Source organism: Streptomyces sp. NPDC043854, from assembly GCF_056436005.1.
In genome coordinates, this window is record NZ_JBWKDK010000009.1 from 67469 (window position 1) to 121809 (window position 54341).

At 72.5% G+C, this 54341-nt stretch carries 58 protein-coding genes, 1 tRNA gene and 1 riboswitch; of the genes, 30 read left to right on the forward strand and 29 right to left on the reverse strand.

Annotated elements, in window-relative coordinates; genetic code table 11:
* The coding region (locus AC068A_RS11360; protein WP_478583736.1) for a hypothetical protein at positions 1-385 on the forward strand (385 nt) is incomplete at its 5' end.
* 151 nt (positions 386-536) lie between these two features.
* Here AC068A_RS11360 and AC068A_RS11365 read toward each other — a convergent pair.
* Both AC068A_RS11365 and phoU read right to left on the reverse strand, forming a co-directional pair.
* On the reverse strand, positions 537-686 hold the full coding sequence (locus AC068A_RS11365; RefSeq protein WP_478583737.1) for a hypothetical protein: 150 nt from the start codon (positions 684-686) through the stop codon (positions 537-539).
* Positions 687-810: 124 nt separating this feature from the next.
* Entirely contained in the window at positions 811-1482 is a 672-nt protein-coding gene (gene phoU, locus AC068A_RS11370; RefSeq protein ID WP_360628993.1) for a phosphate signaling complex protein PhoU, read from the reverse strand.
* A 216-nt stretch (positions 1483-1698) separates the two neighbouring features.
* On the opposite strand from phoU, the gene phoR reads away from it, so the two are divergent.
* Together phoR and phoP are read left to right on the forward strand one after the other, a co-directional pair.
* Positions 1699-2928, forward strand: a complete 1230-nt coding sequence (gene phoR / locus AC068A_RS11375) for a two-component system sensor histidine kinase PhoR (protein WP_478583739.1) — start codon at positions 1699-1701, stop codon at positions 2926-2928.
* Between the two features lie 47 nt (positions 2929-2975).
* On the forward strand, positions 2976-3647 hold the full coding sequence (gene phoP, locus AC068A_RS11380) for a two-component system response regulator PhoP (protein ID WP_466332536.1): 672 nt from the start codon (positions 2976-2978) through the stop codon (positions 3645-3647).
* A 122-nt stretch (positions 3648-3769) separates the two neighbouring features.
* Here phoP and AC068A_RS11385 read toward each other — a convergent pair whose 3' ends face one another.
* Positions 3770-4468, reverse strand: coding sequence for a DUF461 domain-containing protein (locus AC068A_RS11385; RefSeq protein ID WP_478583741.1), 699 nt, complete (start codon positions 4466-4468; stop codon positions 3770-3772).
* A 591-nt stretch (positions 4469-5059) separates the two neighbouring features.
* On the opposite strand from AC068A_RS11385, the gene AC068A_RS11390 reads away from it, so the two are divergent.
* The 6 genes from AC068A_RS11390 to AC068A_RS11415 all read left to right on the forward strand — a co-directional run bounded on the left by AC068A_RS11390 (position 5060) and on the right by AC068A_RS11415 (position 11413).
* Positions 5060-5542, forward strand: a complete 483-nt coding sequence (locus AC068A_RS11390; RefSeq protein WP_179178388.1) for a CarD family transcriptional regulator — start codon at positions 5060-5062, stop codon at positions 5540-5542.
* A gap of 269 nt (positions 5543-5811) precedes the next feature.
* Positions 5812-6558 carry a 2-C-methyl-D-erythritol 4-phosphate cytidylyltransferase gene (ispD, locus tag AC068A_RS11395; RefSeq protein WP_478583743.1) on the forward strand — a complete coding sequence of 249 codons (747 nt, stop codon included), beginning with the start codon at positions 5812-5814 and terminating at the stop codon, positions 6556-6558.
* A complete protein-coding gene (gene ispF / locus AC068A_RS11400) occupies positions 6548-7087 on the forward strand; it encodes a 2-C-methyl-D-erythritol 2,4-cyclodiphosphate synthase (RefSeq protein ID WP_478583744.1) in 540 nt (179 codons plus the stop codon). The genes ispD and ispF overlap by 11 nt, the downstream gene beginning before the upstream one ends.
* A gap of 104 nt (positions 7088-7191) precedes the next feature.
* Entirely contained in the window at positions 7192-8592 is a 1401-nt protein-coding gene (gene cysS, locus AC068A_RS11405) for a cysteine--tRNA ligase (RefSeq protein WP_478583746.1), read from the forward strand.
* Between the two features lie 100 nt (positions 8593-8692).
* Positions 8693-9649 carry a 23S rRNA (guanosine(2251)-2'-O)-methyltransferase RlmB gene (gene rlmB / locus AC068A_RS11410; protein WP_478583748.1) on the forward strand — a complete coding sequence of 319 codons (957 nt, stop codon included), beginning with the start codon at positions 8693-8695 and terminating at the stop codon, positions 9647-9649.
* Positions 9650-9850: 201 nt separating this feature from the next.
* Positions 9851-11413: a DoxX family membrane protein gene (locus tag AC068A_RS11415; protein ID WP_478583749.1), complete on the forward strand. Its 1563-nt coding sequence runs from the start codon at positions 9851-9853 to the stop codon at positions 11411-11413.
* Between the two features lie 87 nt (positions 11414-11500).
* Here the strand turns inward: AC068A_RS11415 and AC068A_RS11420 are convergent, their stop codons facing one another.
* The 3 genes from AC068A_RS11420 to AC068A_RS11430 all read right to left on the reverse strand — a co-directional run bounded on the left by AC068A_RS11420 (position 11501) and on the right by AC068A_RS11430 (position 14026).
* Positions 11501-12298 carry a nucleotidyltransferase family protein gene (locus tag AC068A_RS11420; RefSeq protein ID WP_478583751.1) on the reverse strand — a complete coding sequence of 266 codons (798 nt, stop codon included), beginning with the start codon at positions 12296-12298 and terminating at the stop codon, positions 11501-11503.
* Between the two features lie 35 nt (positions 12299-12333).
* Complete coding sequence (locus AC068A_RS11425; protein ID WP_478583753.1) at positions 12334-12747, reverse strand: hypothetical protein; 414 nt, start codon at positions 12745-12747, stop codon at positions 12334-12336.
* A gap of 190 nt (positions 12748-12937) precedes the next feature.
* Positions 12938-14026: an ABC transporter ATP-binding protein gene (locus tag AC068A_RS11430; RefSeq protein ID WP_478583755.1), complete on the reverse strand. Its 1089-nt coding sequence runs from the start codon at positions 14024-14026 to the stop codon at positions 12938-12940.
* A 272-nt stretch (positions 14027-14298) separates the two neighbouring features.
* Here AC068A_RS11430 and AC068A_RS11435 point away from each other — a divergent pair.
* From AC068A_RS11435 to AC068A_RS11445, 3 genes are all read left to right on the forward strand, one after another.
* Positions 14299-14372, forward strand: a tRNA-Thr gene (locus AC068A_RS11435).
* A gap of 209 nt (positions 14373-14581) precedes the next feature.
* The gene (locus AC068A_RS11440) at positions 14582-15484 is read left to right on the forward strand and encodes an aminoglycoside phosphotransferase family protein (RefSeq protein WP_478583757.1); all 903 of its coding nucleotides are present in this window, start codon (positions 14582-14584) and stop codon (positions 15482-15484) included.
* A 9-nt stretch (positions 15485-15493) separates the two neighbouring features.
* Entirely contained in the window at positions 15494-15967 is a 474-nt protein-coding gene (locus AC068A_RS11445) for an N-acetyltransferase family protein (protein WP_478583759.1), read from the forward strand.
* A 35-nt stretch (positions 15968-16002) separates the two neighbouring features.
* Here AC068A_RS11445 and AC068A_RS11450 read toward each other — a convergent pair whose 3' ends face one another.
* The 4 genes from AC068A_RS11450 to AC068A_RS11465 all read right to left on the reverse strand — a co-directional run bounded on the left by AC068A_RS11450 (position 16003) and on the right by AC068A_RS11465 (position 19447).
* Positions 16003-17007 carry a zinc-binding dehydrogenase gene (locus AC068A_RS11450; protein ID WP_478583933.1) on the reverse strand — a complete coding sequence of 335 codons (1005 nt, stop codon included), beginning with the start codon at positions 17005-17007 and terminating at the stop codon, positions 16003-16005.
* A gap of 103 nt (positions 17008-17110) precedes the next feature.
* Positions 17111-17614 carry a hypothetical protein gene (locus AC068A_RS11455; protein ID WP_478583761.1) on the reverse strand — a complete coding sequence of 168 codons (504 nt, stop codon included), beginning with the start codon at positions 17612-17614 and terminating at the stop codon, positions 17111-17113.
* Between the two features lie 64 nt (positions 17615-17678).
* Positions 17679-18311 carry a response regulator gene (locus tag AC068A_RS11460; protein WP_478583763.1) on the reverse strand — a complete coding sequence of 211 codons (633 nt, stop codon included), beginning with the start codon at positions 18309-18311 and terminating at the stop codon, positions 17679-17681.
* On the reverse strand, positions 18308-19447 hold the full coding sequence (locus tag AC068A_RS11465) for a sensor histidine kinase (protein WP_478583935.1): 1140 nt from the start codon (positions 19445-19447) through the stop codon (positions 18308-18310). Before AC068A_RS11465 ends, AC068A_RS11460 begins: the two co-directional genes overlap by 4 nt.
* A gap of 402 nt (positions 19448-19849) precedes the next feature.
* On the opposite strand from AC068A_RS11465, the gene AC068A_RS11470 reads away from it, so the two are divergent.
* Both AC068A_RS11470 and AC068A_RS11475 read left to right on the forward strand, forming a co-directional pair.
* Positions 19850-20407: a GlcG/HbpS family heme-binding protein gene (locus AC068A_RS11470; protein ID WP_478583765.1), complete on the forward strand. Its 558-nt coding sequence runs from the start codon at positions 19850-19852 to the stop codon at positions 20405-20407.
* Between the two features lie 190 nt (positions 20408-20597).
* The gene (locus AC068A_RS11475) at positions 20598-21962 is read left to right on the forward strand and encodes a M1 family metallopeptidase (protein ID WP_478583937.1); all 1365 of its coding nucleotides are present in this window, start codon (positions 20598-20600) and stop codon (positions 21960-21962) included.
* Between the two features lie 172 nt (positions 21963-22134).
* Here AC068A_RS11475 and AC068A_RS11480 read toward each other — a convergent pair whose 3' ends face one another.
* Positions 22135-22710, reverse strand: coding sequence for a TerD family protein (locus tag AC068A_RS11480; RefSeq protein ID WP_478583767.1), 576 nt, complete (start codon positions 22708-22710; stop codon positions 22135-22137).
* A gap of 217 nt (positions 22711-22927) precedes the next feature.
* Here AC068A_RS11480 and arfB point away from each other — a divergent pair, with 217 nt between their 5' ends.
* Positions 22928-23353 carry an alternative ribosome rescue aminoacyl-tRNA hydrolase ArfB gene (gene arfB / locus AC068A_RS11485; protein ID WP_478583769.1) on the forward strand — a complete coding sequence of 142 codons (426 nt, stop codon included), beginning with the start codon at positions 22928-22930 and terminating at the stop codon, positions 23351-23353.
* 26 nt (positions 23354-23379) lie between these two features.
* Here the strand turns inward: arfB and AC068A_RS11490 are convergent, their stop codons facing one another.
* A complete protein-coding gene (locus AC068A_RS11490) occupies positions 23380-23949 on the reverse strand; it encodes a flavin reductase family protein (RefSeq protein ID WP_478583770.1) in 570 nt (189 codons plus the stop codon).
* A gap of 305 nt (positions 23950-24254) precedes the next feature.
* Here AC068A_RS11490 and cdgB point away from each other — a divergent pair, with 305 nt between their 5' ends.
* Together cdgB and AC068A_RS11500 are read left to right on the forward strand one after the other, a co-directional pair.
* Positions 24255-25973 carry a diguanylate cyclase CdgB gene (cdgB, locus tag AC068A_RS11495; RefSeq protein WP_478583772.1) on the forward strand — a complete coding sequence of 573 codons (1719 nt, stop codon included), beginning with the start codon at positions 24255-24257 and terminating at the stop codon, positions 25971-25973.
* 68 nt (positions 25974-26041) lie between these two features.
* Positions 26042-27043, forward strand: coding sequence for a CBM35 domain-containing protein (locus AC068A_RS11500; protein ID WP_478583774.1), 1002 nt, complete (start codon positions 26042-26044; stop codon positions 27041-27043).
* Positions 27044-27122: 79 nt separating this feature from the next.
* Here the strand turns inward: AC068A_RS11500 and AC068A_RS11505 are convergent, their stop codons facing one another.
* From AC068A_RS11505 to AC068A_RS11520, 4 genes are all read right to left on the reverse strand, one after another.
* Positions 27123-27575, reverse strand: a complete 453-nt coding sequence (locus tag AC068A_RS11505) for a spore-associated protein A (RefSeq protein WP_478583776.1) — start codon at positions 27573-27575, stop codon at positions 27123-27125.
* 143 nt (positions 27576-27718) lie between these two features.
* Positions 27719-28639 (reverse strand): 1-phosphofructokinase family hexose kinase, encoded by a 921-nt coding sequence (locus tag AC068A_RS11510; protein ID WP_478583778.1) that lies wholly within the window; start codon positions 28637-28639, stop codon positions 27719-27721.
* 171 nt (positions 28640-28810) lie between these two features.
* The gene (gene nagA / locus AC068A_RS11515; RefSeq protein ID WP_478583780.1) at positions 28811-29959 is read right to left on the reverse strand and encodes an N-acetylglucosamine-6-phosphate deacetylase; all 1149 of its coding nucleotides are present in this window, start codon (positions 29957-29959) and stop codon (positions 28811-28813) included.
* A complete protein-coding gene (locus AC068A_RS11520) occupies positions 29959-30891 on the reverse strand; it encodes an ROK family protein (protein ID WP_478583939.1) in 933 nt (310 codons plus the stop codon). Before AC068A_RS11520 ends, nagA begins: the two co-directional genes overlap by 1 nt.
* A gap of 175 nt (positions 30892-31066) precedes the next feature.
* On the opposite strand from AC068A_RS11520, the gene AC068A_RS11525 reads away from it, so the two are divergent.
* The 3 genes from AC068A_RS11525 to otsB all read left to right on the forward strand — a co-directional run bounded on the left by AC068A_RS11525 (position 31067) and on the right by otsB (position 33620).
* The gene (locus AC068A_RS11525; RefSeq protein ID WP_478583782.1) at positions 31067-32359 is read left to right on the forward strand and encodes an extracellular solute-binding protein; all 1293 of its coding nucleotides are present in this window, start codon (positions 31067-31069) and stop codon (positions 32357-32359) included.
* Positions 32360-32444: 85 nt separating this feature from the next.
* Positions 32445-32681 carry a DUF3263 domain-containing protein gene (locus AC068A_RS11530; protein WP_478583783.1) on the forward strand — a complete coding sequence of 79 codons (237 nt, stop codon included), beginning with the start codon at positions 32445-32447 and terminating at the stop codon, positions 32679-32681.
* 90 nt (positions 32682-32771) lie between these two features.
* A complete protein-coding gene (otsB, locus tag AC068A_RS11535; protein ID WP_478583785.1) occupies positions 32772-33620 on the forward strand; it encodes a trehalose-phosphatase in 849 nt (282 codons plus the stop codon).
* A gap of 6 nt (positions 33621-33626) precedes the next feature.
* On the opposite strand, the gene AC068A_RS11540 is transcribed toward otsB, so the two are convergent.
* Both AC068A_RS11540 and AC068A_RS11545 read right to left on the reverse strand, forming a co-directional pair.
* Entirely contained in the window at positions 33627-35096 is a 1470-nt protein-coding gene (locus AC068A_RS11540) for an alpha,alpha-trehalose-phosphate synthase (UDP-forming) (RefSeq protein ID WP_478583787.1), read from the reverse strand.
* 134 nt (positions 35097-35230) lie between these two features.
* Positions 35231-36208, reverse strand: coding sequence for a glucosyl-3-phosphoglycerate synthase (locus AC068A_RS11545; RefSeq protein WP_478583941.1), 978 nt, complete (start codon positions 36206-36208; stop codon positions 35231-35233).
* A 197-nt stretch (positions 36209-36405) separates the two neighbouring features.
* A riboswitch (SAM riboswitch) is annotated at positions 36406-36559 on the forward strand.
* 17 nt (positions 36560-36576) lie between these two features.
* On the opposite strand from AC068A_RS11545, the gene thrC reads away from it, so the two are divergent.
* The 4 genes from thrC (at position 36577) to groL (ending at position 40833) form a co-directional block, all read left to right on the forward strand.
* Positions 36577-37905, forward strand: a complete 1329-nt coding sequence (thrC, locus tag AC068A_RS11550) for a threonine synthase (protein WP_478583789.1) — start codon at positions 36577-36579, stop codon at positions 37903-37905.
* A gap of 35 nt (positions 37906-37940) precedes the next feature.
* A complete protein-coding gene (locus AC068A_RS11555) occupies positions 37941-38219 on the forward strand; it encodes a MoaD/ThiS family protein (protein ID WP_478583791.1) in 279 nt (92 codons plus the stop codon).
* Positions 38220-38601: 382 nt separating this feature from the next.
* The gene (locus tag AC068A_RS11560) at positions 38602-38805 is read left to right on the forward strand and encodes a cold-shock protein (protein WP_005315736.1); all 204 of its coding nucleotides are present in this window, start codon (positions 38602-38604) and stop codon (positions 38803-38805) included.
* Between the two features lie 408 nt (positions 38806-39213).
* A complete protein-coding gene (gene groL, locus AC068A_RS11565) occupies positions 39214-40833 on the forward strand; it encodes a chaperonin GroEL (protein WP_179175858.1) in 1620 nt (539 codons plus the stop codon).
* A 79-nt stretch (positions 40834-40912) separates the two neighbouring features.
* Here groL and AC068A_RS11570 read toward each other — a convergent pair whose 3' ends face one another.
* Positions 40913-41497 (reverse strand): Uma2 family endonuclease, encoded by a 585-nt coding sequence (locus tag AC068A_RS11570; protein ID WP_478583943.1) that lies wholly within the window; start codon positions 41495-41497, stop codon positions 40913-40915.
* Positions 41498-41643: 146 nt separating this feature from the next.
* The gene (locus AC068A_RS11575) at positions 41644-42075 is read right to left on the reverse strand and encodes a GNAT family N-acetyltransferase (RefSeq protein WP_478583793.1); all 432 of its coding nucleotides are present in this window, start codon (positions 42073-42075) and stop codon (positions 41644-41646) included.
* A 58-nt stretch (positions 42076-42133) separates the two neighbouring features.
* Between AC068A_RS11575 and AC068A_RS11580 the strand changes: the two genes are divergently transcribed.
* Positions 42134-42733, forward strand: a complete 600-nt coding sequence (locus tag AC068A_RS11580; RefSeq protein WP_478583795.1) for a phosphoribosylanthranilate isomerase — start codon at positions 42134-42136, stop codon at positions 42731-42733.
* A gap of 372 nt (positions 42734-43105) precedes the next feature.
* The gene (locus AC068A_RS11585; RefSeq protein ID WP_478583796.1) at positions 43106-44509 is read left to right on the forward strand and encodes an outer membrane protein assembly factor BamB family protein; all 1404 of its coding nucleotides are present in this window, start codon (positions 43106-43108) and stop codon (positions 44507-44509) included.
* A gap of 48 nt (positions 44510-44557) precedes the next feature.
* Here the strand turns inward: AC068A_RS11585 and AC068A_RS11590 are convergent, their stop codons facing one another.
* The 4 genes from AC068A_RS11590 to AC068A_RS11605 form a co-directional block, all read right to left on the reverse strand.
* Complete coding sequence (locus AC068A_RS11590) at positions 44558-45124, reverse strand: nucleotidyltransferase domain-containing protein (protein ID WP_478583797.1); 567 nt, start codon at positions 45122-45124, stop codon at positions 44558-44560.
* A gap of 83 nt (positions 45125-45207) precedes the next feature.
* Positions 45208-45786 carry a Uma2 family endonuclease gene (locus tag AC068A_RS11595; protein WP_478583799.1) on the reverse strand — a complete coding sequence of 193 codons (579 nt, stop codon included), beginning with the start codon at positions 45784-45786 and terminating at the stop codon, positions 45208-45210.
* A gap of 161 nt (positions 45787-45947) precedes the next feature.
* Positions 45948-46202: a DUF397 domain-containing protein gene (locus tag AC068A_RS11600; protein ID WP_478583801.1), complete on the reverse strand. Its 255-nt coding sequence runs from the start codon at positions 46200-46202 to the stop codon at positions 45948-45950.
* Positions 46199-47023 carry a helix-turn-helix domain-containing protein gene (locus AC068A_RS11605; RefSeq protein ID WP_478583803.1) on the reverse strand — a complete coding sequence of 275 codons (825 nt, stop codon included), beginning with the start codon at positions 47021-47023 and terminating at the stop codon, positions 46199-46201. The genes AC068A_RS11600 and AC068A_RS11605 overlap by 4 nt, the downstream gene beginning before the upstream one ends.
* 116 nt (positions 47024-47139) lie before the next feature.
* Between AC068A_RS11605 and AC068A_RS11610 the strand changes: the two genes are divergently transcribed.
* Together AC068A_RS11610 and AC068A_RS11615 are read left to right on the forward strand one after the other, a co-directional pair.
* Positions 47140-47361 carry a hypothetical protein gene (locus AC068A_RS11610; protein ID WP_478583804.1) on the forward strand — a complete coding sequence of 74 codons (222 nt, stop codon included), beginning with the start codon at positions 47140-47142 and terminating at the stop codon, positions 47359-47361.
* Positions 47358-48071, forward strand: a complete 714-nt coding sequence (locus tag AC068A_RS11615; RefSeq protein ID WP_478583806.1) for a hypothetical protein — start codon at positions 47358-47360, stop codon at positions 48069-48071. The genes AC068A_RS11610 and AC068A_RS11615 overlap by 4 nt, the downstream gene beginning before the upstream one ends.
* 30 nt (positions 48072-48101) lie before the next feature.
* Here the strand turns inward: AC068A_RS11615 and AC068A_RS11620 are convergent, their stop codons facing one another.
* The 5 genes from AC068A_RS11620 to AC068A_RS11640 form a co-directional block, all read right to left on the reverse strand.
* The gene (locus AC068A_RS11620) at positions 48102-48476 is read right to left on the reverse strand and encodes a hypothetical protein (protein ID WP_478583808.1); all 375 of its coding nucleotides are present in this window, start codon (positions 48474-48476) and stop codon (positions 48102-48104) included.
* Positions 48477-48602: 126 nt separating this feature from the next.
* On the reverse strand, positions 48603-50198 hold the full coding sequence (locus AC068A_RS11625) for a serine/threonine-protein kinase (RefSeq protein ID WP_478583945.1): 1596 nt from the start codon (positions 50196-50198) through the stop codon (positions 48603-48605).
* A 282-nt stretch (positions 50199-50480) separates the two neighbouring features.
* Entirely contained in the window at positions 50481-52049 is a 1569-nt protein-coding gene (locus AC068A_RS11630) for a PTS transporter subunit EIIC (RefSeq protein WP_478583809.1), read from the reverse strand.
* Positions 52050-52165: 116 nt separating this feature from the next.
* On the reverse strand, positions 52166-53164 hold the full coding sequence (gene murQ / locus AC068A_RS11635) for an N-acetylmuramic acid 6-phosphate etherase (protein ID WP_478583811.1): 999 nt from the start codon (positions 53162-53164) through the stop codon (positions 52166-52168).
* Complete coding sequence (locus AC068A_RS11640) at positions 53161-53427, reverse strand: hypothetical protein (RefSeq protein ID WP_478583813.1); 267 nt, start codon at positions 53425-53427, stop codon at positions 53161-53163. Before AC068A_RS11640 ends, murQ begins: the two co-directional genes overlap by 4 nt.
* A 129-nt stretch (positions 53428-53556) precedes the next feature.
* On the opposite strand from AC068A_RS11640, the gene AC068A_RS11645 reads away from it, so the two are divergent.
* Together AC068A_RS11645 and AC068A_RS11650 are read left to right on the forward strand one after the other, a co-directional pair.
* Positions 53557-53949: a hypothetical protein gene (locus AC068A_RS11645; protein WP_478583815.1), complete on the forward strand. Its 393-nt coding sequence runs from the start codon at positions 53557-53559 to the stop codon at positions 53947-53949.
* Between the two features lie 7 nt (positions 53950-53956).
* On the forward strand, positions 53957-54223 hold the full coding sequence (locus tag AC068A_RS11650; RefSeq protein ID WP_478583817.1) for a DUF4031 domain-containing protein: 267 nt from the start codon (positions 53957-53959) through the stop codon (positions 54221-54223).
* The last annotated feature ends 118 nt before the right edge of the window (positions 54224-54341 follow it).

A 54341-nucleotide genomic window follows, 5' to 3' on the forward strand; every position in this document is an offset into this window, starting at 1 on the left:
GGAGCGGGATGCGGCGCATGCCCAGAATCCCAACCGTCAGCCGGGCAGTAACCAGTGCAAGCCGGGGTTCGTGTGGCGTGACAGCTTCGAGGGGGACGGCGTGTGTGTCACGCCGGCGGAGCGGGATGCGGCGCATGCCCAGAATCCCAACCGTCAGCCGGGCAGTAACCAGTGCAAGCCGGGGTTCGTGTGGCGTGACAGCTTCGAGGGGGATGGCGTGTGTGTCACGCCGGCGGAGCGGGATGCGGCGCATGCCCAGAATCCCAACCGTCAGCCGGGCAGCAACCAGTGCAAGCCGGGGTTCGTGTGGCGTGACAGCTTCGACGGCGACGGCCTCTGTGTCACGCCGGCGGAGCGGGATGCCGCCAAGAACGGGGCGACTTAGGCCGACCGCCCGCTGATCGACGACAGCTCGCACCTGAAGGGCTTGCCGGGAAGGCGAACCCGTACCGCGTCCAGGGCGAGACCACTGCGAAGGGCCCCGTCCGGTGGTGCTGGACGGGGCCCTTCCTGTTGCGTGGGCCGGGTGGGGCGGGTCAGCCGCCGCACTGGCAGGGGGCGCCGGACTGGCAGCCGCAGCCGCAGCTCGAGCCGCAGCCGCAGGCCCCGAGCAGCGGGAGGCGCAGCGGCTCGGTCTTCGGGGGCCGCTCCTGCTCCGGAGTGACGGGGACGGGGGAATCGGGCATGGATCCTCCTCGGAGGCGGGGTACGGGCTGGCGGTCGTACGTGCCTTCGCCCTCATTCATGCCCAGCGGTACCAGCGCGTCAACGGCGCATTGGGGCTCGAGGCCCCGCCCTCCGGGCTTCCGCTCAGACGGGCTCGATCGGCGGCTGGAGTTCGTCGGCGTGCTCGCCCGTCACCAGGTAGACGACGCGCTTGGCCACCGACACCGCGTGGTCGGCGAAGCGCTCGTAGTACCGGCCCAGGAGGGTCACGTCCACGGCGGTCTCGATGCCGTGCTTCCAGCGGTCGTCCATCAGGTGCTGGAACAGCGTGCGGTGCAGCTGGTCCATCTCGTCGTCGTCCGTCTCCAGCTGCATCGCCAGGTCGACGTCCTTGGTGATGATGACCTCGGCCGCCTTGGCCATCAGCCGCTGGGCGAGCTGCCCCATCTCCAGGATCGTCGCGTGCAGGTCCCGCGGCACCGCCGAGTCCGGGAAGCGCAGCCGCGCCAGCTTCGCCACGTGCTGCGCCAGGTCGCCCGAGCGCTCCAGGTCGGCGCTCATGCGCAGCGAGGTCACGACGATCCGCAGGTCCGTCGCGACCGGCTGCTGGCGGGCCAGCAGGGCGATGGCGCGGGCCTCCAGGTCGTGCTGGAGGTCGTCGACCTTCTGGTCGGCAGCGATGACGCTCTCGGCGAGCTTCAGGTCGGCGTCGAGCATGGACGTCGTGGCCCGCCCGATCGCGGAACCGACCAGCCGGGCCATCTCGACCAGGCCCTCTCCGATCGAATCCAGTTCCTCGTGGTACGCGTCACGCATGGGTGTCCCTCTCTCGGCCTACTGCGCTACTGCCCGGGGCGCGGGCGGGTGGGTGCGGCCTCGTGCCCCACGTCGACACGGTCGGCCGCAAACGCGTCCGACTCCGGCATCCCAAGTGAATCGGCCCCGTCGTCACAGTGAACTCTGGGCGACGACTGTTCGAGGCGCCACCCGAACGGCTGTGGAAGTGCCGTTGCGCCTGCTTAACCTGGATGCATGGACGTGAACGCGGCGGTCGCCGCAGCTGCAGCGATCGCCGGTGCGTGCACCGGTGCGGTCGCAACGCTGGCGTTCCGCTGGAGTGAGCGTGACCAGGCCCGCCCCACCCGGAGCTCCATGCGCCCGGACATCAACGCGGTGCTCCCGCCCGGAGTGGACACCGTCCTGTCCGTACTCCGCTCCTCCGCGGTCGTCCTCGACGAGGGCGACGCCGTGGTCAAGGCCAGCTCGGCGGCGTACGCCCTCGGGCTCGTCCGCGGCGGCAAGCTGGCTGTCGAGCCCATGCTCCACATGGCCCGCGACACCCGCCGCGATGGGGAGATACGGCAGGTCGAGCTCGATCTGCCCCGGCGCGGCACCGGCCGCGGCGAGGCCCTCGCGGTCTCGGCGCGCGTCGCCCCGCTCGGCTCCCGGCTCGTCCTGCTGCTGGTCGAAGACCTCACCGAGGCCCGCCGCATCGAGGCCGTGCGGCGCGATTTCGTCGCGAACGTGTCGCACGAGCTGAAGACGCCGGTGGGCGCGATCTCGCTGCTGTCCGAGGCCGTCATGGACGCCGCGGACGACCCCGAGGCGGTCAGCCGCTTCGCCGGGCGCATGCAGGTCGAGGCGACCCGGCTGATCAACCTCGTGCAGGAGCTCATCGACCTCTCGCGGGTGCAGAACGACGAGCTGCTGGAGGACGCCGAGCCCGTCCGCGTGGACACGCTCGTGGCGGAGGCGATGGACCGCTGCCGCCACACGGCGTCCGCCAAGCAGATCACCATGGCCGCGGGCGGTACCTCGGAGCTGTTCGTCTGGGGACACCGCGGGCAGCTCGCGGCGGCCCTGGGCAACCTGGTCGAGAACGCCGTCAACTACAGCCCGGCCCGCACCCGCGTCGGCATCGCCGCCCGCAAGGTGGCCGCACCCGGCGGGGACATGATCGAGATAGCCGTGACCGACCAGGGCATCGGCATCCCGGAGAAGGACCGCGAACGGATCTTCGAGCGGTTCTACCGCGTGGACCCGGCCCGCTCCCGCGCGACCGGCGGGACCGGCCTCGGCCTCGCGATCGTGAAGCACGTCGCCGCCTCCCACGGCGGCGAGGTGTCCGTGTGGAGCTCGGAGGGCCAGGGCTCCACGTTCACCCTGCGGCTGCCCGAGGCCGCCGCACCGTCGAGCCACGCCTCGTCCGCCGCCGCCCCGTCCGCCCCCGCCCCCGCCCCCGGCCACCCGACCCCAGCCTGAACCACAGAACCAGCCATCCCTGCCCCGGAGGTCCTTCCGTGACCCGAGTGCTCGTCGTCGAGGATGAGGAATCCTTCAGCGACGCCCTGTCCTACATGCTCCGCAAGGAGGGCTTCGAGGTCGCCATCGCCGCGACCGGGCCCGACGGGCTCGACGAGTTCGAGCGCAACGGCGCCGACCTCGTCCTCCTGGACCTGATGCTCCCGGGCCTGCCGGGCACGGAGGTCTGCCGGCAGCTGCGCGGCCGCTCCAACGTCCCCGTCATCATGGTGACGGCCAAGGACAGCGAGATCGACAAGGTCGTGGGGCTGGAGATAGGAGCCGACGACTACGTCACGAAGCCCTTCTCCTCGCGGGAGCTGGTCGCCCGCATCCGCGCGGTCCTGCGCCGCCGCGGCGAGCCGGAGGAGGTGGCCCCGGCCGCGCTGGAGGCCGGCCCGGTGCGGATGGACGTCGACCGGCACGTCGTCACCGTCGGCGGCGCCAAGGTGGACCTCCCGCTGAAGGAGTTCGACCTGCTGGAGATGCTGCTGCGCAACGCGGGCCGCGTCCTGACCCGCATGCAGCTGATCGACCGGGTGTGGGGAGCGGACTACGTCGGCGACACCAAGACCCTCGACGTGCACGTCAAGCGCCTGCGCGCCAAGATCGAGCCCGACCCGGGCGCCCCGCGCTACCTGGTCACCGTCCGCGGCCTCGGCTACAAGTTCGAGCCGTAAACCCCGGCTCCGGCCGCCCGGCTCCGTCCCCGGCCGCCCACGGGACGACGAGACAACGCGAAGGGCCCCGTCCGCAGCAGTGCGGACGGGGCCCTTCCCGTTGGTACGGGGTGCTCGGCGCGTCAGTGGCCGGCGGCGTGCGAGGCCGAGGGCGAGGCCGAGGCCGACCGCGCGCCGGTCGGGGACGGGGACGCGCCCGCGGCCGGGGAGCCCGAGGGGGCACCCGACGGGGAGGCGGCCGGGGAACCGGAGGGCGATCCCGACGGTGCGGCGGCGGGGCTGCCCGAGGGGCCCGGGCCGACGACGGGGGCCTCGGTCGGGCCGAAGCCGGCGTACGCGCCGGTGTTCGGGACGACGAACGCCTCCAGCGGGATGTCGCCGGTGCTGCTCAGCTTGAAGACGAGCTCCTGTGCGGCGCCGTTCTTCACGGCCTCGCTGGGGCCCTCGATCACGGCGGAGGCGTTGCCCTTGCCGCCGATGACGATGGAGCCGCCGGCGGGCACGGTGACCTTGTTGGCGCCCTCGGCGGCCTTCAGCGCGACCTTGCCGCGGCCCGGGAGGGTGATCGCGTCCAGGGTCTCCGGCCGGTTGCCGTTGTTGAAGAGCGTCGCCGAGACCACGGCCCCGCCCATGCGCTCCTTGGTGCCCTGGGTGATCACCAGTGCGTTCTGGATCTCGATGTCGCCCTTCGCGGCGGCGGCGTTGTCCGGCTTGATCTTCAGCGTCTGCGCGTCGTTGCCCGCACCGCAGGCGGCCAGCGAGGCGATCGAGAACACGACGGCGGTGGCGGCGAGGGCGCCGCGTCGAAGGCTGCGGCTCACGGCGGCGGCAACTCCTTGGACGTACGGAACGGAAGGACGGCGGTGTGTCGGACGGCCGAGGTAAAGCCGCCCTAAGGGTGTGTCAGCGCGCTTAGGTTACCGAGCCGCCGCCACGCCGCCGCACCCGACCCTCCGCAGCGCCCGGGCGGCCCCGCGCCCGCCTCGCGATCTTGCATTCCGTGCGCCCTTCGCATGCTGCTCATGTGCCGTCCGCGTATATCTCCCGGAGGCCGCATGTGATCAATTCCGGGATTCCGTCGAACGGCTCTCCGTGATCAATTCCAGGATTGGGCCTGAACCACTCCGTACGGGTGGCCTCCAGCCGAGTGGAGTGCTGCGGCTTCCCGTCTTCGAAACCGGCAAAACGGGACGTACATCACACTGGCGGTGCTGCCGCTCCGGTGTAACGTGGCCGTTTCGCCCGGTCCGTACAGCGCCTCCGACCTGCGAATACCCCCCTCCGCAAGCCCTCCGCAGCACGTTCCCATCGTGGTTGTCAAGCCCCGAGATGCGCTCTGACCTGCGAAAACGCCATTCATAACAGTCAGTTCTCGTGTTACCCTGGATAGCCACGGAAGGGGTACCTGTCACATGACGTTCAAGGTTGGCGACACCGTGGTCTATCCCCATCACGGGGCCGCGCTGATCGAGGCCATCGAAACTCGCCAGATCAAAGGCGTGGACAAGACCTACTTGGTGCTCAAGGTCGCCCAGGGCGACCTGACGGTTCGCGTGCCTGCCGACAATGCAGAGTTCGTCGGCGTCCGCGACGTAGTCGGCCAGGACGGGCTGGACCGGGTCTTCGAGGTCCTGCGCTCGCCGCAGGTCGAGGAGCCGACGAACTGGTCCCGTCGCTACAAGGCAAATCTGGAGAAGCTCGCTTCTGGCGACGTCATCAAGGTCGCCGAAGTGGTGCGTGACCTGTGGCGGCGTGAGCGCGAGCGCGGTCTGTCCGCGGGCGAGAAGCGCATGCTCGCCAAGGCGCGCCAGATCCTGGTGAGCGAGCTCGCGCTCGCTGAGAACACCAACGAGGACAAGGCAGAGGCCCTCCTCGACGAGGTTCTCGCGTCCTGACGCGACAACCCCGTACACAGTCGTGCCGCGGTGCCCGATGACAGCCCTCTCCTCCACGAGGGGGCCGTTGCCGGGCGCTGCGGCATGTCTGTACCCACGCCACCCACGCCACCCACACCGAACCGGCCGTACCGGGAACCCTGCCGTGCCGGGCCCGGGCAGCCGGCTCGACCGGTCGTCACGGAAGGGGCGAGGGCGTCGCACCCGGCACTCCCCAGGGCCATACCCATGTCGGCCGAAGTCACAAACCTGGCTCGGAGCTACCACACATGTCTGACCAATCGCGCCCCCACCGCACCGCCGCGGTGATCCCGGCCGCCGGCCGGGGGGTACGCCTCGGCCCGGGTGCCCCCAAGGCCCTGCGGGCCCTGGGCGGCACGCCGATGCTCATCCACGCCGTCCGCGCGATGGCCCGCTCCCGGGCCGTCTCCCTCGTGGTCGTCGTCGCCCCGGCCGACGGCGCCCCCGAGGTGCGCCGCCTGCTCGACGAGCACCCGCTGCCCGACCGCACCGAACTCCTGGTCGTCCCGGGCGGCGACACCCGCCAGGAGTCCGTGGCCGCCGGCCTCGCCGCCCTCCCCGCGGACATCACCTCCGTCCTCGTCCACGACGCGGCCCGCCCGCTCGTCCCGGTCGACACCGTCGACGCCGTCATCGAGGCCGTCCGCGCGGGCGCCTCGGCCGTCGTCCCCGCGCTGCCGCTGGCCGATACCGTCAAGGAGGTCGAGCCCGGCAGGCCCGGCGAGCCCGAGCCGGTCGTCGCCACGCCCGAACGCGCCCGGCTGCGCGCGGTCCAGACCCCGCAGGGCTTCGACCTCGCCACCCTCCGGCACGCCCACGAGACCGTCGCCGCGGTCGGCGAGGGCGCCACCGACGACGCCGGGATGGTGGAACGGCTCGGCACCACCGTCATGGTGGTCCCCGGCCACGAGGAGGCCTTCAAGGTCACCCGCCCGCTCGACCTGGTCCTCGCCGAGGCCGTACTCGCCCGCAGGAGGGCCACCGATGCCTACTAGCCCCACCCCCACCCCCACCCCCACCCCCGCAGCGGCCTCCGCCGCCCCGCTGATCCCGCAGGTCGGCATCGGCACCGACGTGCACGCCTTCGAGGCCGGCCGCGAGCTGTGGTGCGCCGGCCTGCTGTGGGAAGGGGAGGACGGCCTCGCCGGGCACTCCGACGGCGACGTCGCCGCCCACGCCGCCTGCGACGCCCTCTTCTCCGCCGCCGGCGTCGGCGACCTCGGCGCGCACTTCGGCACCTCCCGCCCCGAGTGGTCCGGCGCCGCCGGCGTCACCCTCCTGGCGGAAGCCGCCCGGATCGTCCGCGCCGAGGGCTACGAGATCGGCAACATCGCCATCCAGGTGATCGGCGTACGACCGAAGATCGGCAAGCGGCGCGACGAGGCGCAGAAGGCGCTCTCCGCGGCCGCCGACGCGCCGGTGTCCGTCTCCGGCACCACCACCGACGGGCTGGGCCTGACCGGCCGTGCCGAGGGCCTCGCCGCCATCGCCACCGCCCTCGTCTACCGGACGAACCGGGCCTGATCCCCCGATAGGGGCACCCGTCGCACCGCACACCCGAGCCGGCAGAAGCCCCGCGCCCCGAAAGGGTCGCGGGGCACTGCCGCGGGCCCACTACCCTGGATGCCGTGACCATTCGCCTGTACGACACCAGCGCCCGGCAGATCCGCGACTTCACGCCCCTCAAGCCGGGCTGTGTCTCGATCTACCTCTGTGGTGCCACCGTGCAGGCGGCCCCGCACATCGGGCACATCCGCTCCGGCCTGAACTTCGACATCATGCGCCGCTGGTTCGAGTACCGCGGCTACGACGTCACCTTCATCCGGAACGTCACCGACATCGACGACAAGATCATCAAGAAGGGCGGCGAGCAGAACCGCCCCTGGTGGTCCATCGGTTACGAGAACGAGCGCGCCTTCAACACCGGCTACGACGCGCTGGGCTGCCTGCCGCCCACCTACGAGCCCCGCGCCACCGGCCACGTCACCGAGATGATCGAGATGATGCGCGGCCTCATCGAGCGCGGCCACGCCTACGAGGCCGACGGCAGCGTCTACTTCGACGTGCGCTCCTACCCCGACTACCTGAAGCTCTCCAACCAGGAGCTGGACAACCTCATCCAGCCCGCCGAAGAGGGCATCACCGGCAAGCGCGACCCCCGCGACTTCGCCATGTGGAAGGCGTCGAAGCCCGGCGAGCCCGACTGGGAGACCCCGTGGGGCCGCGGCCGCCCCGGCTGGCACCTGGAGTGCTCGGCCATGGCGCACAAGTACCTCGGCAGCGCCTTCGACATCCACGGCGGCGGCCTCGACCTGGTCTTCCCGCACCACGAGAACGAGATCGCCCAGGCCAAGGCCTACGGCGACGACTTCGCGCAGTACTGGGTGCACAACGCCTGGGTCACCATGTCCGGCGAGAAGATGTCCAAGTCCCTGGGCAACTCGGTGCTCGTCTCCGAGATGGTCAGGAACTGGCGCCCCATCGTCCTGCGCTACTACCTCGGCACCCCGCACTACCGCTCGATGATCGAGTACAGCGAGGAGGCCCTGCGCGAGGCCGAGTCGGCGTTCGCCCGCATCGAGGGCTTCTGCCAGCGCGTCGTGGAGAAGGCCGGCAAGGCCGTCGACCCGGCCGCCGAGCTCCCCCCGGCCTTCGCCGAGGCCATGGACGACGACCTGGGCGTCCCGCAGGCGCTCGCCATCGTCCACACCACCGTCCGCCAGGGCAACAGCGCGCTCGCCGCCGACGACAAGGACGCGGCCATCGCGCGCCTGTCGGAGGTGCGCGCCATGCTGGGCGTGCTCGGCCTGGACCCCCTGGACGAGCGCTGGTCGGAGGAGACCGACCGGGGCGCGGAGCTCCACGGGGCCGTCGACACGCTCGTCCGGCTGGTTCTGGAACAGCGCGAGTCGGCGCGCGCCCGCAAGGACTGGGCCACCGCGGACGCCATCCGCGACCAGCTCCAGCAGTCGGGCCTGGTCATCGAGGACAGCCCGTCCGGACCGCGCTGGACGCTCGGCCCGCGCTGACCGGACCCGGTCTGACCGGCCACGTTGTGCCGCCCGGGGCCCCGGGCGGCACACTCTTCATACGTACATATCGCAGCACCGACGAAAACAGGTAGAGGTCATGGCCGGGAACAGCCAGCGCAGGGGTCGCCGCACGTCCAACAAGAAGGGCGCGACGGTCGGCAGCGGTGGTCAGCGGCGCAAGGGCCTGGAGGGCAAGGGCCCCACGCCCAAGGCCGAGGACCGCAAGGGCCACAAGGCATTCCGCCTGGCCAACGCCGCCGCCAAGGCGGCCGCGCGCCGCCGCCCGGCGCCCCGCCGCGGCGGTCCCAAGGGCCAGAGCGAGATGGTCGTCGGCCGCAACCCGGTCTTCGAGGCGCTGCGCGACGGCGTGCCCGCCACCACCCTGTACGTCCAGCAGTTCATCGACAACGACGAGCGCGTCCGCGAGGCCCTCCAGCTCGCCGGCGCCCGCGGCAACGTGAACCTGATGGAGGCCCCGCGCCCCGAGCTCGACCGGATGACCGGCGGCCTCAACCACCAGGGCCTCGTCCTCCAGGTCCCGCCCTACGAGTACGCGCACCCCGAGGACCTCACCGAGGCCGCCTACGACAACGGCGAGGAGCCGCTGATCGTCGCCCTCGACGGCGTCACCGACCCGCGCAACCTCGGTGCGATCGTCCGCTCCGTCTCCGCCTTCGGCGGCCACGGCGTGGTCATCCCCGAGCGCCGCGCCGCCGGCATGACCGCCGGCGCCTGGAAGACCTCCGCCGGCACCGCCGCCCGCACCCCGGTCTCCCGCGTCACCAACCTGACCCGCGCCCTCCAGGACTACAAGAAGGCCGGGCTGACCGTCGTCGGCCTCGCCGCCGAGGGCGAGCACAGCGTCGCCGACCTCGACGCCCTGGCCGGCCCCGTCGTCATCGTCGTCGGCTCCGAGGGCAAGGGCCTCGGCCGCCTCGTCGGCGAGACCTGCGACTACCTCGTGCGCATCCCCATGCCGGGCGGCGCCGAGTCGCTGAACGCCGGTGTCGCCGCGGGCGTCGTCCTGTACGAGGCGGCCCGCCGCCGCGGCTGACCGCACCCGCGGCCGCACCCGCACCCGCGCGGGCGGCCGCGGCCGCACGTCCAGAGCACCCGGCTTGATCCACTTGGCTCACGGAGAGTGACCCGTGAGCGTGCCACCCCGCCCGTTTCGGGCGGGGTGGCTTGATCTTGACGGGTCTCGGACACATCCCTGCCGTCAAGGCAGTGTCCTAAACACTGATCACTCGGTTAGATGAGTGTGGACACCAGAACGTCAGGGTTCGACGACCAGCCCGCGCTGAGCATGGTCAAGGTGCCGTGCGACCCCGCACAGGTCATCGTCAACCACGCCAGCTTCCGTGTGCGGCTCGCACCGAGCCCGAGCGCGCGTCCCAAGCCCGCGAACCCCCCCGGCCGGATGCCCGTCCTCGGCGGAGCCGTCACCGCCGCCGGAGCCGCCGCCCGCCGTCGCAGGGCCCCCGTCGTCTGGAGCGGCAAATCCGCCCCCGGCGACACCGCCGCCATGGGCGGACTGCTCCAGGCCGTACGCCAATACGGCCTCGGCCACGACGACTACGACTACGCCGACGACTACGCCGACGCCGGCGCCACCCAGGTCATCCCCCGCGTGGACCTCGGCCACGGCCTCGCCGACGACACCGTCCCCACCCCGACCGTCATCGGCCAGCGCCAGTACGGCGACCCGGACGAGACGCGCTCCTTCGCCCCCGTACGGGACCTGCCCCCCGGCGGACACCCCGGCCCCGCCGGGGTGTCCCCGTACGACGCCGGACCCGGCCCGTACGCCGCCCGCCGCGCTCCCGCCGACAACCGCGGCCACGCCTCCTATTACCCCGGCCGCCGCATGAACCTCGGGGTCGTCCTGCTCCCCCTGCGGGTCTTCCTCGGCTTCATCTCCATCTACGCCGGCATGGGCAAGCTGTGCGACCCCGTCTACTTCGACGGCGGCGAACGCGGCTCCATGGTCACCTGGCTGCGCACCCTCGAACCCTGGGCCCTGGCCGAGCCGCTGCGCGACTTCGCCCTCGCCCACCCCGTCGGGGCCGGCCTCAGCGTGGCCTTCCTCCAAGTCGTCGTCGGCGTCCTGACCGTCCTCGGGCTCTGGCAGCGGTTCGCCGCCTGCTTCGGCGCACTGCTGTCCGCCGCCCTGCTCATGACCGTCAGCTGGAAGACCGTCCCCGCGTACGACGCCCCCGACATCATCTACCTCGCCGCCTGGAGCCCCCTGATCATCGCCGGCGCGCCCGTCTACTCCCTGGACGGACGCCTCGCCGGCGAGGCCTGGCGCACCCTCGGCCCCCGCTCCGACCTGTGGGCGCTGCGGCGGCGGGTGCTGCGGCGCGGGGCCGTCATGGCCACCCTCGTCTGCGGGCTCACCCTCCTCACCGGCTCGCTGCTCGGCGGCGCCGTCCGCTCCAGCACCGTCGTCACCGTGCCCGGCCCGGGCCGGGCCCCGAGCAACTACCTGCCCGGCTCCCCGCTGCCGGTACCGCCGCCCAAGCAGCACCGGGAGCAGCCGCAGCAGCCCGCGTCCCAGCAGCCCTCGAAGCCGGCGGAACCCGCCGCCAGCGCCACCCCCTCGACCAAGCCCAGCCGCACCGGCTCCACGGCCCGCGAGACCACGGGCACCGGCTCGCGGCCTTCCACCGGCAGCAGCCAGAGCAGCACCGGCACCGCGCCGAGGCAGTCCACCTCGAGGACCCCGTCGACCTCGACCAATCGCGGCAGCGGGACGACGAGCGGCGGGGACACCGCGTCGAAGGGGCCCGGCCTCGTCGGCGGCCTCCTCGGCTGACCGGCCCGACCCGAAGGAGCCCGGGGCCCGGCACGCGGGATGCGTGCCGGGCCCCGGGCCGTTCCGTGCGCGGGGCCCGTCGAAGCCTCAGGAGGCCTTCTGCGCGGCCAGTTCGCGCGCGGCCTCGGTCAGGTCCTTCGCCGTGTCGATCGCCCGCCAGTACGCGCCCTGCGGCAGCGGGAAGCCCGCCAGCCGCCGCTCCCGCGCCAGCCGCGGGAAGGTGGTGCGCTCGTGGTCGCCCAAATCCGGGAGCAAAGCGGTGAATTCGGGCGAGAAGACGTACACGCCCGCATTGATCAGGTACGGCGACGGCGGCGCCTCGATGAAGTCCAGCACCTGCCCGAACTCGTTGGTCTCCACCACACCCCACGGAATGCGCGGCCGCGCCAGCGCCAGCGTCGCGGTCGCGGCCCGCTCGGCATGGAACGCGGCCATCTCCCGCAGCGAGAACCGGGTCCAGATGTCGCCGTTCGTCGCGTACCACGGCCGGTCCGGTTGCGGCAGGTGCCGGGCGGCGTACTTCAGCCCGCCGCCGCGCCCGAGCGGCTCCTCCTCCACCACCGTGGTCACGCGCAGCGGGAGGTCGGCCTCGGCCAGCCATTCCTGGAGCACCTCGGCGAGGTGCCCGCAGGAGACGACGGCGTCGGTGACCCCCTCGGAGGCCAGCCAGTTCAGCTGGTGCCCGATGATCGGGACCCCGGTCCCCGGGATCTCGACCATCGGCTTGGGCCGGTCGTCCGTGTACGGCCGCAGCCGCGAACCCTGGCCGCCCGCCAGGACCACCGCCTGGGTGGGCGCCTGGGTGAGGGTGGCCGGGATCGCGGCCGCGGAGTCGTTGCCGTGGGGTGCGGGGCGTGCGGGGGGTGCGGGGCGTGCGTCGGTCATGGGCGCCAGCGTAGGCCCCGGCTCCGCCGTCGGGCTCAGCCCATGGAGGCGACGCCGGCCGCGTACGAGGTGTCGCACACGGGACGCGCGAAGGACTGGGCCTTCGTCGGGCCGTACGCCTCGACGGCGGCCCGCCCCAGGGCCCGCGCGATGCCCACGCAGTGGCCGGCGAGCGAGGGCCGCCGGTCCACCTCCTGCTGGAGGTGCGTGAGGACGTCGTCCGGCATCTCGCCCCGCTGGAGCTCGGAGATGAGCTTGTCGCGCAGCAGGTCCTGCGGGGCGCGCGGCTTCGCGGGGACGGAGACGTCCTCGGCGGAGGCGGTCAGGATCCGGGACGACGAGTTGTCCGCCCACGGGACCATCGTGACCGCGAGGGTCCCGGACAGGACCAGGACGACGGGCAGGACCAGGGCGAGGGAACGGCCGATACGGCGGGCAGTGTGGGTCACGAGGGCGAGAGTAGCGCTCGGTGAAGATCCGGCGACACTTGGTCACCCGGTCGGGGGATGGTTCGACGCGATTTTTCGAATAGCCGGTTGACAGGCGCGGGATTCGGCCCGGATGCCCGGAGGGGCGCTCCCGCGGGAGCGCCCCTCCGGTTCGGCGCCGTGCCGTGCCGTGCCGTTCCGGTCGTCGGCGTCAGCCGGAGAGGCGCTCGCCGGAGGACGTCGAGAAGACGTGGATCTCGTCGGGGCGCGGCACCACGTGCAGGCTGGAGCCCTTCTCGGGCACCTGGCGGCCGCCGACGCGGACGACGATGTCCTGGCCGCCGTCGGCCTGGGAGGTGCGGCCGTAGACGTAGCCGTCGGCGCCGAGCTCCTCGACGACGTTGACCGTGATGGTCAGGCCGCCCTCGGTGCCGATGTCGAAGTGCTCGGGGCGCACGCCGACGGTGACGGTGCGGTCGCCCGCGTCCGCGGCCGCGGCGATCGCCTCGCGCGAGACGGGCACGACGCTGTCGCCGAACTTCACGCCGCCGTCGGTGATCGGGACCTCCACCAGGTTCATGGCGGGCGAGCCGATGAAGCCGGCGACGAACAGGTTCGCCGGGCGGTCGTACATGTTGCGCGGGGTGTCGACCTGCTGGAGGAGGCCGTCCTTCAGGACCGCCACCCGGTCGCCCATCGTCATGGCCTCGACCTGGTCGTGGGTGACGTAGACGGTGGTGATGCCGAGGTCGCGCTGGAGCGCCGCGATCTGCGTACGGGTGGAGACGCGGAGCTTGGCGTCGAGGTTCGACAGCGGCTCGTCCATCAGGAAGACCTGCGGCTTGCGCACGATGGCGCGGCCCATGGCGACGCGCTGCCGCTGGCCACCGGACAGGGCCTTGGGCTTGCGGTCCAGGTACTGGGTGAGGTCGAGCATCTTCGCCGCGTCCTCGACCTTGCGGCGGATGGTCGCCTTGTCCTCGCCGGCGATCTTCAGGGCGAAGCCCATGTTGTCGGCGACGGTCATGTGCGGGTAGAGCGCGTAGTTCTGGAACACCATTGCGATGTCCCGGTCCTTCGGCGGCAGGTGCGTGACGTCGCGGTCGCCGATGCGGATGGCGCCGCCGTTGACGTCCTCCAGGCCGGCGAGCATGCGCAGCGAGGTGGACTTGCCGCAGCCGGAGGGGCCGACGAGGACGAGGAACTCGCCGTCCTCGATCTGCAGGTCGAGCGCGTCGACGGCGGGCTTGTCGGCGCCGGGGTAGAGGCGGGTAGCCGCGTCGAAGGTGACAGAAGCCATGGTGGTGCATCCCTTCTACCGGCAGGAACGTGCCGGACGATCCGAGTGGAAGGAAGAAGTTGGTCTGGTCCACCGAGGTGGACTTCCGCCCGACGCTACCCGGCGGGGGGCGTTCTGTCAGTACCCGGCCGGGGGTGACGTACGACGCGCCCGCGGGCGGCCGGAGCCGCCTCCCGGCCGGGCGGTGCGGGGGCCCGGACCGGAAAAGTCCTTCGCGAGCGGGCCTGTCGGCTGTGTAAAGTGAAGGCGATTCTGTGCGCGCAGCGTCACAGGCCTCCTTAGCTCAGCTGGCCAGAGCACCGCTCTTGTAAAGCGTAGGTCGTCGGTTCGAATCCGACAGGGGGCTCCGTTCCAGGTCAGAGGTATTTCCGGCCAGGGAATTCGTACAGAAGCGGAAGGCCCCGGAGTTTGTTCCGGGGCCTTCCGTGCGTTCGGTGGGGCTCAGTGGCGGCCCGAGCTGCGGTCGGCCGGGCGGGCCAGGGGGTCGTGGCCGGGTGTGGATCGCCGCCGCTGCGGGGGAGGCGGGGTCGGGTCGTCGCGGACTACGGTCGGGGGATGGTGGAGATTCCGGCGGGTCTGGTCGAGGCGCAGCTCCTGTTCAACGGGGAGGCGGGGCGGGAGTTCCTCGCCGGACTGCCGGCGCGCACGGAGCGGTTCCTCGAGGAGTGGGGGCTGCGGCCGGCGGGTCCCGTGATGCACGGGATGACGGCGCTGGTGGTGCCGGTGGAGCGGGCGGACAGGACGGCGGCGGCGCTGAAGCTGCTGCTGCCGGACGAGGAGAGCGCGGGGGAGCCGCTCGCGCTCCGCGCATGGGACGGGCGGGGCTGCGTACGGCTGCTGGAGCACGACCAGGGGACGGGGACCCTGCTGCTGGAGCGGCTCGACGAGCGGCGGCCGCTGTCGGGGCTGGCGGAGCGGGACCCGCGGCAGGCGGTGCGCGTGGTGGGGGAGTTGCTGGCGCGGCTGACGGCGGTGCGGGCGCCGGCCGGGGTGCGGGGACTGGGCCCGGTGGCGGCCGGGATGCTGGAGCGGGTGCCGGCGGCGCTGGCGGGGATCCCGGACGCGCGGGAGCGGGGGCTGGTGGCGGACTGTGCGGCGGCGCTGGCCGAGGTCGCGGGGGAGCCCGGGGACCGGCTGCTGCACTGGGACCTGCACTACGACAACGTACTGGCGGCCGGGCGGGAGCCGTGGCTGGCGATCGACCCCAAGCCGCTCGCGGGCGACCCGGGGTTCGAGCTGCTGCCGGCGATCCGGAACAACTTCCGTGCGGACCAGGTGCGGTGGCGGTTCGACCTGCTGACGGAGGCGCTCGGGCTGGACGGTGCGCGGGCGCGGGCCTGGACGCTGGGGCGGGTCCTGCAGAGCTGCCTGTGGGACGTGGAGGATGCGCGGGGCGGCGCCCCGGAGCTGGATGGCGATCAACTGCTCGTCGCGGAGGTGCTGTTGGGGCGGGCATAGGCTGCGGGCGTGATCCGTAGCGCTGTCGCCGGGGACGTCCCGGTCATCCATGCCATGATCCGCGAGCTCGCGGAGTACGAGAAGGTGCCGCACGAGGCGCGCGCCACCGAGGAGCAGCTGCGGGAGGCGCTCTTCGGAGAGCGGCCGGCGGCGTTCGCGCACCTCGCGCAGACGCCGGACGGCGAGCCGGTCGGGTTCGCGATCTGGTTCCTGAACTTCTCGACCTGGCGCGGGGTGCACGGCATCCACCTGGAGGACCTGTACGTGCGCCCCGGCGCCCGCGGCGGCGGGTACGGGAAGGCGCTGCTGGCCGGGCTGGCGCGGATCTGCGTGGAGCGCGGGTACGAGCGGCTGGAGTGGTCGGTGCTGAAGTGGAACGAGCCGACGATCGCGTTCTACGAGGCCCTGGGTGCGCGGCCGCAGGACGAGTGGACGGTGTACCGGCTGACGGACGGTGCGCTGCGCAGGCTCGGCACGGCCTGAGGGCCTGAGGGCCTGACGACCGGTGGTTGCGCTGCTCAGGGTTCGAGGACGACTTTGCCGGTGGTGGCGCGGCTCTCCAGGGCGCGGTGGGCGGCGGCGGCCTCGGCGAGGGGGAAGCGCTGGAGGGCGGGGCGGAGGCGGCCCGCGGCGGCTTCGGCGAGGGCGCGGGTTTCCAGGACCCGGATGGGGTTGTCGCCGCCGGCGCGCTGGAGCATGGCGGGTCCGAGGACGTGGTGGGTGGTGACGCCGCGGGCGTCGAGGTCGGCGCGGTCGGCGTCGGTGAGGGGGATCGGCCCGCCGGACCAGCCGAAGACCAGGTGGAGGGCGCCGGGGGCGAGGAGGCCGAGGGCGGTGTGGGCGGCGGTGCCGCCGACGGAGTCGAACAGGACGGTGGCGCCGGTGCGGCCCAGGGCGTCGAGGTGGGCGCGGACGGCGGTGGGCCAGTCCGGGCCGGTGTAGTCGACGGCGAGGTCGGCGCCGTTGGCGGCGGCCAGGGCGGTCTTGGCGGGGCCGCCGGCGAGGGCGATGACGGTGGCGCCGGCGTTCTTGGCGTACTGCACGAGCAGCGTGCCGATGCCGCCGGCGGCGGCGGGGACGAGCGCGATGGAGTCCGGGCCGAGGTCGGCGAACTGGAGGACGCCCAGGGTGGTGCGGCCGGTGCCGATCATGGCGACGGCTTCGGCCGGGTCGAGGCCCTGCGGGACGGGGTGCAGGCGGTCGGCGTCGGCGACGGCGTACTCGGCGTATCCGCCGGGCGCGAAGCCGAGGTGGACGACGACGCGGCGGCCGAGCCAGGCGGGGTCGGTGCCGGGGCCGAGGGCCTCGACGGTGCCGGCGACCTCGCGGCCGGGGATGGTGGGGAGCTCGGGGAGGGCCGGGGCGGGGCCCTGCTCGCCCTCGCGGAGGACGGTGTCGAGGAGGTGGACGCCGGCGGCGGCGACGGCGATGCGGACCTGGCCGGGGCCGGGGACGGGGGTGTCGGTGCGCTCGGGGGAGAGGTTGTCGGCGGGGCCGAAGGCGTGCAGGCGGACGGCGCGCATGGTGGGCCCGGCGGGGGAGGCGTTGAGGGTGTCCATGCCGATTAGCCTGATCCCTCAACCATGGTTGAGGTCAAGGGGGTGTCCCCTGAGCCCGGCGCTGCGACTACGCCGGGACGCGGGGGAAGCGGGCCTGAAGGGTCCAGATGGCCGGGTTGTCGCCGAGGTCCTCGTGCATGTCGACGAGGTCCGCGATCAGGTCGTGCAGGAAGTCGCGGGCCTCGCGGCGCAGCAGCTTGTGGCCGAAGCTCAGCGGGGCCTCCTCCGCGGGCATCCAGTCGGCCTCGATGTCGACCCAGCCGAAGCGGCGCTCGAAGAGCATGCGGTCGGTGGACTCGGTGAAGTCGAGCTCGGCGTACTGCCGGTCGGCGGAGCGGCTGCCGCGCGGGTCCCGGTCGAGCTGCTCGACGATGTCGCACAGCGCCCAGGCGAAGTCCAGGACGGGCACCCATCCCCAGGCCGTGGACACCTCCCGGTCCGATTCGGTGTCGGCGAGGTAGACGTCCCCGCAGAACAGGTCGTGGCGCAGGGAGTGGACGTCCGCGGTCCGGTAGTCGGTCTGCGGGGGGTCGGGGAAGCGCCGGGAGAGGGAGTAGCCGATGTCGAGCACCCCCCGATGGTCCCACGCCCACGCCGTGCAGCAGGGTGGCGGCCCGGCTTCGTCGGTCCCGGCCCTACGGGAGGAGGCGCTGTTCCTTGGCCACCGAGACGGCGCCCGCGCGGGTGTCGACGCCGAGCTTGTCGTAGATGCGGCCCAGGTGGGTCTTGACCGTGGCCTCGCTGATGAACAGGGCGCGGGCGATCTCCCGGTTGCCGAGGCCGCGGGCCAGCTGGCCCAGGATGTCCAGCTCGCGGTCGGTCAGGGTGGGCCGGGAGCCCCGCATGCGGGCCATCACGCGGCTGGCGACCGGCGGCGACAGGGTGGTGCGCCCGGCCGCGGCGGCGTGGATCGCGGCGAAGAGCTCCTCCGGCCGCTCCGCCTTGAGCAGGTAGCCGGTGGCGCCCGCTCCGATGGCCCGGGTGATGTCGGCGTCGGTGTCGTACGTGGTGAGGACGAGTACGTGGGGCGGGCGGGGGGAGGCGGAGGTGATCCGGCGGGTGGCCTCGACGCCGTCGATGCCCTCGCCCAGCTGGAGGTCCATCAGGACCACGTCGGGCCGGAGCCGGGCGGCCAGGGCGACGGCTTCCTCCCCGCTGCCGGCCTCGCCGATGACCTCGATGTCGGGGGCGCTGCCGAGGAGGGCCAGCAGGCCGGCGCGGACCACCGCGTGGTCGTCGCAGAGCAGGAGCGTCGTCGCGGTGGTCATGGGTGGTGCTCCAGGGGGATGGCCGCGGACAGGACGGTGCCCTCGCCCTCGGCGGATTCGATCGTGAGGGTGCCGCCGAGCTGGCCGACGCGGGCGCGCATCGCGGGGAGCCCGTGGCCGCGTTCCTCGCCGCCCGCGCGGGGCGGCCGGGTCCCGTCGAAGCCCTCGCCGTCGTCCGCGATGTCCAGGACGACCTGGTCGCCGAGGAAGCTGAGGGTCAGGGCCGCGGTCCGGGCGCGCGCGTGTTCCCGTACGTTCGCCAGGGCGCCCTGCGCGACCCGCAGCAGCGCCGACTGGACGCGGTCGGGCAGCGGCACGGGGGTGCCCTCCAGGTGGAAGCGGACCTCGATGTCCGGTCCGGCGTCGAGGGCGCGCAGCGCGTCCGCGAGGCCGGCGCCGCCCGCGAGTTCGGGCGGGGCGAGGTCGTGGACCAGGCGGCGGGCCTCGGCCAGGCCGCGGGCGGCGATGCCCGTGGCGGTGCGGACGTGCGCCCGGGCGGTCGCCGGGCTGTCGTCCCAGACCCGGTCGGCGGCTTGGAGCAGCATCTGCTGGCTGGACAGGTGCTGGGCGAGGGTGTCGTGGATCTCCATGGAGAGCCGCTGCCGTTCGGCGAGGGTGCCTTCGCGGCGTTCGGTGGCGGCCAGTTCCCGCCGGGTGCGGATGAGGTCGTCGATCAGTGCCCGCTGTGCCTGGGCCTGGCGTTCCATGTGGACGAAGACGGCGGTGGACAGCGCGGCGATGGCCGGCGGCGCGAGCAGCAGGTTCGGGTCGAACTCGCGGGACAGCTTGAGCTGGGCGGCGACGACGAACACGGTCAGCAGGGCCACCAGGACGATGGCCGCGCGCGGCGGCAGGGTCCGCAGGGCGGTGTAGAAGAGCGGGACGGCGCACCAGGCGAAACTGGGGGCGAGGACGACGAGCACCACCCACACGCCGACGACCAGCCCGAGCCAGGCCAGCCGGCGCACGGTGGGCGCGGCTCCGAGGGCCGGGCCGAGGACGTACAGCAGGGCCAGCGCGGTACCGAGGGCGATGATCCAGGGGGTGTCGGGCGAGCCGGGGTGGCGGAGCAGGTAGCGGGCCACGGAGGCGGCCAGGAGCAGGAAGAACGCGGTGTGCATGACCGCCGCCAGCATCCGGGTGTCCCCCTTGCGCGACGGCGCTCGGCTCAGGTGGCTCACGGCGGGCTCCCGGTGCGGATCGGCTGTTCGGCTCCATCGTGCCCGGTCGCGGGGGATGGCGCTGACCAGCCAAGCCGTATCCGCGGCCGGTGCGCATCAACCGATCGGACGACCCCGGGGTCAACCGGTGCGGCAGCCGTCGCGAGCCGGTACGGGGACGGGCGGGCGGGGGTTCCGGCCGCAGGCTGGAAGCACGACGCCGGGCCGGTGGAAACGGGCCGGCGAACCATCCGGTGCCCGGCCCGAACCATCCGGTGCCCGGCCCGAACCACCCGGTGTCCGGCCCGAAACCATCCGGTGCCCGGCCACCGGTGCCCGGCCACCGGTGCCCGGCCCCGACGTCCAAGGAGCAGCAGTATGAAGACCCGCACCCGCGTTCTCACCGGTACCGCCCTCGCCGTCGCGCTCGGCGCCGGCACCTTCGGCGCGGTCAGCGCGAACGCCGCGCAGGCCGAGGTGCAGGCCGCGCCGGCCGCCGCGGCCGCGAAGAAGGAGGTGGGCGAGAAGAACTTCACCACCTCGACCCACCTGACCGTCGACGCCGCCACCCGCGCCGCCCAGGGTGCGCTGGAGGCCGCACGCAAGGAGAACCAGAAGGTGACGGTCGCGGTCGTGGACCGCAACGGCAACACCATCGTCACCCTGCGCGGCGACGGCGCGGGCCCGCAGTCCTACGAGTCGGCGCAGCGCAAGGCCTTCACCGCGGTGTCCTGGAACGCGCCGACCTCGGTGCTCGTGGGCCGCCTCGCCCAGGCCCCGAACCTGAAGGACATCCCGGGCACCCTGTTCCTCGGCGGCGGTGTCCCGGTGCAGGCGGGCGGTGCCCCGGTGGCGGGCATCGGCGTGGCCGGCGCCCCGAGCGGCGACCTGGACGAGAAGTTCGCCAAGGCCGGTGTCGAGGCCCTCGAGAACTAGTCGGACGGGGGTGGGCGGGGCCTGGGCCACCGGTCGTATCGGACCGTAGTGCGACAAGATGCCTCATAGGATCGGCTGCGTGGAAATCCGCGCCGTCCCCCACCCCGCCGACCCCGCCAGGCTCCCCCGCCTTCGCCGCCCCACTCGCCTCTCTCGTGTCACCCGCCTCGCCGTCCCTGCCGTTGCCGCCCTGCTCGCCCTCACCACGGCGTGCACGGGCAGCACGGTGCAGGGGCGGCCGGGCGCATCGGGCCTGCGCGACCCGTACTTCCCGAAGGCGGGCAACGGCGGCTACCAGGTCGACCACTACCGGCTGGACCTGGCGTACGACCCCGAGGACGAGGTGCTGCACGGCAAGGCCGTCATCACGGCCCGGGCCGAGCAGGGTCTCAGCTCGTTCAACCTCGACTTCAGCGGCCTGAAGGTCGTAGGGGTCACGGTGCAGGGCACCGCGGCCCGGTTCAACCGCACCGGCAACGAGCTGACGGTGCGCCCGGCCGAGGACCTGGGGACCGGGGAGGTCTTCCGCACGGAGGTCGCGTACAGCGGCAAGCCCAAGACCCTCGCCGATCCGGACGGCTCCGAGGAGGGCTGGATCCCCGTCGAGGACGGGGCCTTGGCGGTCGGGGAGCCGGTCGGGTCGATGACCTGGTTCCCCGGCAACCACCACCCCAGCGACAAGGCCGCGTACGACATCACCCTCACCGTCCCGAAGGGCTACGAGGCCGTGTCCAACGGGCTGCTGCGCTCGCGCTCCGACACCGGCGACGGCCGGACCGCGTTCGCCTGGCACAGCGCTGAGCCGGTCGCGAGCTACCTGGTCACGGCGGCCGTCGGGAAGTTCACGGTGACGACCGGGCGGACCGCGTCCGGGGTGCCGCTGTACACGGCCGTGGCCCCGGGGGAGCCGGAGGGGGGCGGGCCCGCGCTGGCGCGGCTGCCGGAGATGGTGGAGTGGGGCACCGCGAGGTTCGGCCCGTACCCCTTCGCGTCCGCGGGCGCGATCGTTGCGCCGTCCGACAGCCTCGCGTACGCGCTGGAGACGCAGACCCGGCCCGTCTTCTCCGGCGCCCCGGCCGACGAGGGGCTGGTCCTGCACGAGCTGGCGCACCAGTGGTTCGGGAACTCGGTGTCGCCGAAGTCCTGGAAGGACATGTGGCTCAACGAGGGCTTCGCGACGTACGCGGAGTGGCTGTGGGCCGAGGAGCACGGCGGGCCGTCCGCCGAGCGCCGCTTCGGCGCCTTCCTGGCCGGCGACACCTCCGTCGACGAGGGCGCCGGCACCGACTGGGACGCGTTCCCGCCGGCCGCGCCGCCCGGCCCGGAGGACATCTCCGCGCTCCCGGTGTACTACCGGGGCGCGATGGTGCTGCACCGGATCCGGCAGGAGGCCGGCGACGCGAGGTTCTTCGCGCTGCTGCGCGGCTGGGCCGCCGACCACCGGCACGGCAACGCGAGCACGGCCGACTTCACCGCCTACGCGGAGCGGAAGACGGGCATGGACCTGTCGAAGGTCTGGGACATCTGGCTGTACGGCAAGGAGCGCCCGCGCTGATCCGCGCCGGCCGGCCCTGGCGCGCGGCCCGCGGCGCGGAAGCGGTCCTCGACGTGGTCCGCGAGGCCGCTTGGCGAAGGCCGCCCCCGTGCGTGCACCGGATTCCGCGGGGCCCGGCAGGGTGGGGTGAAGCCCCCCTCCCCGACCGGGAGGGGGCTTCGGGCCGGGTGGCTCAGACGTTGACGCCGAAGTCCTGGGCGATGCCGGTCAGGCCCGAGGCGTAGCCCTGGCCGACCGCGCGGAACTTCCACTCGGCGCCGTTGCGGTAGAGCTCGCCGAAGACCATGGCGGTCTCGGTGGCCGCGTCCTCGGAGAGGTCGTAGCGGGCGATCTCGGCGCCGCCGGCCTGGTTCACGACGCGGATGTAGGCGTTGCGGACCTGGCCGAAGTTCTGCTGGCGGGTGTCGGCGTCGTAGATCGAGACCGGGAAGACGATCTTGTCCACGTCGGCCGGGAGGGCGGCCAGGTTGACCTTGATCGCCTCGTCGTCGCCCGAGCCCTCGCCGGTGCGGTTGTCACCGGTGTGCACGATGCTCTGGTCCGGGGTGGACTTGTTGTTGAAGAAGACGAAGTGGCTGTCCGAGACGACCTTGCCCATCGCGTTCACCGCGATGGCGGAGGCGTCCAGGTCGAAGTCGACACCGGTCGTCGTCCGGACGTCCCAGCCGAGACCGACCGTGACGGCGCTGAGGCCGGGGGCCTCCTTCGTGAGCGAGACGTTGCCGCCCTTGGACAGGCTTACTGCCATTGTGACTGGTGTCCCTTCCTCGTCGCTGACCGCGAGATGTGCGGTCAAGGTACCGCTGACCTTCATAACGCGGGGAGGGGCCTCGCAGGTTCCGGCCTGCCGATTTCCGCCCGGATTTCCTCCGCGGGCTTCCGCAGGGCTTTCTCCTGCGGCTTTCCGTTCCGACGGTACGGAAATACGGGTGACGGGGGCGTGAGCGGGGCGGGATCATGGGGCCATGCCTGGTCCCTATGTCATCCGCGGCTCCGTCGTGCTCCCCGAGGCGGAGCTCTCGTGGCGGTTCTCGCGTTCCTCCGGGCCGGGCGGCCAGCACGTGAACACCTCGGACTCCCGGGTGGAGCTGCTGTTCGACCTCGCGGCGACGAAGGCGCTGCCCGGGGTGTGGAAGGAGCGGGCGCTGGAGCGCCTGGCCCCGCGCCTGGTGGGCGGCGTGCTGGCGGTACGCGCCTCCGAGCACCGCTCGCAGCTGCGCAACCGGGAGATGGCGCTGGTCAGGATGGCGTCCCTGCTGGCGGAGGCGACGGCCCCGCCGCCGAAGCCCCGCCGCGCGACGAAGATCCCGCGGGGGATCAACGAGCGGCGGCTGCGGGAGAAGAAGGCCCGCAGCGAGACCAAGCGCGGCCGCTCGGGCCGCGACTGGTAGCGGCCGGCGGACGGGCGGCCCGCCCGCTACGGCGCCAGCCTGCGGTAGCGGCCGCGGAAGTACGCGAGCGGTGCGGCGTCGGGCGCCGGCAGGGACGAGGCGAGCACGCGGCCGATGACCAGGGTGTGGTCGCCCGCCGGGACGCGGTTCTCCGTGCGGCATTCCAGCGTGGCCAGTGCCCCCGCGGGCAGCGGGGCCCCGGAGACCTCGCCGCGCACGTACGGCAGGTCGGCGAAGAGCAGCCGGTCGCTGATGCGGCCCTTCATCGAGAAGCGGCTCGCGATCTGCACCTGGTGGTCGGCCAGCAGCGAGACCGCCCACAGCGGCTGCTCGGCCAGCAGGTCGTCCATCCGCGACCCCTCCCGCAGGCTGACGAGCACCAGCGGCGGGTCGAGGGACACCGACAGGAAGGCGGTGGCCGTCATCCCGACGTCCTCGCCGCGCGGGCCGTCCGCGGTCAGCGGGGGCTCGTGTGCGGTGACCAGGCAGACGCCCGCCGCGAGTCGGGACAGCGCGGCGCGGAACTCGTCGTGGCTCACTCCCTCAGGATGAAGGCTGACGGTGGTCGGTACGGGTACAGGGGTCGTCTTCGGCACGCCTGGAACGCTAGTCTCGCCCCTCCCCGGCGCACATCGGGCCCCAGGCCGAGCCGTGTCCCGGACCCTTGGCCTAGGCCTCACGCGTATCGTGTGCCGCCGGAAAGGCGGGGAAGCGCTGCCGGGTGCAGAAGCCGTCAGCTGACGCCTTTAAATCATCTGATGTGACTTAAGTCACAGAGGGCAAGATTTGTTGACCCTGTGTACCTGCCGCACAGCTCACTGTGATTCAGTGGACGGGACACCGCAACGAAACGCCGATGACAAAACTGGAGTTGCTGTCGAGGTCTCGGGGAGAGCGAGCGATGGAGACCGAGTCAGAGCCGTACGTCCGTCTTGCGACCCTGCGGCAGCTGCACCGGGTGGTGGCCGATCTCAACACGGCCAGGAGTCTGGCCGACACCCTGCAGACCGTCGTGGACGGCATCGTCACCGGCCTCGGCTACGAGCTCGCCTGCGTCAACCTCGTACGCCCTGACGGCGATCTCGTCGTCGCCGCCTTCGCCGGCGACCCCGCCGCGGAAGCCCTGATCACCGGCCGCGTCGGCTCCCGCGCCTCCTGGGAGCGCCGCCTGACCATGGGCGAGAACTGGGACGGGCTGCGCTTCATCCCGCACACCGAGGGCTGGGTCCTGCTCGAGGACGACGTGCCGCAGTGGCACACCGACGGCCCCGACCCGCGCTTCGAGGACGAGTGGCACCCCGAGGACCGCCTCTACGCCCCCATGTACGCGTCCGGCGGGGAGCTCCAGGGTGTCATCTCGGTGGACAGACCGCGCAACGGGCGCCGCCCCGGCGCATGGGGGCGCGAGGCGCTCCAGATGTACGCCTTCCAGGCGGCCATTGCGATCAGCAACGCCCGGCTCCGCGCGAACATGCAGCGCGCCCTGGTCCGCCTCGAACGCGAGCAGCAGGCCCTGCGCGCCAGCGAGGAGTCCTTCCGGCAGGCATTCGAGTACGCGCCCAGCGGCATGGCCATCGCCGAGATGGGCGGGGACCAGCACGGCCGGCTGCTGCGCACCAACGACGCGCTGTGCCGGCTGCTGGGCCGCCCCGCCTCCGTCCTGCGCCGGTACTCCTTCTCCGACCTGGTCCACCCCGAGGACATCGGCACCCTGCTGCGCACCTCCGCCGAGGGCGGCCGCGCCGAACTGCGCCTCGGGCGCCGCGACGGCACCTACGTCTGGGTCTCGCTGCGCAACTCCGTCGTTGCGGACGCCGCCGACGGCCCCCGGTTCCTGCTCACCCACGTCGAGGACATCGAGGAGCGCAAGCGGCACGAGCTCCAGCTCGCCCACCGGGCCAGCCACGACTCCCTCACCGGCCTCCCCAACAGCGCCGAGCTGCGCGCCCGGCTCTCGGCCCGGCTGTGCCGCATGCCGCAGCAGACGATGCGCTCCGCCGCCGTGGAGGCGCTCGACGCCGCGTACGAGGGCCGGAGCGTCGACAGCGCGCCCGTCCCGGGCGTCCCGGGCGGCCCGGGCCGCCCGGGGAGCGTCGGCGATCCCGCCGACCCCGGGTTCCGGTACGACGGCTTCCCCGAGCCCTTCGACCTCTCCGGCGGGGTGGACCCGTACGACCACCACGTGCACGCGGTGGCGCCCGCCTCCGACGTGGACGACGGGACGAAGGGGCTCGCGGTGCTCTTCTGCGACCTCGACGGATTCAAGTCGATCAACGACCGGTTCGGGCACCACACCGGCGACGCAGTGCTGATCGAGGTCGCCCGCCGGCTGACGACGGGCGTCCGCGACGGTGACACCGTCGCTCGGCTGGGTGGTGACGAGTTCGTCGTCCTTGCCGACGGACTGGGCGCCGCCGACGCCGCCGATCTCGCCGTCCGGCTGCGCAACGCGATCATCCCGCCGATCCGGGTGGACGGCCGCGCCGTGCGGGTCGGCGCCAGTTTCGGCATCGGCTGGGCCAGCTGCGGCATGTCGGCGGACGAGGTGCTGCGCTCCGCCGACCAGCGGATGTACATCGAGAAACGGTCTCGTTCCAAAGCACATCGCAGGGCCGGCTGAGGCCGTCGGCCGCCCGGGGGCGCACGTGTTCGGGGTAGGCTCCCCAGGATTGAAAGGAGTGACCTGCGATGACGACGCCCGCGAACAACGGCCCGAACAGCGGGGCGAACAAGCCCGAGGACGACGATCCGTTCGGCTACCTCTACGCGGACGGTCAGGCTGCGGGAACCGGGTCCGGAGCGGCGCGCGGTGTCCCCCGCACGTCGTACAACCAGGTGCGCACGGTCGGCGAGCGGACGTACGGCGGCCAGCGCGGCCAGGTTCCGCCCCAGCAGCAGCCCGGCTACCAGGCCCAGTACCAGGCCCCGGAGGCGCTGCAGGCGGGCGGCTACGGCGTGCCGCAGCAGCAGCCCCCCACGGCGTCGATGCAGGCGCAGGCCGGCGGTTCCGGCAGCCGCGGCGGCCGCGGCGGGCGCGGCGGCGGCAGCAGCAGCTCCAGCCGGCGCGGCCTGCTCATCGCGGCCGTCGCCGTGGTCGGCGCCGTCGCGATCGGCATCGGCGCGGCCCTGGCCTTCGGCGACAAGGACGCGGGCAAGAACACCGCCGACCAGGGCGGCACGCAGACCCAGCAGCAGCCGCAGCCGCAGAACTCCGGAGCCTCGGGCGCCCCGAGCCCCTCGGCATCCCCCGAGGTGCCGCTGCCGAAGGGGGACGCTGCGGGCGCGGGCATGGCCCTGACCGGCGGTGCCCTGCTGCAGAACGCGGTGCCCGGCGGGAAGGGCGCCGGCGGCCAGTACGTCGGCAACTTCAACCAGACCGGTGCGGCGCTGACCTGGACCGTGGACCTGCCGAACGGCGGGGACCACACGCTCTTCGTGAACTACGCGGTGCCCGGCAAGGACGCCAAGGTGACCCTCACGGTCAACGGCCAGAACCCGACGCAGTCCCTGAACCTGGCGAACTTCGCCAAGGCCGAAGCCGGTGCCTGGGACAAGGGCTGGACGCGCACCTACGCGTTCATCAACCTGAAGAAGGGCACCAACACGATGAAAATCTCGTGTGAGGCCGGCAACCAGTGCGAGGCGATCTTCGACCAGCTCTCGCTGGGCCAGGGCTGGGTCAAGCGCTGACCCGCCGCCGGCGCCGACCGCTATGAGTCCGGCCCTGCCGCACACGCGGCAGGGCCGGATTTCGTTCCACGAACCGGCCTCAGCCGCAGTGGACCCAGCCGGGACTGCCGCCCGTGTCCGTCTTCGCCATGATGCCGTCCTTCCAGATGCCCGTGATGTTGCCCGAGACCTTGACGCACTTGCCGCGGGCGTTGACGTACACCGGGCCCGCGAACTGGGTGTAGGCCCGCTGGCCGTCAGTGTCGACCTCGCCGCCCCTGGCCTCCAGGGTGACGCCCATGCCGTCGGTGACGGTGAACCTGGCGTCGCGGCGGAGGATCGCGCAGTTCTTCCCGGTGGAGCTGTTGTAGTAGAGGGATATGACGCCGGAGCCGGTGGGGAATTCCTGGCCGAGCGGGAATGCGTCCTGCAAGCGGTAGCCCGCGCCGCAGGAGCCCCCCGAGATCGTCGCGGCCTGGGCGGGAACCGCGGCCAGCGTGGAGAGGGCCGCCGTGCCGACGGCGACGGCGAGCGTGCGGATGATTCGGTTCATGTGTGCAGCCTTGCTTCGCTCAAGATCGAGTTGCCCCGTGATCCTAAACGTGCCGAAGGGGGCGGCGGCGCCGCGAGTGCCTCAAGTCCGCGTGATCCGAAGGCTGCTGATGGCCACTCAGCCGCCTCTCCTGCCCCGAGTGGTCAGCTGCGACCTGTGACGGAGACCGTCTTCCGCAGTTCCTCGTAGGTGCAGGGGTCGAATTCCCCCGCCGCCGGGGCGAGGACCGTGGCTGCGGAGAGGGCCACCGCGCGGGCCAGGCGGGCCGGCCAGTCCAGGCCCTCGACCAGACCCGACAGCAGGCCCGCCACGGCGGAATCACCGGCCCCGGTCGGGTTGCCGGACAGGGCCCGGGGCGGGGCCGCCTGCCAGGTGCCCTCGCCGGTGGCGGCCAGCAGGCCCTCCGGGCCGAGCGAGGTGACCACGGCGTGCGCGCCCCGGCGCCGGGCGTCGCGGCTGGCCTGGCCCGGCTCGCGGGAGCCGGTCAGTTCGGCGAGTTCGGCGGCGTTCGGCTTGACCATCTCGGGACGGGCGGCGATCCCGCGGCGCAGCGCCTCGCCGCTCGTGTCCAGGAGCACCGGCACGCCGGCCGCGCGGGCCGCGCGGACGAGGACGGCGTACGCGCCCACCGGCACGCCCGGCGGCAGGCTGCCGCACAGGGCCACCGCCTCGGCGCCGGCGAGCAGGTCCTCGTACCGGTCCAGGAACTGCGCCCACTCCCCGGAACCGATCAGCGGGCCCGGCTCGTTGAACTGCGTGGTGTCGCCCGAGGACTCGTCGACCACGGCCAGGGTGCGCCGGGTGGTGCCCGCGCAGGGGACCAGAGCGTCGGTCACACCGGGGCAGCCGGCGAGCAGTTCGCGTACGGCCGCGCCCGTGCGACCGCCCGCGAAGCCGGTCGCCGTCACCGGCCGGCCCAGCGCGGCCAGCACGCGGGCCACGTTGAGGCCCTTGCCTCCGGGCCGCTCGGCCACGGCGGTGACCCGGTGCGTGGTGTGCGGAATCAGCCTCGATACGCGGTGGGTGACGTCGAGTGCGGTGTTGAGCGTCACGGTCAGGATCATGGTCTTTTCAGGTCCCGGTCTCGGTGTGTGCCGGGATCATGTCAAAGACGGGGCGGGCGGCCCAGTCCTGCGGGCCGTCCGCCCCCGCCTCCGCTGCCCGGTACCCCCGATCGGCGGCCCACCGCCGCGCCGCGCCGGTGCCGCACCGCACCGGTGTTGCCGCACCGGCTCCTACAGCGGGTTGACGATCCATTCGCCGCGCCGCATGACCCCCTTCAGGTCGAACGCGGCATTCAGGACGACCAGGTCGGCGTACTTGCCCGGCTCCAGCGAGCCCACCCGGTCGTACAGGCCGAGCAGTTTGGCCGGGTTGGCGGAGATCGCCTGGACCACGGACTCGACGGGCAGCCGGTCCAGGGTCACCGAGCGCTTGAACGCCGTGTCCAGGGTCAGCGTGGAGCCCGCGATCGAACCGCCCTCGACGAGCCGCGCCACGCCCTGCTTCACCTCCACCTCCAGCGGCCCGAGGTGGTAGATCCCGTCCCCGAAGCCGGCCGCGTCCATGGCGTCGGTGATCAGGGCGACGCGGTGGGCGCCGGCGTGGTGGAAGGCCAGCTCCAGCATCGCCGGGTGCAGGTGGGTGCCGTCGTTGATCAGCTCGACGGTGACCCGCTCGTCCTCCAGCAGCGCGGCGATCGGGCCCGGCGCCCGGTGTTCCATGCCGGGCATCGCGTTGTACAGGTGGGTGGCCACGGTGGCGCCCGCGTCGATGGCCTGGCGGGTCTGGTCGTACGTGGAGTCGGTGTGCCCGATCGCGGCGATCACCCCGTGCTCGGCCAGCAGCCGTACGGAGTCCAGCCCGCCCGGCAGCTCGGTGGCGAGGGTGACCATGCGGGCGGCGCCGTGGGCGGCGTCGACCAGCTTGCGCACCTCGGCCGGGTCGGGGTCGCGCAGCAGCTCCTCCTTGTGCGCGCCCTTGCGGCAGGGGTTGATGAACGGGCCCTCGAAGTGGATGCCCGCGATCTCGCCCGCTTGCGTCAGCTCGGCGAGCAGCCCGGCGCGGCGGGCCAGTTCGTCCAGACCGCCGGTGACGGTGGAGGCGACCAGCGTGGTGGTGCCGTGCTCGCGGTGCGTCCGTACGCCCCTCAGCACCTCCTCGGCGGTGCCGGAGGTGAAGGAGGCGCCGCCGCCCCCGTGGTTGTGCATGTCCACGAAGCCGGGGACGAGCCAGTGTCCGGACAGGTCGACGACGGCCGCGTTCTCGTGGGCGCTGCCGGCGATCCGGTCGCCCTCCACGATGACGCGCCCGCCTGCCACGATCCCGGTGGGCAGCACCACCCGGGCGCCGGAGAGAACGGTGCTGTGTGCGCTTCCGGCCATCAGGCAGGTACCTCCGTGGCGAGTAGGTCCCGGGCGAGCAGCCCTGCGCCCAGGCATCCGGCGGTGTCCCCGAGGGCCGCCGGGACGATGTCCGGAAGCCGCTGGAACGTCACGCGCTCCTCGACGGCCGCCCGGAGCGGTGTGAACAGGGTTTCCCCCGCCTCGGCGAGCCCGCCACCGATGATCAGCGTGCTCGGGTCCAGCAGGGTGATCGCCGTGACCAGGCCGTCGGCGAGCGCGCCGACGGCCGTGAGCCACACCTCGCGGGCCGCCGCGTCGCCGGACACGACGGCCTTCGCGCAGTCCGCGGCGTCCGCGTCCGGGATGCCGCAGGCGGCCGCCCAGGCACGGCTCACGGCGGAGGCGGAGGCCAGGGTCTCCAGGCAGCCGCGCTGCCCGCAGCCGCAGGGGAGGCCGCCGGGGCGGACCACGATGTGGCCGATCTCGCCGGCACAGCCGTGGGCGCCGGCCTCGATGCGGCCGGCGATGCCGATGGCGCCGGCGATGCCGGTGCCGAGCGGGACGAACAGGAAGCGGTCGGTGCCCCGGCCGGCCCCGATCCGGCCCTCGGCGAGTCCGCCCGTCCGCACGTCGTGGCCCAGGGCCACGGGAAGGGAGCCGAGCCGGCCGGTCAGCAGCTCGCGCATCGGCACGTCGCGCCAGCCGAGGTTGGCCGCGTAGACGGCGGTCCCGCCCTCGGCGTCGACGATGCCGGGCACGGCGACGCCGACCGCGGAGGCGGCCGCCCCGAAGCGCTCGCGGCCGAGCGCGTGCAGCTCGGCGGCGAAGTCCAGGATCGTCTCGACGACGGCGTCGGGGCCCCGGTCGCGGCCGGTGGCGCGGCGCGCTTCGTGGAGCAGGCTGCCGTCCTCGGCGATGAGGGCGGCCTTGATCCCGGTGCCGCCCACATCGAGGGCGATGACGTGTTTCACGGGTTTCACAGGTGACAGTCTCGCTCGCTCGGTCCGGAAAGGTCTAGTCCATTGGAGGGGATTGTTGAGTCGCCATACAAATTCAGCCCCGGCGCGGCCCCGAATGTGGAGGAGGCGCCAAAGTGGTGTAGACCTTACGTGGATCGTACGTACAACCTGGGGTGGATCGAGAACTGTGAAGGGCCGTTACCTGCGTCTGGCCGCAACCGGAGCCGCACTGAGCCTGGCCGCGGCGGCACTGACCGGATGCGGAAGCGTCACCGGGGACAACGAGGTGACCCTCCGGGTCGTGGCGGCCGACTACGGGGACAATCCGCAGAACTCCTCGACGTCCTACTGGAAGGACCTCGCGGCCGGCTTCGAGAGGGACCACCCCGATATCAAGGTCGAGGTCAGCGTCTACAACTGGTCCGAGGTCGACGCCAAGGTCGCCGCGATGGCCAAGGCCGGAAAGGCCCCCGACATCGCCCAGATCGGCGCCTACGCCGACTACGCGGCCGCGGGCAAGCTGTACACGGCCGAGGAGCTCCTCTCGGTGAAGACCGAGGCCGACTTCCTCGCGCCGCTCGCGGACGCCGGCAAGATCCGCCGGACCCAGTACGGCATGCCGTTCGTCGCCAGCACCCGCCTGCTCTTCTACAACGAGAAGCTGCTCGCCGACGCCGGGGTAATCGCCAAGGACGCCAAGGGCGGCTGGCAGCCCAAGACCTGGGCCGACCTGGAGGCCGCCGCGAAGAAGCTCAAGGGCGCGGGCGTCCCCACCCCCTTCGCCCTGCCGCTGGGCCGCGAGGAGGCGCAGGCCGAGACGATGCAGTGGCTGCTCGCGGGCGGAGGCGGCTACACCGACAACGAGGAGGCGTACGCGATCGACGCCCAGGCCAACGTCAAGACCTTCGAGTTCCTGCGCGACAAGCTGGTCGGCCAGGGCCTGACCGGTCCGACGGAACCCGGCAAGACCGACCGGCAGGCCGCCTTCGAGGCCTTCACCCGCGGCGAGGTCGGCATGCTCAACGGCCACCCGACCCTGATGAAGCAGGCCGCGGCCAAGGGCGTGAAGTTCGGCATGGTGCCGCTGCCGACCGTCGACGGCACCGACCAGCCGGCGATGGGCGTCGCGGACTGGGTGATGGCCTTCAAGAACGGGCACCGCGCGCAGACCGGGAAGTTCCTCGACTACCTCTACGAGTCGAAGAACCAGACGGCCTTCACCAAGAAGTACGACCTGCTGCCGGTCACCACGAGCGGCTACCGGGCGATGGAGGCGAGCACCGGCGGCTCCTCGGCGCAGATGAAGACCTTCCTCACGGCCCTGCCGAACTCGCGGCTGTACCCGGTCGGCAAGAAGTCCTGGGCCGGCGTGAGCGAGAGCATCAAGCAGAACATCGGCCGGGCCGTACAGCCGAACGGCCAGCCGCAGCGGGTCCTGGAGGACATCGCCACGCAGGCCCGTACGGCCGACAACCGCTGACCGGCGGCTTTCGACCCCCGCCCACCGACACCCACCCGAGCTTGGCGGCCCCGTGGGTGTCGGTGGGCGGCGTTAATCTGGCCGTATGACGGACGACGGGCAGCTGACGGCCACCGAGGCCGCGGTGCTCGCGTACGAGGGACGCACCTGGCAGGGGCCCGGGGCCAAGGAGCGGGCGATACGCGAAGGGCTGGGGATGACCCCGGTCCGCTACTACCAGCTGCTCAACGCGCTGATGGACGACCCGCGGGCCCTCGCCCACGCCCCGGGCACCGTGAACCGGCTCCGCCGCATCCGCGAGGCGCAGCGCGCCCGCCGCTGACGCGCACCGCCCGAGTGCCCGCCCCCCGTCCCGGTACGAGTCCCTGTGCGCCGTAGCCGTGGCCCGCCCGGGCCCGTTAGGGTCGTGCCCATGGGGAGCCATCCGCACGACCTGCCGATGCCCGTCACCGCCGCCGGCCGCGAGGGACTCGCGGCCCTGCTCCGCGCACCGCGCCGCAGCGTGGTCGCCCTCGACTTCGACGGCACCCTCGCCGAGATCGTCCCCGACCCGGACCAGGCGCGCGCCCATCCCGCCGCCGTCCCCGCCCTCGCCGCCCTCGCCCCCGAGGTCGCCTCGGTGGCCGTGATCACCGGCCGTCCGGCGGGCGTCGCCGTCCGGCTCGGGGGCTTCGCCGGGGTGCCGGGCCTGGAGCACCTCGTCGTCCTCGGCCACTACGGGGCCGAGCACTGGGACGCCGTCACCGGCATCGTCCACACGCCCGCCGAGCACCCCGGGGTGGCGGCCGTACGGGCCGAGCTGCCCGGGTTCCTGGACTCCATAGGCGCCTGGCAGGGCACGTGGATCGAGGAGAAGGGCCGCGCCCTCGCCGTCCACACCCGCCGCGCCGAGGACCCGGCCGCCGCCTTCGCCGCGCTCCGCGAGCCGCTGGCCGGGCTGGCCGCCCGGCACGGGCTGATCGTGGAGCCGGGGCGGGCCGTGCTGGAGCTGCGGCCGCCGGGCATGGACAAGGGCGTCGCCCTGACCGAGTACCTGGAGGAGACGGGCGCCGAGGCCGTGGTCTACGCCGGGGACGACCTCGGCGACCTCGCGGCGTACGCGGCCGTCGAAAAGCGCAGGGCCGAGGGTCTGCCGGGCCTTCTGGTGTGCAGCGGCTCGGAGGAGGTCCCGGAACTGGCCTCCCGGGCCGACCTGGTCCTCCCCGGCCCCGCCGCCATCACCACGTTCCTGAGCACCCTGGCCGAGGCCCTCCGCCCCTGACCCCGGTCAGGGGCGCGGGCCGGCGACGGCCCGGAGGGCGGCCAGCTGGGCCGCGAACCACTGCGCCGGCGGGAGCGCGGTGGCGGCCGCGGCCAGCCGCTTCACGCGCTCCAGCCGCTCGCCCGCCGGCATCGACAGCGCCGTGTGCAAGGCCTCCGCCGTCTCCGTCACGTCGTACGGGTTCACCGTCACCGCATCGTCCCGCAGCTCCCCGTACGCCCCCGCCCCGGTGGACAGCACCAGCGCGCAGGCCTGCTCCGACGCCACCGGGATCTCCTTCGCGACGAGGTTCATCCCGTCCCGCACGGGGTTGACGAGCGCCACGTCGGCCAGCCGGTACGCCGCCAGGGACCGGGCGAAGTCGTCCTGCACCGACAGCAGCACCGGCTGCCACTCCTCCGTGCCGAACTCCGCGTTGATCTCCGCGGCCAGATCCCGTACGGCCGCCGTGTACGACCGGTAGACCCCAAGGTCCTGCCGCGACGGGTACGCGGAGGCCAGGTGGACCACCCGCCCGCGCCACTGCGGGTGCGCGGCCAGTAGCTCCCGGTAGGCGAGCAGCCCGCGCACGATGTTCTTCGACAGTTCCGTCCGGTCCACCCGGACGATCGTCTTGCAGTCCCCGACCTCGGCCCGCAGCGCCGCCAGCCGGTCGTCGACCTCCGGCCGGTGCGCGAGTCGGCGCAGCTCGTCGCCGTCCACGCCCAGCGGGTAGACGGCGACGTCGGTGCGCCGGTGCCGCACCGGGCCGAGCATGGCCTTGCGGACGTACCGCTCGCCGCCCGCCCCCGCGGGGAGGAGCGGCTCGGCCGTGCCCCGCTCGTCGTCGAGGCGGGCGCAGTCGAGGAAGGCGTGCGCCCAGGCCCAGGTGTGGAAGCCCAGCAGGTCCGCCCCGAGCATGCCCCACAGCAGCTCCCGCCGGATGTCGTCGGGCAGCATGGTCAGGAACTCCCAGGACGCCCACGGCGTGTGCGTGAAGTGCGCGATCCGCAGGTCGGGCCGCAGCTCGCGCAGCAGCCCCGGCACCAGTGCCAGGTGGTAGTCCTGCACGAGCACGCAGGCGTCGTGCGCCGCCGCCCCGGCCAGGGCCTCGGCGAAGGCCCGGTTGTAGGCGGTGTACGACGCCCACTGGCGCCGGAAGGCCGCGTCGAAGACGGGGGTGCGCGGGATGTCGTACAGGTGGTGGTGGGTGAACCAGAGGACCGAGTTCGCGATGCCGTTGTAGGCCGCGTCGTACACGGCCGGGTCGATGTCCAGCATCCGCACGCCCGGCTCGGCGACGCCCCGGCGGACGGCCTCGCGGTCCGCGTCCGACAGGGCGGCGCAGATCCACAGCGCGTCCGGCTGCTCGGCGAGCGCGACCGACAGGCCGGAGACGAGGCCGCCCCCGCCGCGCCGGGCGCCGAGGGTGCCGTCGGCGTCGAGGGCGTAGGAGAGCGGACCGCGGTTGGCTGCGACGAGAACGTGGGAAGCCATGCGGCGAACCTAGCCCGGTCCGCCCCGGCTCAAACGTCCGTTCTCACCCCCGGTGTGTGCCTGAGGCGCGCCTGACACCGTCTTGACGCCCGCCGTTCTGCGATGCGGCCGTGCGACGCGGCCGTGCGATGCGGTCATGCGACGCGCCGGACGGCGTACTCCTCGATCTCCGCCATCGGCGGCCGCTCGTCGGTGTCCACCGCGTGGGTGCGCGGCTCGAACCCGTCCGGCCCGCGCTCGAACTGCGTCAGCACCGGCCGCACCTGGGGGTACCCCCAGCGGTAGCTGGGGGAGTGCCCGCGCGAGAGCCGCAGCTGCGCCGTCCGGTAGATCGCCGCGGCCATCCGGCCGAGCGCCTGCCCGTCCTGGTGGCGGTGCAGCCGTACGCCGACGTCCACCTGGGCGAGGGCGTCCAGCCCGACCGTGTGCAGCGCGTCCACCAGAAGGCCCAGCTCGACGCCGTAGCCGACGGGGAAGGGCAGCCGCTCCAGCAGCGAGCGGCGGGCGGCGTACTCCCCGCCCAGCGGCTGGACGAAGCCGGCCAGCTGCGGCCAGTGCAGGTTGAGCAGGGGCCGGGCGACGAGCTCGGTGACCCGGCCGCCCTGCCCGGGGGCGTCGCCGAGCGGGCGGTCGTACATCGCCTTGACGAACTGCACATCCGGCTCGGTCAGCAGCGGGCCGACGACCCCGGTGACGAAGGCGGCCGAGAAGTCCCGCAGGTCCGCGTCGATGAAGCAGACGATGTCGCCGGTGGTGGCCAGCAGCGAGCGCCACAGCACCTCGCCCTTGCCGCGCACGGCCGGGATGCGGGGCAGGATCGCGTCGCGGTGGACCACGCGGGCGCCGGCCTTCGCGGCGACCTCGGCGGTCCGGTCGGTGGAGCCGGAGTCGACGACGACCAGTTCGTCGACGAGCGGGAAGGCCGGCCCGTCGACGAGATCGCGCCGGATCACCTCGACGATCGCGCCGACCGTCGCCTCCTCGTCGAGCGCCGGCAGGACGACGCTGACCGTGGTGCCCGACGCCCGTTTCGCGGCGAGGAGCTGGTCGAGCGGTCGGTCGGCAACGGACCAGGAGCGGTCCGCGAGCCAGCGCTCCACCTCTTCCAGCACGTTCGGCACTCCCTGTTTCCTCGGCTGCTTGCCCGGCTGTTCCGGCCGAAAAGCGATCCATCTCGCGCATCGGACAGCTGTCTCAACGGCCCGAGCCTTCGGTTACAGTCTTGAACAACGCGAAGGACCGCCGCATGCCGGGGGTCCCGCGGACAAACGCGTCGGCGCGCCACGAGCGCGCGGAACCGGCGCCATACCGCTCATCCAGAGGGGCAGAGGGACACGGCCCGTTGAAGCCCCGGCAACCCTCCAGTCGGTTTCCCGCGACTGCGTGCAGCAGCAGCGAGGTCCCCGGCTAGGGAAGGTGCCAATTCCGTCTCGTGGCGAAATGCGCCATGAGGAAGATGAGGAGAAAGGGCCTCGCCATCATGGCTGCACAGACCGTTGCCCCCGCCGCCCCCGCTGCCGCCGTACCCTCCGCCGCTGCGCCCGCCGTGGACCTCGGCCCCGCCTCGGCCCTGTCGTGTCGGGAGTGCGGTACCCGGTTCGAGCTCGGCCCCGTCTTCGCCTGCGTCGAGTGCTTCGGCCCGCTGGAGGTCGCGTACGAGTTCCCGGCCGGCACCGGGTCGGCGGAAGACGCCGAGGCCCTGCGCGCCGCGATCGAGGCCGGTCCGAACAACATCTGGCGGTACGCCCCGCTGCTGCCCGTCCCCGCCGACGTGGCCGGCAAGCCCAGTCTGAACCCGGGCTTCACCAAGCTCGTCGACGCCGAGAACCTGGCCAAGGAGCTCGGCGTCACCGGCAAGCTGTACGTCAAGGACGACTCCGGCAACCCGACGCACTCCTTCAAGGACCGCGTCGTCGCGATCGCCGTCGAGGCCGCCCGGGCCTTCGGCTTCACCACGCTCTCCTGCTCCTCCACCGGCAACCTGGCCGGCGCCGTGGGCGCCGCGGCCGCCCGGGCCGGCTTCCGCTCCTGCGTGTTCATCCCGCACGACCTGGAGCAGGGCAAGGTCGTCATGGCCGGCGTGTACGGCGGCGACCTGGTCGGCATCGAGGGCAACTACGACGACGTGAACCGGTTCTGCTCGGAGCTCATCGGCGACCCGCTGGGCGAGGGCTGGGGCTTCGTCAACGTGAACCTGCGCCCGTACTACGGCGAGGGCTCCAAGACGCTCGCGTACGAGATCTGCGAGCAGCTCGGCTGGCAGCTGCCCGACCAGATCGTCGTCCCGATCGCCTCCGGCTCCCAGCTGACGAAGATCGACAAGGGCCTGCAGGAGCTGATCAGGCTCGGCCTGGTCGAGGAAAAGCCGTACCGGATCTTCGGTGCGCAGGCCGAGGGCTGCTCCCCGGTGTCGACCGCCTTCAAGGCCGGCCACGACGTGGTCCGCCCGCAGAAGCCGAACACGATCGCCAAGTCGCTCGCCATCGGCAACCCGGCCGACGGCCCGTACGTCCTGGACATCGCGCGCCGCACCGGCGGCTACGTCGAGGACGTGACGGACGAGCAGGTCGTCGAGGCCATCAAGATCCTGGCCCGGACCGAGGGCATCTTCGCCGAGACCGCGGGCGGCGTGACCGTCGGCGTGACGAAGAAGCTCATCGAGGACGGCCGGCTCGACCCCGCGCTGACCACCGTCGTCCTCAACACGGGTGACGGCCTGAAGACCCTGGAGGCGGTGGCCGCGGACAGCGGGCAGACCGCCACCATCCGCCCCAGCCTGGACGCGTTCCGCGCCGCCGGCCTGGCCTGACCATCCCCCCGCTCTACCGGAAAGGCAGTAGCGCCATGAGCGTCAACGTCCGCATCCCCACCATCCTGCGCACCTACACCGGCGGCCGGGCCGAGGTCCGGGCCGAGGGTGCGACCCTCGCCGAGGTGATCGAGTCGCTGGAGGAGAACCACCCCGGCATCGCCGCGCGCGTCCTGGACGACCAGGGCAGGCTGCGCCGCTTCGTGAACGTGTACGTCAACGACGACGACGTGCGCTTCGAGGGCGGCCTGCAGGCGGCGACCCCGGACGGTGCGGGCGTCTCGATCATCCCGGCCGTCGCCGGCGGCTGCTGATCCGTCGTACAGGGATTACCCCCTCCGGCATTAAGCGGAGGGGGTAATTCTGCTTGGTTGGGCGCGGTAGAGTTGGGGAAGCCCCCTCCGCTGTTCTTGCCCGCCGCATATGAGCGGGCCGCGTGAGGGGTGACATTGAGTCAATGTGCGCGTGCGGTATGGGGCTTTGGCGCGATATGCCGGGTCCGAGTTGCCCGGGAATGTAATAAATTTTCGGCCTATTTGGCACTTTCGGCGTGACCGGAATTCTCGTCGGATTGACCTGTTGCAGACAGCACCGGTGCAGATACATTCAGCCGCGGTCGAGGCGTTCCGGCGCAAGTTCTGACCCGGGACCGCGAAGTGCGGTCCTGCGCAAGGGCCAGTAATAGGGGAGTTAGGCATGGCTCAGGGCACCGTCAAGTGGTTCAACGCGGAGAAGGGCTACGGCTTCATCGCGGTCGACGGTGGTGCGGATGTGTTCGTCCACTACAGCGCCATCCAGATGGACGGGTACCGCACCCTTGAAGAGGGTCAGCGGGTCGAGTTCGAGATTTCGCAGGGCCAGAAGGGCCCGCAGGCGGACATGGTCAAGCTCGCCGTCTGAGACCGGCGCGATCGACCGCACCGACGCGTACACGAGGGTCTGCATCCTGAGGAGGGGTGCGGGCCCTTCGTGCGTCCTGGGGTGGAGCGCCCTGTCCCGGGGGCGGAGTGCTGTGCGTGCGCTCCCGGGGCGGGGCGGGGCGGGTCGGCCGGTGTCCGGCGGCGTGGCCGGGGATGCCCGAAGCCGCTTGCACTCTCGGGGGGCGAGTGCTAATCATTGGCGTTAGCACTCTCCCGGGGAGAGTGCTACTACACGGGACCGGGTCGGTGAGGTCCGCAGCGTCCGGCGGGAAGGAACCGCCGGGCACGCAGGCCGTCCGTCGCGGGCGCAGGCGCGGTCCGGAGCAATCCACCCTCCCCGTGCGCCTGGCGGCGCAGGGGGAACCCCAGTCCTGGAGGACCACTTCAGATGGCCAAGATCATTGCGTTCGACGAGGAGGCCCGGCGCGGTCTCGAGCGCGGCATGAACCAGCTCGCCGACGCCGTCAAGGTCACCCTTGGCCCCAAGGGTCGCAACGTCGTCCTTGAGAAGAAGTGGGGCGCCCCCACGATCACCAACGATGGTGTCTCCATCGCCAAGGAGATCGAGCTCGAGGACCCGTACGAGAAGATCGGCGCCGAGCTGGTCAAGGAAGTCGCCAAGAAGACGGACGACGTCGCGGGCGACGGTACGACCACCGCCACGGTCCTGGCCCAGGCGCTCGTCCGCGAGGGTCTGCGCAACGTGGCCGCCGGCGCCAACCCGATGGCCCTCAAGCGCGGTATCGAGAAGGCCGTCGAGGCCGTCTCCGGCGCCCTGCTGGAGCAGGCGAAGGATGTCGAGACCAAGGAGCAGATCGCTTCCACGGCCTCCATCTCCGCCGCTGACACCCAGATCGGCGAGCTGATCGCCGAGGCCATGGACAAGGTCGGCAAGGAAGGCGTCATCACCGTCGAGGAGTCCCAGACCTTCGGTCTGGAGCTGGAGCTCACCGAGGGCATGCGCTTCGACAAGGGCTACATCTCGGCGTACTTCGCCACCGACATGGAGCGTATGGAGGCGTCCCTCGACGACCCGTACATCCTGATCGTCAACTCCAAGGTCAGCAACGTGAAGGACCTCCTTCCGCTGCTGGAGAAGGTCATGCAGTCCGGCAAGCCGCTGCTGATCATCGCCGAGGACGTCGAGGGCGAGGCCCTGTCGACCCTGGTCGTCAACAAGATCCGCGGCACCTTCAAGTCCGTCGCCGTCAAGGCCCCGGGCTTCGGCGACCGCCGCAAGGCCATGCTCGGCGACATCGCCATCCTCACGGGCGGCACGGTCATCTCCGAGGAGGTCGGCCTCAAGCTGGAGAACGCCGGCCTGGACCTGCTGGGCCGCGCCCGCAAGGTCGTCATCACCAAGGACGAGACCACCATCGTCGACGGTGCCGGTGACAGCGACCAGGTTGCCGGTCGCGTGAACCAGATCCGTGCCGAGATCGAGAACTCCGACTCGGACTACGACCGCGAGAAGCTCCAGGAGCGCCTCGCGAAGCTGGCCGGCGGCGTGGCCGTCATCAAGGCCGGTGCCGCGACCGAGGTCGAGCTCAAGGAGCGCAAGCACCGCATCGAGGACGCCGTCCGCAACGCGAAGGCCGCCGTCGAGGAGGGCATCGTCGCCGGTGGTGGCGTGGCCCTGCTGCAGGCCTCCTCGGTCTTCGAGAAGCTGGAGCTGGAGGGCGACGAGGCCACCGGTGCCGCCGCCGTCAAGCTGGCCCTCGAGGCCCCGCTGAAGCAGATTTCCGTCAACGCCGGCCTCGAGGGCGGCGTCGTGGTGGAGAAGGTGCGCAACCTGACCCCGGGCCACGGCCTGAACGCCGCGACCGGCGAGTACGTCGACATGATCGCCGAGGGCATCATCGACCCGGCGAAGGTCACCCGCTCCGCCCTGCAGAACGCCGCGTCGATCGCCGCGCTGTTCCTGACCACCGAGGCCGTCATCGCCGACAAGCCGGAGAAGGCCGCCGCCGCTCCGGGCGGCATGCCGGGCGGTGACATGGACTTCTGATCGGCCCCGCGCTGATCGGCTGTTCTCGACCGAGGGCGGCACCCCTTCCCACGCGGAGGGGGTGCCGCCCTCGGGCGTTTCAGGACCCTGAGGCGAACCCGGCGGTGTCGAGCGCGAACCCGAACGGCTCCGGGACGACCAAGGGCTTGCCGAAGGACACCGTCTGCCGGGAGCGGTAGCCGTGCGGCGAGGGGTCGGAGAAGCAGGTGATCTCCGCCTCCTGCATGTCGACGACCAGGTAGACCGGGACCAGGCGGCCGTACACCTCCAGCTTCTCCTGCCAGTCCGCATCCCCGGTCGAGGCGGAGGTGAACTCCGCGACCAGCGAGAGGGCGGACCCGTCCGCACTGCGGCCCTCGGCTTCGAAAGCGGCCCCGTCGGCCGCGAAGAGGCCGGGCCCGTAGGCGCGGCCGGCCGACGGGAAGCGGAACAGAATCGGGGCGGCGTCCGCGATGTGGCCCTCCGGGGCGTGGGCCCCGACCTGCCGACGCAGCGCACGCAGGCAGAGCGCGGAACGCAGCTCGGGCCACGGCGACACGATGATCTTCCCGCGGATCAGCTCGGCCTTGAAGCCGGCCGGCGTGTCCATCTCCTCGACGGTGCGCAGGAGGTCCTCGAATGTCGGCGGCGGCAGGGTCTCTATGGGGGTCTCCCGCTCGATCATGATCGTCACCGTCGTCCTCCCGGGATCGGGGTGGTCGTGCCCCTGGGGCGTGCACATTCCAGGCTAGGGGCGGAGCAGCCCAGTGCCCGGATACGGGCGGAGCGCCACCCCTGCGGGCGGCGCTCCGGATCGTGCGGGGTGGTGGCTCAGGCGGGGAGGGTCTTCAGGAAGTGGACGTCCTCGTGGCCGCCGGGGAAGCCGGGGACGCGGGTGGTCTCCTCGTAGCCGTGGCGGGCGTAGAAGGCCGGCGCCTGGAAGGTGAACGAGGACACCATGATCGTGCGGCAGCCGCGGGCCGCGGCCTCCGCCTCCGCCGCGGCCAGGAGCTTGCCGCCCCAGCCGTCGCGGCGGCTGTCCTCCCGCACCCACAGCATCGCGATGCCCGCCCGGTCGCCCCAGCTCCAGCCGCTGAGCCCGCCGACCAGCTCGCCGTCCGCGTCGTTCACGCGGACCGTGAACTCGGCGGGGGCGATCCCTCCGGCCGCCTCCTTGTTGAAGGCATCCAGCTCCTTGCCGAGCCGTTCGTCGAGCCCGGAGTCGGGGCCGCCGGTGGTGAGGGTGTGCGTCGTGTCGGTCATGGCGCTCATTCTTCAAGATCGCCCCGGCCGGCTCGTCGGAATTTGTTTCACTGGGGGCATGAGCGATCTCTTCGTGAAGGTCTGCGGTCTGAAGACCGCGCACGACGTCGACGTGGCCGTGGCCGCCGGCGCCGATGCCGTCGGGTTCGTCTTCGCCGCGGGCAGCCCCCGTACGATCGGCGCCGCCGAGGCCCGGGAACTGGCCGCGCGGGTCCCGGCCGGGGTCCTCACGGTCGGCGTGTTCCGCGGCCAGCCGGTCGAGGAGGTCCGGCGGCTCACGGAGGAGAGCGGGGTCCGGGGCGTGCAACTGCACGGGGACGAGGGCCCGGAGTACTACGAGGCCCTGCGCGCCGAGGGCCGCACCCTGCTGCGGGCCACCGCGCGGCGGGTGGAGCGGTGCGGGGAGTACGGCGAGGACCTCCTCCTGATCGACGCCCCCGACCCCGGCTCCGGCAAGCCGTGGAACTGGGCCGCCGCGGACTTCACCGCCCCCCGCGGCCACTGGGTGCTGGCCGGCGGCCTGAACCCGGACAACGTCCGCGAGGCCGTGGAGACCACGGGCGCGTGGGGCGTGGACGTGTCCAGCGGCGTCGAGCGGGAGCGGGGGGTGAAGTCCCCGGAGCTGATCCGCGCCTTCCTGGCCGCGGCCCGGGGGTAGGGGGCCCGGCCCGTACGCGGCCCCCCGGCCACCCGTTGGGGCGATCCGGGTGGGGAAAGCGGCTGCACCGCGCGCCCGGCTGCGTACGCTCCTCGGCATATGCGTACGGCCACGCGCCGGTCCCCGTCTACCTCCTGATCGACGGCTTCGACAAGCACGGCCCGACCAGCACCCTGTTCACGGGACCTCGGAAAGGCGCGTACCGGCACGCCGACCGGGTGGCGTTCGGCGAGAAGCTGGAACTTCCCGAACCGTTCCGGCTGACGTTGGACACCGCCGGATTTCCGGTGCCGGAGCGGGGGTAGCCGCCAGAACCCGGAGTCGCCGGAGGCCCGTCCGGAGCGGCGGCTAGGCTGCGGTCGAGGGGGGATCATGGACAACAGGCCGCCGCTCGCGAAGCGGCTCCGGGACCACGCCGTGCTGGCCGCCGCCTGCGCGGCGAGTGCCGTCACCGTGCTGTACGCCGTCCTGTACGTGAAGGTGTCGAACGTCGACGCGGTCAGCGACGCGTGCAACAGCACCAGCTGTCCGCGCGGCATGCGCGCGCTGATGCTGTGCGCAGTGCTCGCGTGGCTCGTCGCGGCCGCCCTGTGGGTGGCCGCCCAGCGCGGGCGCCCCTGGCGGTCCTGGGTCGGCTGGCTGGTGGCGGTCGCCGTCGGGTTCACCGCGCTGTGGCCCGCCTGGAACGGCTTCTCGCGGCTGCGCGGCCCGCACATGGACCTCTTCGGCTATCAGGTCCCCGAGGGGTCCGGCGCCGGCAGGCCGCTCGGCTCCTGGGAGGGGCCCCGCTCCTCCGGGCTCGTGGTCCGGATCCGCGAGGACGGCCTGACCGCCTACAACGGTGAGGGCCGTCGCAGCTGGGGCCGCGCCGCGCCCGAGGGCACCAAGGTGTGCGGGATGAGTGCGGACGCCCCGTCCGGCACGGGCATCCTCGCCTACACCACGGCCGCGCCGGGCGGCGGCCCGTGCGGGATCCGGCTCGCGGCGGTGGACCTCACGGAGGGCAAGGAGCGGTGGTCGAAGGACATCTCGGCCCCGGCGGGGACGGTCACGGCGGGCGGCTCGCTCGCGGTGTCGGCGACGGCGGGGGCGGTCCTCGCCCACGACCTGCGCGAGGGCACCGAACGCTGGCGTGCCCCGCTGACCCGGCCCGGTGCCGTCGTCCAGGAGGTGGCCGCCGGGCCCGACCGGGTCCTGGCCACGGTCCGCTCGGACCAGGGCCGCGAGCTGCTCGCGCTGGATGCCCGTACCGGCGCCGTCGCCTGGCGGGCCCCGCTCCCGGCCGCGTACCCGCGCATCGTGTCGGCCGTCCCGGCCGCGGTCATCGCGGACGACCGGCTGCTGCTGTTCGACGACGCGGGTCGCCCGCGCGGGGACGCGGCGGAGGCTCCGGGGATCCCACCCACGGGCGGGCAGCGGCGGGTCGTCGGGGACGTGCTGCTCGTGGCGGTTCCGGAGCGGGAGAAGCGGGAGGTGCTGGAGGCGTACTCGCTGGTGGACGGCCGTCTGCTGTGGACACGGGCGTTCGAGCACGACACGTGGGTCCGCGCCCTGGACGTCGGCCTGGCCGGCCGGATCGGGGTGGTGACGGAGGGCGCGTACACGCACCTGTGGCACCTGGACCCGCGTACGGGGACACCGTCGGGGGAGTCGACGGTCCTCCGCGACCTCCCGATGGGCGACTCGATCGCCCTCTCCGGCAGGACGTTCGTCAACCTGGACCCTGGCGGTCGCCTGCCGCCGATCTTCGACGTGGCCCCGGCCTTCGGCTGGTGAGACGCCCTGCCGCGTCAGTTCGGTCGACCTGGACTTGGACTTGGCCGTTTACTCGATCTCGCGGCCGTGGACCATGCCGTGCAGGCTTTCCTGCTCTCGCAGTGCCGCCTCCAGCCGGGTGATGTCCTCGGCATCCTTCCTGCGGCGGGGCCGACCTGGAACCCAGACCGGCATCATCTTCTTGATCTCGATCTGGGCACGGGGGCTGATGATCCGGCATCGCTGGGCCCCTATACGGCCGACCGAAGCGTCGAGCATGCCCTCCGGCCATGTCTCCCCGGCCCACGGGCCGCCGGCGACCACGACACGACCGATCCGGTCCTTGTCCAAGAACGCGAAGCTGCTCTCCACGCCCTGCTTGCAGAAATCGAGCTGCTGATCGGCAGGCGGCCCGGACAAAGGCTCATAGCCGGCGCGCAGCAGGCCGTCAGCCAGAGCGGAGGCATCCTCCGCCCAGGCGAACCAATCGATGTCCACGTGGTCACGCGTGACCTCGCCGATGAAGAAGTCCATGGCCCAACCCCCGCGGAGCCACACCTCCACACCGAGGGCCTTCGCGATCTCCACCGTCTCGCTGATCAGCCGAAGCTGCCGAGCACTGCGCTCTGTCTCCACAGCCGAGCAGGCTATGCGGTGATCACCACCGCGGCAGCTCGATTTTCGGCTGCCAGGGCGGGCGAACGTTGCCTGATGCGGCGCTAGTTGGCGAAGTTCTTCAGGGGCTCTGTGTTCAGCGTGATACCCACCGGATCGGGGAGCTCCACGGCCGTGCCGTACGCGAAGGCCGGGTCGCAGAGATACGTGCCGTTCTCGGGCTGGCTGTAGACGGTCAGTGTGTGCCGGTCCCGGTCGATGAGGAGGAACACCGGGATCCCGGCTGCGGCGTAGCCGTCCCGCTTCTCGTGCCGGTCGCGGAGGTCTGTGTCCGCGTCGTGCGAGGTGACCTCGACCACCATCAGGACCCCCGTAGCGTCGGGCCATTCGCCTTGGCCAGCGAAGTGTGCGACGGGCGCGAGGACCCCGTCCGGGCGGGCGCGTCCGGTGCGGTACTGCTCGACGGTCAGGCCCTGCTCCGGGTGCAGGTCGAGTTCCGGCCTGCTCTGCATGCACTGGCGGAGAAGCCACATCACAATGGCTCCGTGGTCACCGTCGGGCACTGGTTTGACCTCTAGCTTTCCCGCAATGAATTCGAGTGTCACGGTTTCGGGAGCGCCGCGTTCAAGTGCTTCGAAGTCATCGAGGGTCATCTGGGGACGCTTGGTGGAGCGAGCGGACATGGGGTCGCCTCCTCGACTCCATGGTGCCCTGCGCGCCCGGTCGCGGACCATGTGAAGCGCCATCTGGGACTCCGTTCAGCTACGGCTGCGCATACGCTAGAGGCATATGCCCGTCCGTGATCGGGCACTTGCTGACGGTTAGCCCGATGGGGTGACCTGGCTCAGAGGGAGCCGACGAAGACGGCCCAGGCGGCCGGGCCGAAGGCGAGGTGCGCGTCGTCGGGGCGCTTGGAGTCGCGGACGGGGACCACGCCGGGGTGGCCGTCGGCGACCTCAACGCAACTGCCGCCACTTCCGTCGCTGTAGGTGGACTTCCGCCAGGTGGCCATCTCCAGGCAGTCGCCGCCGGTGCCGTCGCTGTAGCTGGATTTGTGCCACGTGGCTGCTGAGAGGTTGTACTCCGGTACGTTGGTCATTTTTCGTAGTCCTCCGCCGCGGTCTCGATCATGGTCAGCGATTCGTCAGGTGGCAGTGCCCTTGCCGTGAGGAGATCGTAGGTCAGCGAGTGGCGGGCGACGGTGGCTGGATCGTCCAACAGGACACCTATGGCATTGCCTTGAACGTAGGCGAGTGGCGGAGCATCCTCGAAGGTCATCAGCTTCAGCGTGCCTCCCATGGAGGAGTGTGCTCCTGCGGTGAACGGCAGCACCTGCACGAAGATACGTCGTCTGCGGATTAGGGCTGCGACATGACGCAAAGCCTCTGCCATGACCGCCTTGCCGCCGACGACCCTTCGGAGGACGGTTTCGTCAAGCACACACCAAAACATGGGTGTTGTTGGCTCCGTCAGCAGTAGGGCTCGGTCTAGTCGGTTCTGCACCAGCTGGTCGATGGTTTCCTCTGTGGCCGTCGGCTGGTAGGCGTGGAAGACCGGGCGAGCGTATGACGCAGGCTGGAGGATTCCTGGTAGCGCTAGTGGTGCGTACTCGCGGATCGTCTTGGCTTCCGCTTCCGCCTCGGCTGCTTCGGCGAAGTGATTTGGGTACTTCGACTTGGCTGTCGCCCCGCAGTTGCGGACGAAGAAGTCGCCCGTCTTGAGGATCTCGTCGAACTGGCGGGCGAGTTCGATCGGGATGCGGCGGATGCCGGCCTCCATCTGGCCGATGTACGAGCCGCTCACGAACAGCGGTCCCGCGAGGTCGGCCTGGCTGAGGGCCGCCCGTTTGCGGGCCACGCGGAGTTCTGAGCCGAGCATGGCCCGGGGTGAAGACGACGGATCCAGGTTCTTTCCTGCCATGGCAACTCCCACCGCAACAGGCGCGGTTGTAGACGGGTCGTCTCTTGAAAGGCTAGCCAGCGCGTCGCCACTCTGTGTGGGGAATCCGATTACCCAGAGTAGAAAGGTGACATGTCATGGTGCTCTCTCCCCAGGAGCGGATGCGGGCGGCCGAGGAGGCCGTCGGGCAGTTGAGAGAGGCGCTCGATGGGGTGGGAGTGGTGTTCCCCTCGCTCGGCGTGGACATCGTGTCGGCGGCGGGGACGTACGGGCTGCCGTTGGTCGAGCTCGGGCGCTGCAACCTCGACACCGCGCTCCGGCTGGCGGCCGTCCTCCACGAGAAGGCGCATCCCGCGTGAGCGGCGGGGACGCCGAGCGGCGGCGGGTCGAGGCCGTGTTGCAGGGGCTCTTCGAGGGGTCCCGGTCGTGGGAGTCCGAGCTCGCGTGGAAGTTGGGACGGCTGGAGCAGGAACTGGTCGGCCCCGGATGGAGGAGATACGGCATGGGGCTCCAGGTACGGGTGGAGCGGGACGAGGCCGGTGGGCTGTGGACGGCCGTCGGGGACGACGGGTCGCGCCGGGTGCGGCAGACGGCCGCGACGGCGGACGAGGCCACGGCGCTGGTCCACGAGGTGTTCGGGCTGACGGGCTGGCGTCCGCAGCCGCCTCCGCCGCCCGGATGGCACCGGTTCACGCTCGTTCACGCGCCGGTCGACGGCTGGCCGGAATTCGATGACCCGGGGTACGCGCCGATCAAGGCGGATCCACCGACCGGATGCACGGTCGAGGAGGTCGACGGCCGCTTCGCGCTGCGCTGCGAGCGGCCCGGGGAGCGGCTGCTGGACGCGGTGGCGGGGCTGTGCGGGGAGGTGCGGGCCCGGTACGGGTTGTTCCTGGCCGACCTCGGTGTCGAGAAGGTCGGGGAGTGGTCCGCGGACGGGCCCGACGGGTGGGGAGCGGAGATCGTGGGCCAGCTGCTGCTGATGGCCGCCGAGCGCGGTCCCAAGCTGGGCTACGGGCCGGGTGACCTCGTCCGGTTCCTGGAGGCTGCTGCTGCCGGCGAGCGGTGAGGGGAGGGCCGCCGGTCGGCCGACCGGCCGTCAGGCGGCGTCGCGGAAGTGGGCCAGCAGGGCGTCCGCCTCGGCGGTGTTGCCCGAGATGGTGTCGAAGGCCAGCTCTTCCGGGACGGCCCGGCCCCAGAGCCAGCCGTGGTGGCAGCTGAAGCAGAAGACCAGTTCGAACAGGGGCTCGTGGGCGGCGCCGTACGCCCGCAGGCCCCAGCCCGGCGCGAAGCACAGGCGGGGATCGCCCGGCGACATGGACGAGATCAACTCGAGGGAGTCGGCGGCCTGTCGGCCGGTCCAGCGGGTGACGACGGGGCCGCGCATGGGATCGCCGTAACGCTCGGGACGGGTGGTGAGGCGTACGACTTCGACGACGGCGGTGGCGGCGACGGCTTCGGCGGGGAGCTGCATGTCGGCAGTTTCTCCGCCGGATCCATGGTTACGCCATAGCCGACTGCGTGGCCGGAGGGGCCGTGGCCGGAATTGCACCCGGGTCCGCGTTCACGTCCGTCAACATCCGGTGTGTTGAGTGCGGTCTCAGCAGCGGACGAGCGTGCCGCTCTTCAGGGTGGACTTCTCGCTGAACAGCCAGCCTTCGGTGGCCGTGCCATCGATACGGGCGTAGATCCACTTGTTGCCGTGGGCATTGGTGACGTAGCAGTGGTAGTAGACCTTCACGCCGGATTTGACCGCGGTCACATAGGAGCACTCCGCGTACGGCCCGGTGTAGAGGTGGGTGTCCTGGGCCGTCTGACCGTAGCCGTTGCTGCGGTTCGAGTGGGCCCAGCCGGTGCACCCCGTCGACACCGGGACGGGCTCCTTCACCGTGGAACCGGGCGTGGCCTTCGGCGAGGCGGACGCGTCCGCGGCCGGCTTGCCGCCGCTGTTGCCGGGCGTCGGCGTGGGACCTGTCTTCCGGTCCTCGTCCTTCTTCGAGGGGGTGCTGGACGCCAGGTCCCTCGGGGAGGTCGTGCCGCCGGTGTTGGCACCGCCGGCGGGGGTGCTCGCCGCGGGACGGGCCGCGTTCGACCCGCCGCCCGCGTCGCCCCGCATGTTCATGACGGCGTAGGCGACTCCGCCGCAGGTGAGGACGGTGGCGGCCGCCACCGCGACGACGGTGCGGGTGCGGCGGCGCTGCGCGCGGACGATCGTGGTACTGGTCTCGGAGCGGCCGCTGTGACCGGTGGGTATGCCCGGCTGCGCCATGCCCGGCTGCGCCATGCCCGGCTGCGGAAGGGCGCCGTACGCGTCGGTCGGTGTGTAGGAGGCGACGGGCTGGACGGCGGGCTGGGAGAACGGGGCTGCGGGACCGAAGGCCGGCGGAGTGACGGGCTGGGGGGCCGGTGCCGGCGCGAGGTCCGCCGTCCCGCCCCCGGCGACCGCCTCCAGCATCTCGCGCGCCTTCCCGGCGTCGGGCCGCTGCAGCGGGTCCTTGGCCATCAGCGCCTTCAGCACCGGGGTGAGTGGTCCGGCGCGCCGCGGCTCCGGCAGCGGTTCGCCGACGATCGCCGCCAGCGTGGACCACACCGACGTACGGCGGAAGGGCGAAGCGCCCTCCACGGCCGCGTACAGCGTCATGCCGAGCGCCCAGATGTCCGACGCGGCACCCGGTTCCTGCCCCTGTGCGCGCTCCGGCGGCAGATAGTCGAGGGAGCCGACGATCTGACCGCTCTGGGTCAGCTTGGCCAGGGCCTCGTCGCCGGAGGTCTCCATGCTGGCGATGCCGAAGTCGGTGAGCACGACCCGGCCGCCGCGCTCAAGCAGTACGTTGCCGGGCTTGACGTCCCGGTGGAGGACCCCGGCCCGATGTGCCGCGTCGAGCGCGTCCATCAGCTTGGCGCCGATCGCGGCCGCCTCGCGCGGGTCCAGCGGGCCGCGCTCCGTCAGCACGTCGTCGAGGGAGGGCCCGTCGACCAGCTCCATGACGATGACCGGCAGCCCCTGCTCCTCGACCACGTCGTGCACGGTGACCACACCGCTGTGCCGGATGCGGGCGGCGGCCTGCGCCTCCCGCTGCATCCGCACCCGCAGATCGGCCAGTTCGGCAGGGGAGGCGTCGGTGTAGGCCCGCAGGACCTTGACGGCGACCTCGCGGTTCAGCAGCTGGTCCACCGCCCGGGCGACCACACCCATGCCACCGCGTCCGATCGTCGCGGTCACTCGGTATCGCCCGCCCAGAACCTCGCCGACCAGCTCCGCGCCGTTCGCCCCCGTCACCTGTCACGCTCCGTTCGTCGCACCGCTCGTAATCCGCCACGTGGCGGGACCAGCGTAGGCGTACACGTGCGGGCGGGTTCGCAAGGCCCGGCCCTCGGAGCGCAGGTGAACCCAACAGCCGTGACGATCCAGACATCTGACCTGAGATCAGGAGACTCGTGCGTTCCCCGCGACCCGTGCGGGGCCCCACCGGGCAGCTCAGCGCGTGAGCACCGGGGAGTCAGTGGCGTCCGGCCCGGCCTCCTCCTTGTTGTTCCCGGTGTCCTTCGCCGTCATCTCCGCATCCTCGTCCTCGTCCCCCTGATTGAGTGACGTGCGGAGAAGCCGGGTGAAGCCGAAGAAGTACGTGGCCAGGAATCCGACCAGGTAGCCGACCGCCAGGCCGCCCGCGTAGATGGCGACGGTGAGGCCCATGCCGGAACGGCCGTCGAGCAGCGGGAACAGGGCCCACCCGGAGGGCCCGATGGCGGTGGAGCCGAAGACGACACCCAGCTGGTTGAACAGGCCGATGAACGCGCCTCCGGCCGCTCCGCCGACGCAGGCGGTGACGAAGGGACGGCCCAGCGGCAGCGAGACCCCGTAGATCAGCGGCTCGCCGACCCCGAGGAAGCCGGCCGGGAGCGCGGACTTGATCGTCGTACGCAGGCTCCGGTTGCGCGGGAGGCGGCAGTAGACGGCGACGGCCGCGCCGACCTGGCCCGCGCCGGCCATGGCGAGGATGGGGAGGAGGACGGTGTAGCCGGTCTGCTCGATGAGGGTGGTGTGGATGGGGATGAGGGCCTGGTGCAGGCCCAGCATCACCAACGGGAGGAACAGGCCGCCCAGGACGAGGCCGGCGAAGGAGCCGCCGGTGCGCAGGAGCCAGGTGGCGAAGCTGCCGATGGCGGCGGAGACCTCCCCGGCGACGAACATCAGGCCGAACAGGGCGACCAGGCCGGCGACGAGGACGGTCAGGGTCGGTGTGACCAGGTTGTCGAGGGCTTCCGGGACCCAGGCGCGGCACCACTTCTCCACCCGGACGGCGAGGAGGGCGGCGGCCAGCGCGCCCAGGACGCCGCCCTGGCCGGGGGAGAGGTGGTGGCCGAAGGCGTCGATCTTCGCGACGCCGGGGAAGACGATGATCGCGGCGACGGCGCCGCCCAGGACCGGCGTGCCGCCGAACTCCTTGGCCGTGTTGTGGCCGACGAACACGGCGATCAGGGACATGAAGCCGGAGGCGATCGCGGCGAGGGCCGGGACGGCGCCGGGCAGCCAGCCGGTGTTGGTGAGCAGGCCGTTCAGGCCGGCGATGATGCCGCAGCCGATGAGCGCCGGGATCAGCGGGACGAAGATGTTCGCGATGCGGCGCAGGGCCAGTTTGACGGGGGTACCGTTCCTGGCCTTCTGGGCCTGCTTGAGGGCGGCGCCCCGGTCGGCGAGCTCCTCGGCGGTCACGGGGGTCCCCGGAGTGCCGGGGGTGACGGCGCCGTCCGTCGTCGGCGGGGCGGCGGTCGCAGGCGCAGACCGGCCGGCGTGCGCCACGAGTGCCTCGAACTCGGGGGTGGTGCGGGCGACGGTCCCCGGCCCCAGCACGATCTGGTACGTGTCGTCCTCGACGACGCCGAGGACGGCGGGCAGCGCCTTCAGGGCGTCGTCGTCGACGAGGGAGCGGTCGCGCAGGCCGATGCGCAGGCGGGTCATGCAGTGCGCGATCGAGGTGATGTTGTCCGGGCCGCCGACCAGGGGGAGGATCGCGGCGGCTGTGGCGCGGTTCTTGTCTTCGGGCATGGAGCGGTCGCCTTGCGTCGTCGGGGCGGGAGGTACGGGCGGGACGGACGGTGCGGGCGGTCGGCGGTCGGCGGGCGGTGCGGTCGGCAGGCGGTGCGGTCGGCGGGCGGGTGTGGTCAGCGGGCGGTGGCGGCGGCCTCGGCGAGCGCCGCGCGGAGGTGTCCGCGGGCGGCGGACAGCAGCGCGGCGGCGGCCGGGCCGTCGACGCCGCCGAGGATGACGAGGATGGCGGCCTTCACCTCGCCGCCGGTGGCGGTGAGCGCGGCTTCGATCTCCTCCTCGCCGGCTCCGGTGGCCAGGGCCACGATGCGGCGGGAGCGGGCGCGCAGTTTCTCGTTGGAGGCGCGCAGGTCGACCATGAGGTTTCCGTACGTCTTCCCGAGCCGGACCATCGTGATGGTCGAGATGAGGTTCAGGACGAGCTTCTGGGCGGTGCCGGCCTTCAGGCGGGTCGAGCCGGTCAGCAGCTCCGGCCCGACGACGACCTCGATGCCGTGCTCGGCGGCCGCGGCGAGTGCCGAGTCGGCGTTGCAGGACAGGCCGACGGTGAGGGCGCCGCGGGTGCGGGCGAACTCGACGGCGCCGACCGCGTACGGGGTGCGGCCGGAGGCGGAGATGCCGACGACGGTGTCGTCCCTGGTCAGCTCCAGGGCGGTGAGGTCGGCGGCGGCGAGCTCGGCGGAGTCCTCGGCGCCCTCGACGGACCGGAGCACGGCGGAGGGGCCGCCCGCGATCAGGCCGACGACCTGGCCGGGGGCGGTGTTGAAGGTGGGCGGGCACTCGCTGGCGTCCAGGACGCCGATCCGGCCGGCGGTTCCGGCACCGGCGTAGACCAGCCGGCCGCCGCGGGCCATGCGCGCGGCGACGGCGTCGATCACGGCGGCGATGCGGGGCAGCTGGGCGGCGACGGCGGCCGGGACGGCGGCGTCCTCGGCGTTCATGATGCGGGCGATCTCGAGGGTGGTCCGGCGGTCGATCTCGGCGAGTTCGGGACGGAAGGCCTCGGTGGTCAGCCCGTCGAGCTGGGCGCGCAGCGCGGTGCCGGTGTGGCCGGCGGCGGAGTCGGTGACGGGGGCGGTGGCGTCGGTGGAGTCGGTGGCGGCGTCGGCGGTCACGGGCCGGTCTCCTGACGGGTGAGTGCGGGCGGGACGGGCGTGCGGTGGCGCGGGGCGATCGCCGCCCCGTACGAGACGGCGATGGCGGGGGCCGGGGCCGCGGCAGGGGCCGGGGCGAGGGCGGTGGCGAGGGCGGTGGCGGTCGCGGCGTTCCGGTACGTCCGTTGCGCGCCGCCGACGGGCGGGCGGTCGGCGACGGGGAACTGCCCGGTGCGGCCGGACACGGCGGCAGGGCTGAAGGTTTCCCTCGCGGCCTCGCTCATGCTCGAAATGTATTTTCGGGTCCGGAACAGGGTCAATACGCCATAAGGCTCCTGAACCGGTGCAAACCAAACAACCCAGAACAAAAGAGGGTCTTCGCGATGGGGCCGGTCCGGGTTCACAATGGGCGCATGGACCACGCAACACCCCTGGAACAGGCGTTGCACGCCGCCCGTGCCCTCGTCCTCGCCGATCTCGTCGCGGGCCAGGTCGCCGAGGCTGATGTCGTCTCCCTCGTCGAGGACTCGGTCACGCACCGCCGGTGGTGGGTGGAGCAGTGGCCCGAGGGGGTCGACTACCTGGCCGGGCTCGTCGCCCAGGACGTGCAGGACGCGCTGCTGGAGAAGTACGGCCGCTGGCCGCTGTGCCCGGTCTGCTCACACGGCGACCCGCACGCGCTGGACGTGGAGCCGGAGTTGGGGCCCGACCCGTACTGGGTGTGCGCCAAGGCGGGCGTGAAGGTCGCCGCGGTGGGCGGCCTCGGGCCGGTCCTCGGCCCGGGCAGCCTCGGCGGCGGCCTGTGAGCCGCCGGTGACGCTCTACATCGACCCGCCGACCTGGCCGGGCCACGGCCGCATGTGGTCGCATCTGATCAGCGACGTCTCGTACGAGGAACTGCACGCCTTCGCGGCGTCGATCGGCTGCCCGCCGAAGGCCTTCGACGGCGATCACTACGACCTGCCCGAGTCCCGGTACGCGGACGCGGTCCGGGCGGGTGCGGTGGAGGTCGGCAGCAAGGAGATCGTCCGCCTCCTCGCGAAGGCCGGCCTGCGCCGCCCGAAGGGCCGCCCGGCGTAGCACTCCGGCACCCCCGGCACCCCGGCGCACCCCCCGGCATCGCAGCGGGCTGCCGTGCCTCCCGCCGGGCCGGGTGACGGCACGTCACGTGCCGGGCGGCGGACGGGCGGGTCCGCGG

Bases quoted from the DNA above. Each gene is read 5' to 3' on its own strand.
- AC068A_RS11365 (WP_478583737.1), bottom strand. From the start codon at position 686: ATGCCCGATTCCCCCGTCCCCGTCACTCCGGAGCAGGAGCGGCCCCCG.
- phoU (WP_360628993.1), bottom strand. From the start codon at position 1,482: ATGCGTGACGCGTACCACGAGGAACTGGATTCGATCGGAGAGGGCCTG.
- phoR (WP_478583739.1), top strand. From the start codon at position 1,699: ATGGACGTGAACGCGGCGGTCGCCGCAGCTGCAGCGATCGCCGGTGCG.
- AC068A_RS11390 (WP_179178388.1), top strand. From the start codon at position 5,060: ATGACGTTCAAGGTTGGCGACACCGTGGTCTATCCCCATCACGGGGCC.
- ispD (WP_478583743.1), top strand. From the start codon at position 5,812: ATGTCTGACCAATCGCGCCCCCACCGCACCGCCGCGGTGATCCCGGCC.
- ispF (WP_478583744.1), top strand. From the start codon at position 6,548: ATGCCTACTAGCCCCACCCCCACCCCCACCCCCACCCCCGCAGCGGCC.
- rlmB (WP_478583748.1), top strand. From the start codon at position 8,693: ATGGCCGGGAACAGCCAGCGCAGGGGTCGCCGCACGTCCAACAAGAAG.
- AC068A_RS11415 (WP_478583749.1), top strand. From the start codon at position 9,851: ATGAGTGTGGACACCAGAACGTCAGGGTTCGACGACCAGCCCGCGCTG.
- AC068A_RS11420 (WP_478583751.1), bottom strand. From the start codon at position 12,298: ATGACCGACGCACGCCCCGCACCCCCCGCACGCCCCGCACCCCACGGC.
- AC068A_RS11430 (WP_478583755.1), bottom strand. From the start codon at position 14,026: ATGGCTTCTGTCACCTTCGACGCGGCTACCCGCCTCTACCCCGGCGCC.
- AC068A_RS11440 (WP_478583757.1), top strand. From the start codon at position 14,582: ATGGTGGAGATTCCGGCGGGTCTGGTCGAGGCGCAGCTCCTGTTCAAC.
- AC068A_RS11450 (WP_478583933.1), bottom strand. From the start codon at position 17,007: ATGCGCGCCGTCCGCCTGCACGCCTTCGGCCCCGCCGACAACCTCTCC.
- AC068A_RS11460 (WP_478583763.1), bottom strand. From the start codon at position 18,311: ATGACCACCGCGACGACGCTCCTGCTCTGCGACGACCACGCGGTGGTC.
- AC068A_RS11465 (WP_478583935.1), bottom strand. From the start codon at position 19,447: ATGCTGGCGGCGGTCATGCACACCGCGTTCTTCCTGCTCCTGGCCGCC.
- AC068A_RS11470 (WP_478583765.1), top strand. From the start codon at position 19,850: ATGAAGACCCGCACCCGCGTTCTCACCGGTACCGCCCTCGCCGTCGCG.
- AC068A_RS11480 (WP_478583767.1), bottom strand. From the start codon at position 22,710: ATGGCAGTAAGCCTGTCCAAGGGCGGCAACGTCTCGCTCACGAAGGAG.
- arfB (WP_478583769.1), top strand. From the start codon at position 22,928: ATGCCTGGTCCCTATGTCATCCGCGGCTCCGTCGTGCTCCCCGAGGCG.
- cdgB (WP_478583772.1), top strand. From the start codon at position 24,255: ATGGAGACCGAGTCAGAGCCGTACGTCCGTCTTGCGACCCTGCGGCAG.
- AC068A_RS11500 (WP_478583774.1), top strand. From the start codon at position 26,042: ATGACGACGCCCGCGAACAACGGCCCGAACAGCGGGGCGAACAAGCCC.
- AC068A_RS11505 (WP_478583776.1), bottom strand. From the start codon at position 27,575: ATGAACCGAATCATCCGCACGCTCGCCGTCGCCGTCGGCACGGCGGCC.
- AC068A_RS11510 (WP_478583778.1), bottom strand. From the start codon at position 28,639: ATGATCCTGACCGTGACGCTCAACACCGCACTCGACGTCACCCACCGC.
- nagA (WP_478583780.1), bottom strand. From the start codon at position 29,959: ATGGCCGGAAGCGCACACAGCACCGTTCTCTCCGGCGCCCGGGTGGTG.
- AC068A_RS11530 (WP_478583783.1), top strand. From the start codon at position 32,445: ATGACGGACGACGGGCAGCTGACGGCCACCGAGGCCGCGGTGCTCGCG.
- otsB (WP_478583785.1), top strand. From the start codon at position 32,772: ATGGGGAGCCATCCGCACGACCTGCCGATGCCCGTCACCGCCGCCGGC.
- AC068A_RS11540 (WP_478583787.1), bottom strand. From the start codon at position 35,096: ATGGCTTCCCACGTTCTCGTCGCAGCCAACCGCGGTCCGCTCTCCTAC.
- thrC (WP_478583789.1), top strand. From the start codon at position 36,577: ATGGCTGCACAGACCGTTGCCCCCGCCGCCCCCGCTGCCGCCGTACCC.
- AC068A_RS11555 (WP_478583791.1), top strand. From the start codon at position 37,941: ATGAGCGTCAACGTCCGCATCCCCACCATCCTGCGCACCTACACCGGC.
- AC068A_RS11560 (WP_005315736.1), top strand. From the start codon at position 38,602: ATGGCTCAGGGCACCGTCAAGTGGTTCAACGCGGAGAAGGGCTACGGC.
- groL (WP_179175858.1), top strand. From the start codon at position 39,214: ATGGCCAAGATCATTGCGTTCGACGAGGAGGCCCGGCGCGGTCTCGAG.
- AC068A_RS11570 (WP_478583943.1), bottom strand. From the start codon at position 41,497: ATGATCGAGCGGGAGACCCCCATAGAGACCCTGCCGCCGCCGACATTC.
- AC068A_RS11575 (WP_478583793.1), bottom strand. From the start codon at position 42,075: ATGACCGACACGACGCACACCCTCACCACCGGCGGCCCCGACTCCGGG.
- AC068A_RS11580 (WP_478583795.1), top strand. From the start codon at position 42,134: ATGAGCGATCTCTTCGTGAAGGTCTGCGGTCTGAAGACCGCGCACGAC.
- AC068A_RS11585 (WP_478583796.1), top strand. From the start codon at position 43,106: ATGGACAACAGGCCGCCGCTCGCGAAGCGGCTCCGGGACCACGCCGTG.
- AC068A_RS11595 (WP_478583799.1), bottom strand. From the start codon at position 45,786: ATGTCCGCTCGCTCCACCAAGCGTCCCCAGATGACCCTCGATGACTTC.
- AC068A_RS11600 (WP_478583801.1), bottom strand. From the start codon at position 46,202: ATGACCAACGTACCGGAGTACAACCTCTCAGCAGCCACGTGGCACAAA.
- AC068A_RS11605 (WP_478583803.1), bottom strand. From the start codon at position 47,023: ATGGCAGGAAAGAACCTGGATCCGTCGTCTTCACCCCGGGCCATGCTC.
- AC068A_RS11610 (WP_478583804.1), top strand. From the start codon at position 47,140: ATGGTGCTCTCTCCCCAGGAGCGGATGCGGGCGGCCGAGGAGGCCGTC.
- AC068A_RS11620 (WP_478583808.1), bottom strand. From the start codon at position 48,476: ATGCAGCTCCCCGCCGAAGCCGTCGCCGCCACCGCCGTCGTCGAAGTC.
- AC068A_RS11625 (WP_478583945.1), bottom strand. From the start codon at position 50,198: ATGGGTGTGGTCGCCCGGGCGGTGGACCAGCTGCTGAACCGCGAGGTC.
- AC068A_RS11630 (WP_478583809.1), bottom strand. From the start codon at position 52,049: ATGCCCGAAGACAAGAACCGCGCCACAGCCGCCGCGATCCTCCCCCTG.
- AC068A_RS11640 (WP_478583813.1), bottom strand. From the start codon at position 53,427: ATGAGCGAGGCCGCGAGGGAAACCTTCAGCCCTGCCGCCGTGTCCGGC.
- AC068A_RS11645 (WP_478583815.1), top strand. From the start codon at position 53,557: ATGGACCACGCAACACCCCTGGAACAGGCGTTGCACGCCGCCCGTGCC.